Here is a 57136-nt window from a genome sequence, read left to right on the forward strand (position 1 = left end):
TCCCGCCGCACGACCGGATCCAGCCCATCCTGCAGTTCGACGAGCGCGACGTGTGGGACGCGTTCTGGCAGGTCGTCGTCCCCGAGACGGTCGAGGAGTTCCCCGAGGAGGGGTACGTCCCCGAATCGGCCGAGGACCTCCCCGAGGGCGTCTCCCAGGAGGACGTGCCGATCTCGCCGAAGTACTTCGCCGGGTTCCGCTCGCTCGGCAGCGAAGTGAGCACGGAGAAGACCACCGGCGAGCCGGCCTGGCTCCAGGACCTCGAGAACACCACCGAGCGCGCCGGCCGCGCCCAGGACAAAGAAGACCTCATGGAGCGGCTGCGCGACCTCGGCTACATGTAATCGTCGGCACCGAGCCGGAACGATCTCGGCGCGCCGAAGCCGTTAGATCCGCTATCCTCGGCGGAGTGCATCCGGGATCACGATAGAGCCCTGTAGACGCCGTCGTTCCGCGATCACAGCACCGAGAGCGGGGATCCACGCCGACGGATCAGTTCGGGGTTCTTTCGAACCGCCTCGCCGATCGATCCGGTGGCGTCGACTCGATCGACGATATCGACGATGAGCGCCGTCAGATTACACTTATCGGAGAGAAACTCGGTTCGTTTTCGCTCCCAGACCTCGTCCGTGTCCGATCGGGTGAGCAACTCCTCCGCGGTCGAGACGACCGGGTCGAACTCGGCGAAGTTGTAGACCAGACCGGCGCGTTCCAACTGCTTGAAGTTCCCCATGTCCCCGTCGCCGACGAAGGAGTTGGAGCGTATCGCGGGGGTTCCGAGAAGGGCGGCCTCGGTGATCATCGTCTGGGTGTCCGCGATCAGGAGCTCGGCCTCGGCGAGTGCCTCGTGTATCAGCGCCGGATGTGCGTCGTAGGCTCGTGCGGCGCTCCCGTCGAAGTCGAGGACGCCCGTCTCGTCGGAGATGAACACCGTCGCATGCTCGGAGATCCGATCGATAAGCTCCCGCTTCTGTTCGGACGTGAAGCCGCGGCGGCCGACGTCGTGGTGGCCGTTGAACGCGTTGAACCGGATCAACACGAACGGGTCGTTTCCGACGTCCAGCTCCGCCCGGATCGTCCCCGTGCTCGTGTAGACGTCCGGATGGAGGTACGCGGTCTCTTTGAACCCGTCGAACGTGTAATGTTTCTTCCCCAGGTCCCGCGTGAACGACTCGGGCGTCAGGAGTGCTTCGACAAACGGGGAGACCGACAACGCGACGTACTGTATCGCTATCGGCTCCGAGTCGGTCACTAGGACGGTAGGCGTCATCGATACCGTCCCGGCGAACGCCGAGTAGACCCCCATTCCGAACACGAGGTCGAGGTCCTCCTTTCGAACGATCCGATGGATGTTCCGGAGGTGCTTCGGGAGCTTGAAGAACAGGTTCCGCTTCGCGTTGTCCACGTTCGCGTACACGTAGTGATCGATGCCGAAGTACTCCAGGAGATCGAGCGCGCAACCGTCGTCACGCGCGAACACGACGACGTCGTGGCCGTTCTCCTCGAGTTCGGTGATCGCGTTTCGGTACAGGTGGACGTGTGCGGGAGTGTTGGTGAATATGCCGACGCGCATCAGTTCGAGATAGCTTGGACGGTCGAGGGTATAGTTACGGAGAATCTACCGCGAACGGACCGACCCGTCGGGCGACCGGGTCATGGCTCTCGTCGGCCGTGTGCCGTCGTTCGCACGAAAGACTGCTCGTCGTTCCGGTCACGGGACGAGTCACGTTCTCGGCCCCGTATCGCTGCGAGTCGGCACCGATCTCGATCGTTCGGGGCGAGGTTAACGCCTGCGTATCGGTCGGATCGGATGGCTCACACGGCGGTCGCCCGCTCCATTCACGTATATGGACGTGCTAACTAAACTCGTCACGCACTGCTAGAGAGTAATGGATCGCCGAGCGCTGTTGGGTTCGCTAGCGGCGGGGTTCGGTGGATCGCTCGCCGGCTGTGGCGGACGAGCGGAGGACCGGGAACCGGAGGATCGACCGAACGGAACGAAACCGAACGGCCCCAAGTCCTCCGACCCTCCAAGATCCGAGTCCACCGAAGCCGAGCCTCGGACCGAGTGGGAGCGGCTCCAGGAGGAGTTCGGGTTCGAGGAACGTCTCGACGCGGTAGAGGATCTCGGATGGGATCCCGAGGGAGAACGCCGCATCGATCCCTGGCTCGTCAGGAGCTTCGAACGCGACGCACTGATCGAAGTCCCGCCGGGACGGTACAAGATCGCCGGATCGATCTCGGTCGAGGAGCTGTCGAACTGGGGACTGGTCGGCCTCGGAGAGGAACGGACGGACGTGAAGTTCGTCACGACCGAAGGCTCCAGAACCGCGTTCAGGATAGAGGAACGGGGGGCCGACCTGCTCTTCGAGAACTTCTCCTTCGATCTGGGAGAGGAGTTCGACCGAAGCATGGGAATGACGCTGTTCATCGACGACAACCTCCGGATCCACAACGTCGAGAAGGCCGGTGCGAACCCGACGACCGATCCGAACGGCGTGAGCGCACTCCTCTTGAGCGTCGTAAACCCGGAGGGTCGGGCCGTCGTCGACACGTTCGTCCGAAAGGGGCCACAAGTGTTCGAACCGTATCCCGACAACGAACTCTGTATCTACACCGGTCTCGCACACGAGGGAACCATCACGTATCGAGATCTCGACATACGGAACGCCGGGGAGAACGGCATCTACGCGTCGAAGTGTCCCGGCGACGTCCACGTCGAGGGTGGATTCTACAAGAACAATCGAAACGACGGCGTCCGTATATCGGGAGAGGGGTCCTACGTAAAGGGCGCGACCGTCGTCATCGATTCGGACGACTTCCATCCCGACAACCGGGGCGTGAAGGAGAACATGCGTGGAATTCGGATGCAATCCGGAAAACACGGATACTCGGGCGGACTGATCGAGGACACGGAACTCGAGCTCCGATCGACGTTCATAACACAGGCGCTCGTACAGATCGCTCACAACCAGGGCAGTATGACGATGCGGGACTCCACCCTGCGAAACTGGACCGACTCCCCCTCGTTCCGGGCGACGGCTCCCTCGAGTTACGTTGATAGACCTTGGAACGTGGTGTTGGAGGACGTGCAGTTCTCGGAGTACGGACGGAGGGAGTCGGCCGTCAAGATCATGGGGCGACCGGACTCCACGCTTCGGAACGTTTCCATCGTTTCGGAGAGGGATTTCGGGGCACGTCGAGGGTTGGACGTCGTTGACTGCGGCGGGACCGTCTTCGAGGACGTGACCGTTCGAACCAACGGTGTCCCGCTGCGTATCGAACGGCCATCGGTCTCGCTCGAGGACTACTCGATCGAGTTCAGAGGAGGCAACGAGTTCAGCATGAACAACGAACTGGCCGTCGAGGAGACGTCCCGTTTCGACATCGGTGAGATGACCAGTCTCGATCTCACCGACGATCGAACCGTGTTCCCGTTTCGAGACGTCGACGACGACGTGGCCGCGGTGCTGGTCACGAGCGTGGACGACGACACCGTTCGATTCGGAGATCTCCTCGGATGAGGACGCCGTTCGTCTCGGCGCGCGTCGAGCGAACCACCCGTGTTCGTTCGTCATCTACGGCCCGTGACCATTCCGTCCCATGACGCGATCTCCTGACAACGAGTCGCTACCGAGTGGTGCATGAGGGAAGTCGAACTCGGTTAATACTCCCTTAACTCACTCTAATCGGACCGTACAGTCGATTCGTTCTCGGTTCATCGATCGCTGAAAGTCAGTCTGAAACAACTGAATTCGCATGAAATTCACGGACTACTGGATGATTATGTTAAGAAATACTTAACGTAATTAATATATAAATAACGGTTGCGATGGATTCGAAATCGGATCACGGAGAACGCGAGAACAGCTCCGAACGGCCGAAAAACGGGGGAGCCGTCCTCCTCGATCGGCGGAAGTACCTTCGACTCGGCGCAGTGGCCGTCGGGGCCGTCGGAACTGGGACCGGTACGGCCCTCGCCTCGTCAACCGGATCTGCGGAGCGCAACGGCATCGAGTTCGGGAGGGTGTTGAACGCGGACGAGGACCTCGGGATCGCCGACGGCGATCGGGTTGATGAGGTCCTCGGCGGCGTCGCGAACGAGGGAGACGCGCTCGTACGGTTCCCACCCGGTGAGTACCTCGTGGGCGACTCGGTGCGGCTCCGCGCCGATGATTTCGGGATCGAGAGCACGACGGGGGACCGCGAGGACGTCGTGTTCAAGCCGGTGTCCGGGACCGATCCGATCATGTTTGAGCCCGACCGCGACCAGTCGGGCTTCTACGTCGGATCCGTAACGCTCGACCGCCGCGACGAATGGGACAGCTCAATGACGTTAATGCGCGGGATCTTTTCCGATAAGGTCTACGTAACGGACCTCCTCGTCAACGGATGGGCGCCACACGGCGGTGAACAGCTGCTCATCTTCAGCATCACCGATCCTGAGGGCTCCGCGCTCGTCGACGGGGTGACCCGCAGAGGACCGAGCCAGTTCCCGGAGTATCCGAGCACGACGCTCACGATCTTCAACGGCCCCTCGTCCAAGGGGAGCATCACGTATCGGAACCTCGAGATCCACAACGCCACCGAGTCCGGGATCTACGCGGGAAAGTCGTATGGACCCATCCGCGTAGAGGACAGCTACTTCAAGAACTGTTCGCACTCGGCGGTCCGCGTTACCGGAGAGGACTCGTGGATCAAGAACACGACCGTCGTCATGGATCTCGACGATCTCCATCCCGACGCCGAGGTCAAAGACCCGAAGGGTATCCAACTGAACCGCGGTATCTGGGTTCAGAGCGGGGACCACGAACACAACGGACCGCTCATTGAGAACTGCGACATCAGGATAAATAGCGCCGAGAATGGTATCGCTGGAATCATGAACAACGACGACTCCGGCGGGATGACCGTCCGAAACACGCGCGTCGAATGCAATCAGGACGGTATTTATCCGGTGTTGATCCAGGCCGAAGCGACAGAGAAGGCCGGGACCCCGTACGAATCGGTCCTCGACGACGTCTCGGTTACCGGCTCCGGAAGTGGACGGCCGGCCATCGAGATCCGGGAACGCGACGGGACGACGGTGAAAAACAGCTGTATTCGGATGCCCAACACGGACGGGATCCGGTTCGAAGGGACTTCTGACGCGACCCTCCAGGACACGAACGTGAACGTTGGCGGACGGGCGACGATGTTCGAGAGCGCGGACGTCACGACGACCAATCTCACCTCGGACGAGAGCTGTCCCGCACCGGCTCTCGACTCCTGGCGGGACGACGGCTCGGATTCGACGGAAGAGACGGATACGAGCGACGAATCCGATTCCGCCGAGGAGGACTCCACAGAGGAGGACTCCACCGACGGTTCCGGATCCGAACCCGTGACGAGCGGGAACCGGGTCGTGATCGCGCAGACGCGGGAGGGCGAGGTGGTTCGGTACGATCTGACTGCGAGCGAGGGACTCGAGAGCGGGGAGTACGCGACCGAGGAGCCGGAGGGTGATACCGCCTCCGGACGTACCGGGAGGCTCCGTGGCGTCGACGACTTCCACGTCGACGGCCATCTCACGGCGTTCTCCGGCAGCAACCTCGACTACGCGACGGTCTACTTCGCGGACGACGGCGTCGAGTTGGAGGTCGACAACTACGTACTCCAGAATCCCGAGGACCTCCGGGAGGCGGACCCTACCGTCCTCGGCGAGAACGTCCTCACCGTCGAGTCCGACGACGATACGGCGATCGACTACGAGTTCTCGGCGTCGGGCGACGTGGTGCCCGGAGCCACCGGCGACGGGGCCACTATCGAGGACGAGGTTGCGAGCGGCTCGACGACGGACCGCTCGGCGTTCCACTTCACCGGCTCGCTCGACGAGGTCGCCGTCACCGACCCCGACACGGTCACCGTCACAGTCAACGGCGCCGTCCTCGACGGCGACGACCTCTCTACGCTCGGCGGAACGAGCGAGGATCAGGAGACCAGCGGGAATCGGGTCGTGATCGCGCAGACGCGGGAGGGCGAGGTGGTTCGGTACGATCTGACTGCGAGCGAGGGACTCGAGAGCGGGGAGTACGCGACCGAGGAGCCGGAGGGTGATACCGCCTCCGGACGTACCGGGAGGCTCCGTGGCGTCGACGACTTCCACGTCGACGGCCATCTCACGGCGTTCTCCGGCAGCAACCTCGACTACGCGACGGTCTACTTCGCGGACGACGGCGTCGAGTTGGAGGTCGACAACTACGTACTCCAGAATCCCGAGGACCTCCGGGAGGCGGACCCTACCGTTCTCGGCGAGAACGTCCTCACCGTCGAATCCGATGACGACCACGCGAGCGGGTTCGAGTTCTCGGCCTCGGGTGACGTGGTGCCCGGAGTCACCGGCGACGGGGCCACTATCGAGGACGGGGTAGCGAGCGGCTCGACGACGGACCGCTCGGCGTTCCACTTCACCGGCTCGCTCGACGAGATCGCCGTCACCGACCCCGACACGGTCACCGTCACCGTCAACGGCGCCGTCCTCGACGGCGACGACCTCGCCACGCTCGGCGAGGAGGACGACCTCCCGAACACGCTGAGCGTCGTCGGAAACGGCGACGCAACCAGCTACGAGTTCACGGTCTCCGGGGAGATAGCCGCCGGGAGCAGTTCGACCGACGACGTCGAGGACAACGTGTCCGACTCGAGCGCCGAGGGAGCGATCGAGGACGGGACGCACGTGTACGGCTTCTCCGGCGTGGTTACCAGCCTCACGGTTACCGGCGGCGTCGAGGTGTACCGCAACGGCGAACTGATCGGGAACACCGACGGTTCGGAGGAGCTCAATCTCATGGAGTTCGACGGCTCGAAGAGCAACGAGGTCTGTTCGTATCAGTTCTCGGCGTCCGGGGAGGTCTCGAAGAGCGACGAGCACTCCACTCAGGGGGCCGGAAAGTGGGACTCGCTGGAATCGAAGGCCGACGAGGACTCCGTCGTCGGCATCGTACACAGGGGGGTGGACGCGTACTGGTTCACCGGATCCATCGACGAGCTCGAACTCCGCGGATCCGCGGTCGCGACGTTCCGGACCATCGAGTGAGGGCCCCAATCCCTCGTCGATCTCTGGACGAGGACGTAGCGCTCGATCGTCCGAGGGCTCACACCGGTGAAACCACGCCCGTGGTCGGTCTTACGCCGAGGTTTACCTCCCCGGCCGATCGAGATGCGGGCGGGTAACGAAGTTCCCGCGCCGGTTGGGTCGGTTCGAACGTCGTCTCCGGGCATCGGGGACGCTCCGCGTTCGAAGCCAATGGAACCATCCACCGAACACGCCGATCCGACGCGGACCACGGTCCCCGACGGATACGAGTTCGCGCTGTGTCTGACGCACGACGTCGACAGGCCGTACAAGACGTACCAGGCACCCTACGCCGCACTCTCCGGGGACCCGCTGTACCATCTCTCATCGCTTCGACCGAGCGTCGAGCCGTATTGGCAGTTCGAGGAGATCATGCGACTCGAGTCGGAGCTCGGCGTTCGGTCAGCGTTCTACTTTCTCAACGAACCGAGCCTGTTCGAGAGCCAGCCCCTACGGGAATGGGTACGGCCGGCGAATCTCCTAGAACACGCGGGAAGATACGATCCCACCGACGCCGAGATCGCATCGATCATCCGTCGACTCGACGAGGGCGGGTGGGAGGTGGGACTCCACGGGTCGTTCCACTCCGCGACCGATCGGGACAGGCTTGCCGAGGAGAAGGGAACACTCGAATCGATCCTGGAACGCGAGATCAACGGCGGTCGACAACACCACCTCAAACTCTCCGACGAGACGTGGGAGTATCATCGAGACATCGGGTTACGATACGACTCCAGCCTCGGCTCCAGTTCCTCCGTGGGGTTCTCGCACGGGTACGACCTCCTTCGTCCGTTCGGCGATGAATTCGTAGTGTTCCCGCTTACCGCGATGGAGGTAGCGCTACCGGATCCGAGTGAGGACATGGACGTGGCCCGCTCGGTCTGTGCGAACCTCGTCGATGAGGCCGCTTCCGCCGGTGCCGTCATGACGGTGCTGTGGCATCCGCGGTACTTCAACGAACGCGAGTTCCCCGGATACCGCGACCTGTATCGATGGGTGATCGAATATACGCTTGATTCCGGTGGATGGGTCGGAGCGCCAAACGAACTCTTGGACGCCACCGATTGACGTCCTTCCACGCTGAAGGGTGAGGCGTTCCCCTGGACTTTCCGTGAAGTCCCTCGGGGCTTGTAATCGAGGTGTTCGGCCTCGTCAGCCTGTAGACGTTCGGTTCGAAGCGATCTCGTACGTCGGATCCTCCTTCGTGTCGTCCGAGAGCCTCCGTCCGCTCGGAGCGAGGCAAGCGAACGAGTAGATGGGGTAATCACCCTGCTCGTTTTCATGCCGACCGGTCTTTCCGGGCAATGGGCGTTCTCGGGTATCGGGTGTATAACGATGTGGAGAGTCCCTGTACCCGACGTAGGGATGGTCGCCGACAGAAACGGAGAACCATTCGAGTTCAGATGAGATATCCTACGACGACCGCGGTCGAACGGACGTATTCGGTGGCGATAACACGTCCTGGGAACGTGAATTCCTCCGGGAAACTGGTCACGGGTTCCGGCAGACTCGAGGGGTGGACGAGAATGTACAGCGGCGCACATAGAACGGTGAGCAGGCGATGATTACGAAGGCCCAGGTATATGCGAACACCGCGAATTACTTCTTCCGCTCGAAACTGCGACAGTCCGAGTTTCCGATACCCGTTGGTGAGGACGTTGGCCCTGTGAGGGAGGATCAGCTTGATGCAGTCCTGTCACAGTACGATGACGAAGTCGTGTTCGTCCATGTCGGACTGAGCGATATCAAGACTGCATTCCAAACGGATCCCTACCACTTCTTGTTGAGTAAGCTCGACAGTCATTTCGAAAGCGTTCTGGCCCCCGGATTCACCCCTTCATTCAGGTCCTCCGGTATTTATCACAAGGAGTACTCGAAACCGGAATACGGAACGTTTTCACGTCTGTTCTTGAACGATGCGAACTATCGGACGGACGATGCGATCCACTCTATTCTCGTTCGTGGTGACTACCGGTTCTCCCAATACGACCATCACGACAGTTTCGGGGAAGACGGCTGTTGGAGTAAACTCGACGAGGAGAACGTTCTCTACATGAACATCGGGACGCCGTGGATCGTTAGTACACAGCATCATTACATCGAACACAAAGCCGACGTTCCGTATCTCGAACGTAGCGCACATGAGGGAGTGATCTATTACGACGAAACGGATTCGGCGACGGTTACACAGTACAACTATCGATACGACGACCCAAGTAAGCGGAGTGCGAGAAAGATCGCTGGCTATCTCAGAGATCAGGACGTTCTATCCTCATATCGTTTGAACGGACTAAAAATACGGTTCTTCAGGGCAGGCGACTTACGACGTTCGCTCATGCACAGGATCGAGTCGAACCCATACTACCTCATCACGTGATGGCTGAACCAACCGTAAAACCGACCGAAGGTAGCGTTACCGAGCAACTGCTTGAAAATACGCTTCGGTACGCTCTGGAGCGTGAGTACAGGGGGTACGACTACTGTGACGGGTTAAGCAGTCGAATACTCCAAACACTCCCTATCGAAAACAAGTGGGTGAATATCGGATTTCAGGAGGTAGCAAAGCGGTCACCTATCAACATTCGAGCACCCCTGCTGATCCCGAAGCGACGGAGCTTCAAGGGGTCCGGACTGTTCGTTATGGCCAACGTGACGGCGTACGAACTGACTGGACGGAAACTGTACCTCGATCAGGCGGAGATGCTCGTTAACTGGTTACTTGAAACGAGACGTGAGCAACCGTTCGGATGGGGACATAACCACGACATTCAAACGCTCAACACCACCGTTGAGCGCAACACACCCAGTATCGTCTCGGTCACGTACATCACGCTAGGGATATTGGAGTTCGCAAAACACCGCGATACTGAGGCGTACGCATTGATCAAAGAACACGTGCCGGACCTACTGTTTGATACGCTCGAATACAGCGAGTGTCGCGCCGGTGCTCGCATCAAATACAAATCGACCCAGCAAGACGGTGTCTATACGATCAATGCGAACGCTCTCGGCGCGCGGCTGTTGATGGAACTGTATCACGAATTCGAAAACGTGACGTACCGCGACCGGGCCGAGTTGATTCTGGATTACGTGGTCTCCCAGCAGACGTCGATCGGCGGATGGAAATACACCGATCCTCCATCCGCGTCGCACCTCTCAATGGATAGCCATCACAACGGTTTCATTATCGAATCGTTACTCCGATACGGAGAGTTGACTGACTCACGGCGATACGAGTCGGCGCTCACCGAAGCCCTCTCGTTTTATAAAAAAACGTTGTTTCAATCAGATGGCACTCCGAACTGGGACGAGAAGCGGCAATATCCACGAGACATCCATGCTGCCGCACAGGGGATCATCACGTGTAGCTGCGCCGGTGACGTCGAATTCGCGAGCAAAATATTGGACTGGTCGCTTGGTACCCTATATGCCGGCAACGGACAGTTTCACTATCGAAAACAGCGATATTATACGAAGGAGTTCACGCTGATGCGATGGTGTCAGGCGTGGATGTCGTATGCGCTCTCGATCTACGCTCGCGAGAAGTATGTCTCGACGCAGGTGGACGTACGCACAGAGACGGGAGACGGAGATTCGTGAGTTCAATCGTGGGCAATTGACTCGGAGTCGAGGAACGACACGACGCCATCGACCACCCGCTCCGCCGCGTGACCGCCGCCGTACAGCGGCGGCTTCTCCGGAAGCTCGTCCGTCCGTCGGAGCGCTCGGCGGATCTCCCCGCTGTCGGCCCCGACGAGTTCGTTCCAGCCGGCCTCGACCGTCTCGACCCACTCCGTCTCGTCGCGGAGGGTGATACATCGGGTGTCGAGGTAGAACGCCTCCTTTTGGACCCCGCCGGAGTCGGTCGCAACGCGCTCGGCGCCCGCCAGTAGACCGAGGAAGTCCACGTATCCGACCGGATCGGTAAGCGTCAGCGCGGCGATCGTCCGTTCGAGGAGGTCGTGACGTTCCAGCGCGTTCTTCGTGCGAGGATGTAACGGAACGACGATCCGACGTGGCGACGACGCCAACCCCTCGACGATGGCGGCCAGCCGCTCGGGGTCGTCCGTGTTGGCCTGCCGGTGGACCGTTGCGAGGACGTATTCGCCGCGATCGAGATCGAGGTCGTCCAGCACCGTCGCCTCCGCGACTGCACGGTCCCGGACTCGAAGGACGGCATCGTACATGACGTCGCCGGTGACCGTCACGCCGTCGGTGATCCCTTCCCCGGCCAGCGTCCCGACCGCTCGCTCGGAGGGGACGAAAAGCAGGTCGGAGCAGCGGTCCGTGAGCACCCGGTTCACCTCCTCCGGCATCGACCAGTTGCCGCTTCGGAGTCCCGCCTCGACGTGCCCGACCGGGACGTCCCGTTTCGCGGCGACGAGGGCGCCGGCGAGCGTCGAGTTGGTGTCGCCGTACACCAAGACCAGATCAGGGTCCTCCGACTCGACGACCGCGTCGAGCTCCCGGAGCATCGCGGCGGTCTGGACGGCGTGGTTCGCCGATCCCACGCCGAGGTTGTACTCGGGTTCAGGGATGTCGAGTTCCTCGAAGAACACGTCCGACATCCCGAAGTCGTAGTGCTGTCCGGTGTGGACGAGCACCTCCCGAGCTCGCTCGCGAAGCAGCCGTGACACCGGAAAGGCCTTGACGAACTGCGGTCGCGCGCCGACGACGGACAGCACCGTCGGTTCGTTCATCGGATTCCCCGGACGTCGTCCGGCCGACGTGGTTCCATGGCTCTCGAAGCGATACCCGGATCGTTCGGCGACCGGCGGAGTCGCACGGGGGACGACGAGTTGCGTGTTCCGTCTCGCATCGATCGTGGGATCGGTCGCTCCCGAGGTAGTTCATCGGCGGCTAACGGGCCCGGTGTCGCGGTCGGCCCCGCCTCCGCGGCGGCTGGTGCAGTCGATTCCGCGGTTCGGGACGGGTCCTACGGGCGGTCCGCGTTCGGGGGACGATCCGTGGGGGTGGCCCGTCCTCGTGCGGTTCGCCCGGTATCGGGACGGTTTCCGGTCGGCTCTTCGGCCCGACCGCGTTAGGAGTGACATTACATTGTGCCGATCTCTGGTCACAACGAGTCAATGGAACGAACGACGCCGTCGCGCGCCTCATCCGCGAACACCCGATCCGCGTCCGGCCGTCACTTCGCTCGATGAGTCCGCTGGATAAGCTGCGGGCGCTCGTCGAACGACTGATCCCCGGCGGGGGGACGGCGGAACGCACCGTCAAGAGCGCGGCCTGGCTGGCGAGCCAGAACGTGGTCGGACGAGGACTCCAGCTGGCGTTTCTCGCCATACTTGCCAGGGTCATCGGTCCCGGCGAGCTCGGTCTCGTGGGTATCGGGCTGTTGACCCTGAACGCGACGAAGAAGTTCACGACGATAGGCCTCAACCACGCGCTCATTCAGAAGGTGGAAGACGACATCGACAGTCACCTCAACACGACGTGGATGCTGGAGATCGGGCGGGGATTGCTGATATCGTCCGTCCTCCTTCTCGTCGCGCCGTTCGTCGCCGGATCGTTCTTCGGCGAACCGCGAGCGATCCGGTTGATACAGGTCCTCGGGCTCTCGCCGCTCCTACTCGGGTTCCGGAACCCCGGGATCGTGTACTTCCAGAAGGACCTCGAGTTCCATAAACAGTTCGTTTACAAGATCGGCGGGGACACCGCTCAGTTCGTCGTGGGGGTCGGGTACGCGATGATCCACCCGACGGCGTGGGCGTTCGTCTTCGCGTTCGTCGCCGCCGACGTGATGAAGCTCGTCATCTCGTACACCATCCACGGCTACCGGCCGTATCCGTCGTTCGACGTCGACGTCGCCAAGGAGCTCATCGACTACGGGAAGTGGCTCACCGGCTCGTCGATACTGTACTTCCTCTACAGCGAGGGCGACGACGTCTTCGTCGGCTGGTTCCTCACGCCGACGGCGCTCGCGTACTACCAGTACACCTACCGGTTCTCCAACGCCCCGGCGACGGAGCTGACGCAGGTGATAAACAGCGTGATGTTCCCCGCGTTCTCGAAGCTCCAGTCGGACGAGGAGGAGTTGCGCAACGCCTTCGGAAAGACGCTCCGGATGGCCTCCCTCGTCGCCTTCCCGTCGGCGATCGGGATCGCCGCCGTCGCTCCCGAGTTCATCCTCACCGTCTTCGGCGAGGAGTGGCTACCCGCCGTGCCCGCCATGCAGGTCCTCGCGTTCTACGGATTGATGCGCGCGATCGCGAAGACGTTCGGTCCCGTGTGGGAGGCGATCGGTCGTCCCGACTACGTCACGAAGATGTCCGCGCTGCGCGTCGTCCTCATCGCCATATTCATCTATCCGATGACCGACGCGTTCGGCATCGTCGGGACCGCACTCACCGTGACGGGAATCTTCGTGTTCCCGATGCTCCCGCTCGACGTCTACATCACGTCGCGCGCCATCGACATACCCATGCGGTCCATCGCTTACGAGTTCGTCTACCCCTTCCTCGCGAGCGTGCCCATGGGACTCGTCGTCTGGTATCTGGGACGGGTCTCGCCGTTCGGGTCGCTGGTGAGCCTGATCCTCCTCGTGGCCGTCGGCACCGTCGTCTTCAGCGTCAACGTCCTGTTACTCCAGCAGGTAAGCGAGTGGAACGTGACGACCAACTTCCGGCGCATCTACCGGAACCTCGCGGCGTGACTCCCGTTAACAGCAACGTTACAATGTCTTCCCCGGCGCACCCTCCGCCATGTCGCTTCAGGCCGACGGACGGCTCCAACTCGACCACGAGTGTATCGACGACGACCCGCCGGCCGCCCGCATGGGCTTCTGTCTCACCACGGACCTCACGGGTAACGGTCGTCCGGACGTGATCGTCGGCGCCGTGGGCCGGAAGCTCCCCGTGACCCTCCCTATCCTGAGAAAGCGAATCAACCTCGGGAAGCTCTTCGGCACCCGCGAGCTCATCGACCGGCTCGAGTACAACGTCTTCTGGTACGAGAACCCCGGCTGGGAACGTCACGACGTCGCGCGATCCCCCGAGCTGTCGGTCGGAGCCGCCCTCGGCGACATCGACGGCGACGGCCGGGTCGAGCTCGTGACCGGACAGAACGTCAACCGACACGAGCTCTACTGGTTCGAGCAGGCGGCCGACCCGCGGGACCGCTGGACGCGCCGGCTCATCACCGACGACTTCGAGAAGTACCACGACGTGGCGGTGGCCGACGTGGACGACGACGGCGACCCGGAGGTGCTCGCGCTCTCACAGGAGAGCGAGGTCGTCTTCTACTACGACGTTCCGCAGGACCCGCGGCTGGAGTCGTGGCCGGTCTCGAACAGACACGTCGTCGCCGAGGACCTGAACGTCGAGGGCGTCCAGGTCCTCGACGTCGACGGGGACGGCCGAACCGAGATCGTCGCCGGGACGAACGTGTTCCACCGGAACGACGACGGATCGTGGGACCGCGAGGTCGTCGCGGAGGGATGGGAGTGGACGCGGGTCGTCGCCGCGGACGTCGACGGCGACGGCGACCCGGAACTCGTCGTCACCGAGGGCGACCTCCCCTACCAGGGCGACCGACGCGGGCGGCTCGGCGTCTTCGATCCGCCGGAGTGGGACCTCACGGTCCTCCACGAGGACCTGTCCAATCCCCACTCCCTCCAGGTGGCCGACCTGGACGACGACGGCGACCTCGAGGTCTTCGTCGCCGAGATGGGACTGGAGGAGGGACACGATCCGCGGCAGTTCGTGTTCCGGAACCGCGGCGACGGGACGTTCGGCTCGGAGCTGGTCGGCAGCGGCGTTCCGACCCACGAGGCCAAACTGGTCGACCTCGACGACGACGGACGGCTCGACGTCGTGGGGAAGGGGTACGCCCATCGGACCGTCGACGTCTGGTACCGGTCGTGACCGACCCCCTTCGGAGTCGTTCCGATCCGTCACGTCGTCGCTTCGACCCTCCCCGCCGTCGCTCCGATCCCTCCCGTCGTCTTCCGCGATATCGGGGAACGCGCTGCGGGTCCGACGGGAGCCGGTCACTCCTCGGGGTCGTCGGGCGTCGGAGCGGAGCCGTCGACCGCCTCGACGCCCGGCATCGTCGCGACCTCCTCCCGGGTTCCGACGTATCGTCCGGTCGAGACGGACTCCTCGAACGCCTCGATGCTCTCGTACTCGCTGACGGTCAGGACGCGCCCGTCCTCGACGAGAAACACGATCTCGGTGGACCCGTCCGGAAGCACGTACTCGTCCCCTTTCACCGGGTCCTCTCGGCTCGGCTCTCGACTCATACCGCCCCTTCGAGCGGGGGCCATTTCAATAGTCGCGCCGGAACCCGGTACCGAGCGGCTCCGGTGGGCCGTTCCGTCCGGTGTGGTCACGGTCGGCACGGCGGGGATACCGCGGTCTCCTCCTCCCGCCGTCGGCGGGATCGTGCCGGGACGCCGAGCGGTCGAACGAGCGGGTCCCTCGTCACGAGGGCGGACTAGATCCATGTGGCCCTGGGGACACCTCGCGCTCGCCTATCTGCTCTACTCGCCGCTGTACCGCTTGCGGTACCGAGCTCCCCCGACGTGGCCTGGCCTGGGGCTGCTCGTCGTGGGGTCTCAAGCGCCGGACCTCATCGACAAGCCGCTCGCGTGGACGCTCAACGTGCTCCCGACCGGTCGATCGCTCGGTCACTCGGTCCTCCTCGGGACGGCCATCGTCGCGGTCGTCGTCGTCGTGCTTCGGCGGCTCGACCTGCCCGGATGGCCGTTCGCGTTCGGGTACTACACACACCTCCTCGGCGACTCGATCCGACCCGTCCTCGACGGACGGTTCCACGACCTGGCGTTCCTCCTGTGGCCGGTGGTGTCGCAGGCGCCGCCGGCCGAACCGAAGACCGGGATCCTCCGGTATCTCCTGGACGCTCGACTGGAGGGATCGGTGGTCGTCGACCTCGGCCTCGCGGGCGTCGCGCTCGCGCTGTGGCTACTCGAGGGGGCACCCGGGGTCCGGGGGCTCTGGAACGCGGTACGCGGACGGCTCGTCCCGACGACGGAATAGCGCCTCCGCCCCGGAGACCCGTTAGACGGTGCATACTCATGTGGAGTCTTATCGGACGTATCCCATGAGCGAGGATCGTAGCGAGGACCGTCCCAACGTCGTCTGGATAACGCTCGAGAGCGTCCGAGCCGCGAACGCGTCCGTGTGCGGATACGACCGGGAGACGACGCCGAACCTGAGCCGGATCGCGGAGCGGCCGGACGGGGTCTCCTTTCCGAACTGCTTCTCGCAGTCGATGTGGACGCCGGCGTCGAGCGCCTCGATCCTCACGGGGACGTACCTCTCCGAACACCGCGTCGGATACGACGGGAAGGCGGAGGAACCGCTCCCCGAGGACGTCGCCACGCTCCCGGGACTCCTCCGCGAGCAGGGATACCGAACGGCGTGTCTCACGCCGAGCTCGTACCTCAGCGAAGCCACGGGGCTCGACAGGGGATTCGAGAGACATCACCTCTTCCTGCTCCGAAAGGCGTTTCACGACGCCGAGACTCGCCGTGGAGCGCTCCGATACCTCCTCCGCTCCCGAAGCTACGGTCCGGGGTTCTCCCTCAACGTGCGAAAACACAACCAGACGTACGTCATGCAGGAGACGCTGAAACCGTGGCTGGACTCGCTTTCGTCGGACGACCCGCCCTTCTTCCTCTACACGCACTGTCCGAACCCGCACCTCCCGTACACGCCCCCGCGAAAGTGGATCGAACGCTTCACCGACGACATCGCGTACTCGGCGCGCGAGGCGCTGGAGCTGTCGCTGGAGACGTACGACAGCAGGGACCGGATGATCCAACGGATCGCCGACGGCTGCCCGTTCACGTCGGACGAGTGGGACGCGCTCCGGGCGATGTACGACGCCGAGATCGCGTACGCGGACGAGTTCGTCGGCACCCTGTTCGACCACGTGCGGAAGCTCGACGCGGGAAAGACACTGTTCGTCGTCACTGCCGACCACGGTGACCTGTTCGGCGAGCAGGGGATCCTCGGCCACAACCTGGTCCTCCACGACCACCTGACGAACGTACCCATGGTCGTCTCGGGGCTCGACGGGATCGCCGGGGCGCGCGACTCGGTCGTCCAGCACGTCGACGTGACCCGCACCGTCGCGGAGCGGCTCGGGGTGAGCCACGAGCAGTTCAGCGGCGTCGACCTCCGGGAGACCGCGCCGGACTACGCCCTCAGCCAGCGGGGCGTCCCCCACTTCGACGAGTACCTGGAGGCGGACCCGGAGTTCGACGTCTCCCGGTACCACGAGACCCCGGTGACGGCGCTCCGCACGGACGAGTTCAAGTATCTGAAGGGCTCGGACCGCACGGAGCTGTTCGAGCTGCCGGACGAGGAGACCGACGTCGGCGACGAACGACCGGCGGTCCGCGACCGGCTCGACGGGCGACTCGAGGACGCGTTCCACGGGATGACCGTCCGCGACGGGACCCACGAGAACAACGGGACGGCGGAGTACTCGGCGGCCATGGAACAGCAGCTCGCCGATCTGGGTTACCTGTGACGGCGGACGAACGGGGTCGGGTCCGGTTCCGATGCCCGTCCCGCTAGCGGTGAACCGTCCCGGTGGCGGGGAACCGTCCCGCTAGCGGAGACTCCCTCGTTACCGGCGTCCGGAGCCGATGGTGTACGTCCGATGGCCGGTATCGCCGACCGAGTCCCGCCCGTCGACGACGAGGACGTCGTCGAACCCGTCCCACTCGATCGCGTCGAACTCCTCGTGCGGGGTGACGACGACGACCGCGTCGGGGTCCGTTCGAACCAACTCGGACACGTCGACGGGCTCCGCGCCGAACGACGCGATCGCGTCGTGGTCGAGCAGCGGATCCGATGCGAGGGTCTCCGCGCCGCGGTGATTCAACTCGGCGATGAGCGGCCCCGCAGGGGTCGCTCGCGACTCCTCGACGCCCGGTCGGTACGTGACGCCGAGGACGAGGACGCGCGCGCGGTCCATCGGCGTGTCGCGTTCGCCGAGCTCCCGCTCGACGATCCGCGCGGTGAACGCCGGCATCGAGTCGTTCACCTCCCGGGCCATCCGGAGAAGCGGGGTCGGCTCCGTCACGCGGCTCATCACGAAGTACGGATACCACGGGATACAGTGGCCGCCGACCCCCGGTCCGGGGTCGTGGATGTCACAGAACGGCTGGGTGTTCGCCGTCTCGATGGCCTCCCTGACGTCGATCGCGAGGTCGTCGGCCAGCGTCCCGAGCTCGTTCGCGAGGGCGATGTTGACGTCGCGGTAGAGGCCCTCGAACAGCTTCACGGCCTCGGCCGTCCTCGCGTCCGAGGCGCGGATGACCTCGTTGTCCGTGACGTATCCGTAGACGATCTCGGCGATTCGGGCGCTCTCGGCGTCGACACCGCCGACTACCTTCGGGTACGCGCCCGTGATGTCCTCGATGGCCCGGCCGCTCGACGTGCGCTCCGGACAGAACGCGACGCCGAACTCGTCGGCGTCGAGCCCGCTCCGCTCGACGAGCGTCGGCACGACCCGGTCACGGCACGTTCCCGGGGGAACGGTGCACTCGACGAACACGACGTCGCCGGGCGAGAGCCCGTCGGCGACGGATTCGACCACCGCGTCGACGACCGACAGGTCCGGCTCCTTCGCGTCGGTGACGGGAGTCGGGACGATGACGACGTGGACGCTCGCCGCGTCCGCCGCGGCCCGCGCGTCGCTCGTCGCGCGGAGCTTCCCGTCCTCGACGAGGCGGGTAGTCAGTCCCGGGAGCTCGGGCTCGCGGTCCACGTGGCAGTCGCCCCCGTTGAGCGACTCGACGACCGACTCGTCGACGTCGACGCCGATCACGTCGCCGACGCGGGCCGCGTAGACCGCCGCCAGCGGGAGCCCCATCTTCCCGAGCCCGTACACCGCGACCGAGGCGTCCCGTCCCTCGATAGCGTCCCGGACCTCGTCGTCCGGGCCGGCGCCGTACAGCGGCGTCGACGCTCCGACCTCGGCCATCCCTCCGGCGCGTCGAGTCATCGGTTCACCCCGGAGGTGACTCGACCGTCGAGGTCGGATCGGACGCCGTCGTTCCCCCGTGCACGCTCGCGGACGGCGTCGGCCAGCTCTATCGCGCGGATCCCGTCGGCTCCCGTGACGCGCGGGACGGTCCCGTTCGCGACGGCCTCGACGAACGACTGGAGCTCGAAGCGGAGCGGCTCCCCCGACTGTATCATCGGCCGTTCGGTGATCCCCTCGTGTTGGTAGCGGACGTTCCCCTCGACTTTCATGTACTCGGGCCGGGACTGACGGTGGATCTCCAGGTCCTGCATGAGATAGTCGAGCTCGATGTAGCAGCTCTCCGCGGTGATCGTGAGATCGCGAACCTTCTTCTGGGTCACGCGGCTCGCGGTGAGGCTGGCTTCGGTGCCGTCGTCGAACCGGAGCTGTGCGTTCGCGTGCTGTCCGTCCTCGGTACAGAGCGCGTTGATCTCGACGACCTCCCCGGGGACCAACGAGCGAACCACGTCGAGGTCGTGGATCATCAGGTCGTGGACGACGTCGTCGTCGATCGACCGCTCCGCGTCGGTCGGCGGACCGAGCCGCCTGGCGTCGATCGCGATCGGCGAGACGTCCTCCACGATCCGTGACAGCTCCGCGACCGCGGGGCTGAAGCGCTCGATGTGACCGACCTGAACGGTCACGTCGGCCTCGTCGGCCCGACGAATGAGTTCACGGCCCACTTCGGGCGAGTCCACGAACGGCTTCTCGACGAGGACGTGGACGCCGGCGTCGATGCACGTGCCGGCGACGTCCGCGTGGTACTGCGTCGGAACCGCGACGGACGCCGCGTCCACGCGGGCGATCAGTTCGTCCACGGCGTACGGCGTCGTCCCGACGTCGGCCGCGACCGTCTCGGCCCGGTCGAGGTCGGCGTCGGCGATCCCGACGAGACGGGCACCGGGTAGCTCCGAGTAGACGCGGGCGTGGTTCGCGCCCATCGAGCCGACGCCGATCACGCCGACGTCGACGGTCATACGATCGCCCCCGCGGTGGCCTCGGCGATCCTGTCGAGGTCCGACTCGTCGAGCTCCGGGTGGACGGGAAGCGAGAGGACCTCCTCGGCGCACGCCTCCGCGACCGGATACGACCCCGATACGTCGTCGTACGCCGGCTGCCGGTGTATCGGGATCGGGTAGTAGACGCCCGTCCCCACGCCCCGGTTCGAGAGGTGCTCCCGGAGCGCGTCGCGGTCCGACACCCGGACCGTGTACTGGTGGTAGGCGTGTTCGTACCCCTCGGGTTCGACCGGCGTCGTGACGTCGGGAACGTCGGCGAGACGCTCGGTCAGGCCGGCGGCGTTCCGCCGTCTCGCCCGAACGAACGCCGGAAGCCGTTCGAGCTGTGCGCGCCCGATCGCCGCGGCGAGGTTCGTCATCCGGAAGTTGTGTCCGACCGACCCGTGTTCGTAGCCGCTCGTCCGACCGTGGTCGACGAACCGGCGCGCTCGCTCGGCGACCGCGTCGTCGTCCGTGAGTATCATGCCGCCCTCGCCGGTGGTCATGTTCTTCGTCGGGTAAAACGAGAAGCACGCGGCGTCGCCGAAGCTCCCGACGCGTCGTCCGTCGTAGGACGCGCCGTGTGCCTGTGCCGCGTCCTCGAGGAGCCGGAAGTCGTACTCGTCGGCCAGTTCGGAGAGTCGTTCGACGTCCGCGGGGAGCCCGTACAGGTGGACGGCGACGACGGCGTCCACGCGGTCGCCGTCGCGGAGTCTCGCCTCCAGCGCGTCCGGATCGACGTTATACGTTCGGGGGTCGACGTCGACGAAGTCCACCTCCGCGCCGGCCAGTCGCACCGCGTTCGCCGTGGCGATGAAGCTGAACGGCGTCGTGAGGACCCGGTCGCCCGGGCCGACGCCGAGTCCGACGAGGGCGGCGTGGAGCGCGGTCGTCCCGTTCGTGGTGGCGACCCCGATATCGGCCCCGCAGTAGTCCGCGAACGAGGCCTCGAACTCGTCGACGACCTCGCCTTCGGCCAGCATTCCGGAGTCCAGGACCGCCTCGACGCGACGCTTCTCCTCGGCTCCGATCGTGGGATCCGCGATGGATATCATCGGATCACCGGATCCGGTTTCCGCCGGTCAGTTCCTCGGGGAGGGGCTCGATGCTCGCCGGGCAGCCGACGGCCAGCGTCTCCGGCGGGACGTCCCTCGTGACGACGGCCCCGGCCGCGACGAACGCGCCGCGACCGATCGTCACGTCGGGAAGGACGGTCGCGTTCGCCCCGATCGAGACGTGGTCCTCCACGGTCGGTCCGTTCAGCTCCGACTCCGTTCGGACCGGGGTCGGGTCGTTCGTCAACACCGCGCCGGGACCGACGAAGACGTCGTCGCCGATCGTCGTGTGGGAGGGAACGTACACGCGGCTCTGGAGGCTGACGCCGGAGCCGACGGCCGTGTGGCCGTCGATGACCGTCTTGGTTCCGACGAGCACGTCGTCACCGATCTCCGTCTCCTCACGAACGAGGACGTCGTGACCCGTCCGAAACCGGTCACCGATCACGACGTCGTGGTATAGTATCGTCCCGGATCGAACCGTCGCGTCGTCGCCGATGACCGGATCGGCTCCGTCGCCGTTTCCGAGCGTCACGTCCGCGGCGATCTCCGCGTCGCCCGACACGGTCATGGACGCTCCTCCGCGTCGGCTGCTGGTTGACTGTCCATTTCGTCGACTGGTACCGACCAGCGACGTTTCGTTATGCCCCGGAAAAACCCGCGTAGTAGCGACCTAACCGGACGACGGCTCGAACCGCCGTCCCGTTCGTCACTCCGTGGGCGGTTCGGTCCCGATGTCTTCGGTTTCGTTCGCCTCGACGTCCCCGGTTTCCCCCGTCGACGCCGACTCCTCGTCCTCGACGAGCGCCGAGAGCGGGTTGTCATCGATCTCCAGCGGCAGGTCCACACGAGCGCGCCTCCGGACCGACTCCCACGAGGCGAACGGCAGTTCGGCGGCGTACAGCGACCGCTCGCCGCTGATGACGGGATCCCGGTCCTCCCGTAGCGCGTCGACGACCTCCTCGATGGCCCGTTCGACGAACGACGTGAGCGTGAGGGCGTTTCCGTCGCCGACCGGTGCGCGTTCCGCGAGTTTCGCCAGCCCGAGCCGGAGCTTGCCCGGAGTCGGTCCGTGGACGTTCTCGCTGACGTCCACGGTCGTCCATCCCCCGCCGTCGGTTCGATACCTGAGCGGCGGCCCGTCCTCCACGCCGATCTCGATCGCGCCGTCCGCGCCCCGAAGCCGCATGTAACACCCGGTGAAGTCGCTCCCGGTTCCCGGCTGCTCGCCGGTGGTGGCCAGGCCGTTGACGCCGCTCTCGGTGCGCCACTGCGCGAGGCCCTGGCTCTCGTTTCGCGTGCCGAACCACTCGTTCTCCTCGCTGAAGTCGGCACCCGCCAGTACCCACTCCACGGGCGACCAGTCGGCGAAGTAGCCGGACAGGTCGAACTGGTGAGTACCGGCGTCGTAGAGGTTCACCTCGCCGAACTCGATCCGCCGTAGCTCTCCCACGGTCCCGTCGTCGAGGAGGGACTTCGCCCGCGTGAACGGCGCTCCGAAGCGCCGCTGGTGGTTGATCGTGAGCTGGACGTCCGCCCGTTCACAGGCCTCGACCATCCGTCGGCAGTCGCCCCACGTCGTCGCCATCGGCTTCTCGCAGTGGACCGCGATGGGGACCCCGCTCTCGGCGCAGTCGACGACGATGTCGGCGTGGATCGCCGGGGGGACACAGACGCTCACGACGTCGGGTTCCGCCCCCGCCAGCATCTCCTCGTAGTCCTCGTAGACGTGTCTCGACGGGATGTCGAACGTCTGCGCGAACGCCTCGGCGTTCTCCCGGACGATGTCGGCGCAGGCGACCAGCTCGACGCCGTCGAGTCGCCGATACCCCGGCGCGTGACGGTACGCCATCGCGTAGCCGGTCCGGTCGCGTTCGTCCGGGTCAGCTCCGGTTCCGATGATCGCGGCTCGCAGTGCCATTACCGAACCGTGCCGGCGACACGGGCATCACTATGCGTCCGTTAATCGCGTCGGTCCGATCCCGGTGCCGGTTTCGGTCGATCGGTTCGGGGGGATATTCGTCGGTTAACTCCGCGATACACCGGTAAACCCGGCCATACCTTTGTGATCGCCAAGCGTCCTCACCGCAAGGGTACGTCTCAATGGTTTTCAACCCCGATCGGAGCGTGCGAGTCCAGGTGGCCGGCGGGCCCGACGGTTCCGAGCGTGACGGGACTTCCGCGGACGCGTCGAGCGTCTCGCGCCGGTCGTTCGTCCGGATCGGCGGGACCGCCGCCGGAGTCCCGCTCCTCGCGGGTGTGGCGGGCGGGGAGTCGGACGCGTCGGGAGCGGCGACGGACGCGTCCGACACGGAGGCGGACGCCGCAGAGCAGTGGACGGTCGTCGCGCTCCCGGACACGCAGTACTTCGTGGTAAACGATCGGTGGTATCGCTTCGTGCTCGACCAGATCGACTGGATCGTCGAGAACGCGGACGCGGAGAACGTCGTCTTCGTCACACACGAGGGCGATATCGTCAACGAGGGCAACGAACCGACGCAGTGGGTGTGGATGGACGTCGCGCTGTCGGCGCTGGACGGGGTGGTCCCCTACAGCACGCTTCCCGGGAACCACGACTACGCCGAGACCGGGGTCCGACGGTCCGGTCTGGACAAGTACACGGCGTACTTCGGCGCGTCGCGGTTCGCCGACTACGAGTGGTTCGGCGGGACCGGGCCGGGCGACGAGGAGGCGAATTCGTACCAACTGTTCTCCGCGGGCGGGTACGACTTCCTCCACCTCGCACTGGAGTGGGAACCCCGCGACGTGACGCTCCAGTGGGCACAGAGCGTCCTCAACCGGCATCCCGAGCGTCCGACCCTGCTCACGACACACTCGTACCTCACGGACGGCGACGCCGAGCGGGACACGAGGGGAGACGAAGAGGAAGTGGGCGAACTGAACCCCGGACGAACACGCTACGTCCAGGAGGCGGACGGCGACGGGAACCACGGTGAGGCGGTCTGGCGGAAGCTCGTCGAGCCGAACGCCCAGGTGTTCATGGTGCTCGGCGGTCACTATCACGAGAACGACGGCGAGTACCACCAGACGTCCGAGAATCGGGACGGACTGCCCGTCCACGAGATGCTCGCCAACTATCAGGACAGATACGGGACCGGGTTCGGCCGGCTGCGACTTCTCACGTTCGTGCCCGACGGCGGCGAGGACGCTCCCGATCGCGTTCAGGTACATACGTACTCGCCTCACCTGGAAGAGTACGAGGCCGACGACGACAGCCACTTCTCCTTCGACCTCGACTTCGAGGACCGGTTCTCGACGTCCCTGCCGTCCCGGTCGCCCGGAGACGTCGACGACGACGGCGACGTGGACGACGACGACGTCGAACTCGTCCAACGGCACCTCGCCGACGGGGACGTCGAGATCGACCGGGAAGCTGCGGACGCCGATCGTGACGGAGAGATCGACATCACGGACGTGGTGGAGATCGCGAACGAGCGGGGGTCGAGATGACCCGGCCCGTCGGGTCAGCGGGACGGCGGTCGGCGGTGACGGCCGCCGTCACGGTCGCGCTCCTCGTCGGCGCGATCGCCTCGAGCGCCGGCGTCGTCGCCGCCGCCGACGCGTCGATCTCGATCACGGGTGCCGACGGCGGAACCTCGCTCGAGGGCACCGACGGCGACAGGTTCGACCTGACGGTCGCCGCGAACGCGACGAACGTGTCCGCCTACCAGGCCTCGCTCGCCTTCGATCCCGAGGTCGTGGAGGTCGTCTCGGTGTCGGGGACGGACGACTTCGACGATCCGGTGGTGAACGTCGACGAGGAGAACGGCCGGGTCGCGTTCAACCAGTACCGTTCGTCGACCGTCGTCGACCCGCAGCTCGCGACGCTGACCGTCGAGATAGTCGGGAGCGGCGGGAACTGGACGTCCCTCTCGTTCGTGAAGCCCGAGACGAAACTCTCCGACGACGTGGCTCGGGAGCGGGGGATACGTCGGTTCGACGGCCTCACGGTCACCGCGGTGTCGGAAGCACCGACGACCGAAGCGGTCGCGCCGGGGTTCGGGGTGACGACCGCCCTCGCCGCGGGCGTGACGCTCTACGGGTACCTGTACTGGAGACGGGAATAGGGCTCGACCGCGGTTGGCATCGGGAGGGGAGAGGATACGTCTCTTGACGGACACGTCGTCTCGGCGTCCGGCCTCGTCTCGTCGCTCACGTCCCGTCGGTCGCGTCGGAGAGCGACTCGATGCCGTCGACGACCTCCCGATCGATCCCGTCGGCGTGCCACTCGGAGCTCCGCGGGATCGCCGCGCGGTAGGTGTCGACGTCCGCGAACAGCTCCCGGAAGACCGCCTCCTCGGCTGCGATCACCTCCTCCAGCCGTTCGGTGAAGGACGGACCGGGACACAGCGCGTCGTACGCACGGAAGTACTCCTCGAGGAGCTCGTTCCACTCGTAGTAGCTGATCGCGTTGACCGCGTCGACGATCCGGTCCGTCGACGCCTCCTCGATCGCCACGTGATCGCTTCTCGGTGCCGCCCCGAGAACCACGACGTTGTCCACGGTTGACTCCGCGACGTGGTCGGCGCGGGGGAACACCTCTCCGACCTTCGTGAAGCTCCGATCGTTCCCGGTCAGGTACTTCCGGTTGAGGAAGTCGACCCCGGTGTGGAGGAGACTGGCGTTCGAGTCCACGTTCAGTTCGATGAACTGGCTCACCTCGTCTCGGATGCGGTCCCGAACGTCGTCGTGTCGGACGTCGAGTTCGGGGAACGACCGGAGGTTGTACGGCTGGAGGTTCACCGACAACGGATATCCGAGGGCGGTCCCGTCCGCCCCGACCCAGAGTCGGTCGTCGGAGAGGTAGCCGGATCCCTCGTGCAACAGCGAGAGGAGCGTGTTCGTCTTTCCCCCACCGCGCCAGGCGGGGAACACGGTCGTCTCGCCGTTCAACTCGACGCCGGATCCGTGAACGAGCGCGTAGCCGTCCTTCACGAGCGCCTCCCTGATCCGGAACTCGACGGGATAGGTGGCGAAGAACGGCTCCCAGTCGGGCGAGACGTAGACGTGTTCCCATCCCGGATCGACGGCCATGTACTTCGACCCGTTCCGGACGACGAACCGGTCGCCCGTCCACCCGTAGTGCTCCCCGGGATCGCCGAGGACTGTCTCCGATTCGACGTCCTCGGTCGTCCGTTCGATCACTACGTCCGGCTCGCGGTCCGGGTCGTCGACCTCGAAGTGGTCGAACATCGTGTAGAACTGCCCGGTCGAGCGCCCGCCGTCGCCGCGCACCTCAAGCAGTACCGCTCCGAAGAAGTCGTAGTGTCGGCGTTTCATCTGGCCGTATCGTCAGGCGAGTGAGTCAGAACTCGATACGTCGACCGATGTCCTAGGGGGGATGTGACGAGAGAAACCATACACGGAACTCGTCGGCCGTCCCTCGCATTGTTATATATAGCATATCGGACGCCTATCGATCGGTGGGTTCCTCTCGACGCCCGCGAGAGGGGACTTCCGAGGTGGGATGACGGAGCCTCGAACCGTTTGGAGTTCATAACTAAAGCCCTCTCCGTCCGTGTGCCACCTATCGTGGGACACAGCAACCGACGCGGACACGACGTGACCGATGCCCGAGCTTAGCGTCATCGTCCCCACCCTCAAGCCGAGGGACGAGATCGAGTCAGTCACGCGGCTCGAATCGGGATCGTTCGACGACGACGACTACGAGGTGCTCGTTCAGCGCGAGGACTCCGCGACGAAGGCCCGAAACGCCGGGATCCGGCGGGCGAGCGCGGAGAAGCTCGTCTTCCTCGACGACGACTCGCTGCCGACCGACGGCTACCTCGAACGGGTCTCGGACCTGCTGGACTGCGAGTCCGTGGTGACCGGCAGGATCGTCCATCCCCGCGACGACGTCATCAAACGGTTCACCACCCACTACGACCAGGGGCCCGAACCTCGCTACGTCACTCGTTTCTGGGGCTGTAACGCGGCCTGTCGGAGGGAGGTGTTCGAGGAGGTCGGGATGTGGGACGAGAACATCACGTGGGGACACGAGGAGAAGGAGCTCGCCGACCGGATGCTCACCCGGCATCCGATATACTACGACCCCGAGCTGACCGTGGTCCACCCGTACGCCGACTCGGTTCGAGACTACTGGCGTAAACAGTACAAACTGGAGCTGCAGACCCCGTATCTCTGGGAGAAGGAGGGTGTGCCGCGGTCACAGCAGTACTTCCGGACGCTCCAGATAGTGGCGAATCCGATGAACTACGTGGGGTTCTCGCCGAAACACGCCGTGGTCAGGGCGGGATCGAACCTGATGCAGTTCGCGGGCCGCGTGGTCGGCATGCGACGGAGATGAGACGGTTCGGACACCGGCGGGGTACTCCGTCGCTAACGAAGTATCGTATCGTCGTTGATTCGACCGATGGCTGACGAACACACGGTCAGCGTCGTCCTCCCGACGTACGGCCGGCCGGCGTACTTCGAGGACGCGGTCGAGAGCGTTGCGACACAGACGTACCCGGCGGTCGAGTTGGTGGTCGTCGACGACTGCTCCCCGGAGCCGGTGGCGCCGCTCCTGGAGGACATCGACACCGACGGTATCGACGTCACGCTCGTTCGGCACGGGGAGAACCGCGGTGCGGCCGCCGCCCGAAACACGGGTATCGACGCCGCACGCGGACGATACGTCGCGTTCATCGACGACGACGACGTCTGGCTGGAGTCCAAGCTCGAACGCCAGGTCGCGACGATGACCTCGTCGGGACCGAACGTCCGTGCCGTCTACACCGGACAGCGCTACGTCGACGACGGGAGGACGACGAACGTTCGCACGCCGACCACGAGCGGGAACGTCACCGAGGCGATGCTCCGCGGCGCGTCCCTCAATCCCTTCTCGTGTATGCTGGTGGACGCGAGCGTTATCGATGCGGCTGGGGACCTCGACGTCCGCCTTCCGAGCTGGCAGGACCGGGAGTGGTACTTCCGGCTGTCGCTCCACTGCGAGTTCGCGGCCGTGCCCGAGCCGCTCGTCGTGAGACGGATGGGCCACGAACAGATCAGCGGCGACTACGAGACGAAACGTGACGTCTCCTACCCGTTGCTGTTGAACGAGCACCTCGACCTCGCGCGCGAATACGGATGCGAGGACGCGTTTCGTGCCACCCTCCTGCGGTCGCTGGCGGGTTCCGCCATGGGAAGCGGACGGTACCGCGACGCGGTCCGTCACACGCTCGTGGCGGTCCGCTACCGACCGACGTACGGACTGGCGTGGATGACGATGGCGGCGGCGATCGGCGGCCCGGTGACGCACGGGCTCGCAAAGCGTGTGAACCGTTCGGTACGGTAGGCGAGAAACGTCGCGAACGTGGCACGTCGTCGATCCCTCCACGAGACGCGGCGACTCTTCCACGAGACGCGACGATCCCTCCACGAACGGCGCGACCGCGTCACACTTCGAGGTCTCGAACCGCCGTGGCGACCCGTTCCCGCTCCGCGTCCGTCGCGTCGCGCCGCCGGACGATCGAGCGCCCGATCTCGTACAAGGGGTGTTCCTCCCGGCGGTGCCACTGCCCGTTCTCCCGGATCGAGACCGATTCGCCCCCGGTGGTCCGTTGATACCGCCAGTTCGATCCTCTCGCGATCCGCATCCCGGCGTTGTTCCGAGTGGTCACGTACGGCCGCTCGACCGTCGGTCGGTCCCCGACGGCGAGGCCGGTGAGGAGCTCCGGTATCGCCTCGAGGGAAACGGGGCGGTCGACGCGTTCGGCGGGAACGTTCCCGACGACGAGCGGAACGTTGATCACCGACTCGTGGAGGTATCCGTGCCCGTATCGACCGTCCTCCCCGAACAACTCCCCGTGGTCGGCGTGGACGCAGACGGCGGTGTCGTCACCCACGTCGTCGAGGAGGGTCGCGACGAAGTCGTCGGTGTACTCGACGGTCCTGTCGTACGCCGAGAGGAGCTGCTTCCGGAACAGCGGGCTCGTTCGGTCGTTCGCGCCGCCGAAGAGCCACGCGTTCGCCGCGTACGTCAGCGGCCAGAACCGGAGGTACTCCTTCGGCGGGATGTACGGCATGTGGACGTCGACGAGGAACACCCAGAGGAAGTACGGCTCCTCGGCCGACCGTATCCACCGCTCGATGTCGTCGTAAAAGGACTCCCACGACATGAACATCTCCTGTCCCTCCCACCAGTCGAGAAGCCTGATCGCGGTCCCTCGAACGGCGCCACCGTCCCCGTTCCCGTCGACGTCGAACCGGTTCGACGTGGTGTCGTCCATGAAGTCCTCGAAGTGATCGAACCCCTTGTCGAAGCCGAACGACCGGGACGTCCACGGGTTCGCCGTAAACGCTCCCGTCTCGTATCCCATCCGCCCGAACCGCTCGGCGATCGTGTCGCGAGCGCGGAGCTGTCTCCGGATCGTCTCCCGGCGGTCGACGCCCGGACGGTCGAACGGATAGTCGCCCGTCATGAACGTGGTCGACGAGCCGCGCGTCGAGCCGTCCGGGGCGATGGCGTTGTGGAAACGGAGTCCGTCCTCCGCGAGTTCGTCGATCGTCGGCGTGAGGCCGCCGTCGTGTCCGAGGTGGCCGCATCGATCGGCGCGAAGGCTGTCGATCGTGACGAGCACGACGTTCCGTGGATCTCCCATCTTACCCGTCACTACCGTCGTCCGAACCTTGTTATACGCGTCCTACCTCGAACGGCAGGATCGGAGGCTCGTTCTGAGGGTTTCGCCACCACTCGTAAGGATGGGCGACCGTCCGCGAGGGGAGTCCGGCACGGAACCGTTCGTTAGCGACGAGTTACTGAAGTCGGTCACGCACGGTAGGTCTTCTCGGGAAGTCTCACGATGAACACCGAAACCGAAGCGCGGACCGTCAGGATCCCGGAGCACCTCCACGAGCGCACCGAGCGGCGGATCGCCGGGACGACGTTCGAATCGGTCGACGGGTACGTCCAGTTCGTCCTCGAGGAGGTGTTGGCCGCCGACGCGGACGACGGCTCGTACGACGACGTGGACGACGACGACGTCCAGGCGCGGCTTCGCTCGCTCGGCTATCTGGACGCGTGAGTTCACGTCTCGGAGCGATTCACCGACGGCTCGGCGTCCGAGGGCGGCGAGCCGGCGAACGAGTAGTACAGGGCAACCAGTTCCTCGGTCACGCCGTCCCACGAGTGTGACCGTTCGACCCGTCGTCTGCTCTCTCTCGCCATCGACTCCACGCTATCGGGGTCCTCGAGGAGCGTTCGGATCGCGTCCGTGAGCGCGTCCGCGTCCCCGGGCTCGACGAGCACGCCGTTTCGGTCGTCGACGACGCTCGGGATCCCGCCCACGGCGGTCGAGACGATCGCGTTGCCGGCGGCCATCGCCTCCAGGATCGCGATCGGTACACCCTCGGCGTACGTCGGGAGGACGTACACCGACGACTCGGCGAGGATCCCGCGTTTCCGCTCCTCCGAGACGAAGCCGACATACTCCACGCCGGGCCGTGCGTCGGCGAGGTCGGCGGCGAGATGCGACTCCGGACCCTTTCCGGCGATGACGGCCTCGACCGGGCCGTTCTCGGCGAGCCGATCGATCGCCGAGACGAGCTCTTCGATCCCCTTGCGCTCGACGTGGTTCGACACGAACGACAGCCGTATGGGCGACGTCGAGAACGACGACTCGTACTCGGAGACGTCGACGGCGTTGTGGAGCACGGTCACCTTCCGCGGGTCCACCCGCCGGCCGATCAGTTCGGCCCAGCCGTCCGAAAGCGCCACGACGACGTCGCTCGCGTCGAAGACCGCGTTCTGTAGCGCTCGGACGATCCGCGAATCGGTCTCGAGGAACTCGTCGAAGGACGACCCGTGGACGTGGAGGACGACCGGACGACGCCACACGAACGCCGCGAAGAACACGTACCACGACGACTGGTAAAAGGAGTGCCAGTGGGAGGTGTGAACGTGGACGACGTCGGGCGGACGACGGAACGGAAACAGAAACATCTGCCGGAGCGCGACGAGCACGGCGAGACCGAACCGAGCGGTCCCGCTCCCCGCCGGCACGGCCACGCTGTAGACGCGTGTCCGAACGTGGTCCGGGAGGTGTCGACGCTGTTCGTCGATGTACCGGTTCACGCCGCCGCCGCCGGGGCGCGACGGACCGACGACGAGTACCTCGACGCCGGCCTCGGTACCCGTCGAGCTCATGCCGTCACCCCTCCACGATCGACTTCCGAACCGGCCGAACGGACCGGTTCCGCCGGCTCGAGTTGCGCCGGGGTGAACGTCGGGCCGTCGGCGTACTCGACGTAGTGGACGTCGACCTCCCCGTTGCTCATGACGCGGCTCACGCCGGTCGTCCGGTCGACGTCCCTGAAGTCCGCCGCGTCGTAGCGAACGCCGCGAAACGCGACCAGTTCCTTCCGTTCCGCGTGTTCGGTCTGGATGTAGTAGTAGAAGTCCGCCGTCGGGAAGTCGTTACCTCGGAAGCGACGCAACTCCCCGGGGAGCGCCTCCGGTGGCGTCTTCCAGGAGAGACGCGGATCGAGGTAGACGCCCATCGCTTTCGCGTACCGACGGGGACCGCCGCGACCGGACGACAGCGCTGCACCCTCCGCACGGTACTCGATCGCAGTCACGTGTCCCTCGTACTGCTGTTCGGAGACGTGTTGGGTCGGTTGTGCGATGTACGGCGACGGAAAGATCACGAGCATCGAGAGCGTTACACCGATCACCAGCGCGACGATGCCGACCACCTTGAGGGAGACCTCCAATCCCGGGGAGAGGCGTTCAACGCCCTCGATACCCTTCGTCAGCCCGATCGGTGCGAGGGTCCCGACGAGTATCATTCCGAACCCTATGTGTCGGAAGAAGTACTCGTTGATGGGGCCGATGAAGGTGACGAGCGCGAAGGCGCCGAGCGCGATCCCCGACACCGAAAACGCCGTGGTGACCGTGCTGCTCCCGTCCTCGAAGTACGTCGACCGGAGGTTCGCCAACACGACCGCCGCGGCAACGAGAACGTAGAACACCTTCACCAGGAACAGTTTGACGAATATCTCGGTGACGCTGAGCCCCACGGACTCGGCCGACTCCGTCCGTTGCGTGATGTCCTCTCCAGCCTGTGCGGCACCGGTGATCCATCCGTTCAACGCCTCGACGATGTTCGAGGAGTGACGAACCGCGGCGTCCTGCTGTCCGTTCCACACGGCGAAGGCGACCACCAGGAACAGGAACTGTCCGTAAAGCGGAGGCGACCGAGCGAGCAGCATCTCCGGAAACATCCGCCGTCCGACCCACTGGGTCGCCACTATCGCTCCCAAGACGATGAGGAGGTCGGTCGCCGCCAGCGGGTGATAGAGGACGACCGCGATCGCCCCGACGCCGAAGCCGAGGTCGGTCGACGACAGCCGTCCGGGGAGCGTCGAGTCCGCCGTCTCGGCGGTGAGGTGTTTGATCACCACGTACAACAGGACCGGCGCGAAGAACGTCGTCAACGAGAACGTGTGGAAATGCGGATGGAGGCTTATCTGGTTCAGCGGCAAGAACAGGAGAATCGAGACCGCCGCCACCGCGACTGCGCGTCGATCCGGTACTATCGTCCGAACGCAGAGGGTACCGAACACGACGAAGAGGACCATCATCGAGAACACGACGAACAGCATCGCCCGCTCCAGGGGGATCCCCGAGAGCACGGCCAGAAACCCGCTGTACGCGTAGGACCCGGGATACACGATCTCGGAGAAGGCCAAGTCGTCCGCGACCAGCCTTCGTGCCGCCCCCAGGTGACGGAGCGAGTCGCTGAGTCCGTAGAAGAAGTATCCGCGCACGAGCGGGAGCGCGACGATCGCGAGCACGGACAGGCCACTCAGCGCGAGACTGCCGGCCCACTGGATCCAGGAAGCGGCGAAGGCCAGCGTGAGGACTCCCACCGACAGTGCGACGCCGATCCCGATCCAGAAGAGCGGCGGCGTGGCGGCGTAGATGGATATCTCGGTGCCGGTCGCCGGGGCGGAGTTCGCGGCTGAAACGGCGATCAGGAAGCCGAGGACCCCGATCAGGAGTCCGACCGGCGCGACGTTTCGAGCCGCGTACGTCGACGACAGTCCCGGGGACATCAGCCCGCCCTCCGGTCGATGACGCCGGACGTCGACGGTTCGCCGAGGACGCCGTCGGACGTCGACGGTTCGCCGTGGATCGCGGTCGAGGGGCGAGACGTCACGACGCCCCCGGCGATCGACGCCCTCGCGCCGTTCGTGACTGCCGGTTCCGGATCGGACCGTTGCTCGGGAGTCGGAACGCTCGACGACGGAGTCACGGCGTTCGTTTCCTCAGAGGTGTCACTCGAGCCGACCCACAGCGTGAGGCTCCGGTAGGCGTTGTCGACCGTCGGTTCCGCGGGCGCGTCGTCGAGGTAGACGAGATAGGCGAGTCGGACTCGGTCGCCGGACATCGTCGAGGTGACGCTATGGGCCCTGTCCCACGGTTGGCCGGGGGAAACGGTCCGTTCGAACCGATCGAGCCTCGTGTCCTCGATGACGCTTCCGTCCGTATCCACGCGCTGGAGTTGGACGAAGACCTGGTACTCGACCTCGCGGGATTCGCGGTTCTCGAGCCGAAGGACGAGGTCCGCCGACTCGTCCTCCCCGAGCCGATCGGGGTATCCGTCGGCGACGAGCTCCCCCTCATCGTTCTCGGTCAGCAGGGTAGCCGTGGTGTATTCGGAACTCTCCGGCGGCAGCGCTATCGAGACCGAGAGGTACGCCGCGGCGAGGAGAAGCGCGGCGACGACGGCGAGGTTCAGCAATTGCTCGTCTCGCGTCGGTGCCGAGCTCCGATCGACCACGTCCCTCGCCAACCGAGCGAACGGTGCCGGGGCGGCGAGGTCGGTCGGCGAGAGCGCGAACCGGCCGACGGCGAGCAGCGTCGACAGGAGCGTCGTGACCGACACGAGGACGACCGCCGTTCCGGTGTCGTACCCGCCGGACCCGAACGCGACGACGTAGCCGTACAGCGGCGCCAGGCAGACGCTGAATCCGACGCCCATCGCGATCCGTTCGATCGGACCGAGCGAGGAGAGGTTCGACTCCCGGTGCTCCGACGCCATCGGCGTCGGCGTTTCGTTCCACCCCGGCTGCCGCCCCGGAAAGACCGCGAGCGTGAGGGCGTACCCGGGAAGGAACGACAGCGCCACGACGGCCAACAACAGCCGAAGCGTGGATCCCGACGGGAGCCACAGAACGACGATACTGACCAGTAGAACCGCGGGAACCGGCCAGAGAAGGGAGAACAGTTTCGGATACGAACGGGAGCGAGTGACCGTCATTACTTTGCTCGAACTCGACGTCGCCAGGTCATTGTTATTGCACGGCTAATCTCGTTCAGGGGACCGAACCCGGATCACGTCCGCCGGGGGGGCCACTATCGCCGTGGAGCGGGCGAAACGCCTCGTCGGCGAACCTCGAGGAGCCGTCCACCGAGGCCGGCTCGAGCTACCCGTAGTTCTCCGAGGCCGTCACTCGGACGGGAGTGTCCTGAGTAAGCCGTTCGCTACGGGATACCGTTGGGTGTGATTAACAAAGACACCCTGCCGGTATAGGGTCCGTTATGCCAAGTCCCTCGACCGACCATCCCCTCCGTGACGCCGTCGTCTCCAGTCCGGACATCGATCCGTCCACCGATGGAACGCATTCGGGACGATGACCGGTATCACCGAGATCCGACACGGTCGGGTCGTCACCCCGACGGAGGTCATCGACGACGGGCGGGTGGTCATCACCGGAAGCCGGATAGCGGACGTGAGCGGAACGGGAGGCGGAGCGTTACCCCGATCGGAGGCCGTCGACGCCGACGGCCGACTGGTCATGCCCGGCCTCGTCGACCTCCACGGTGACGACGTCGAGCAGCACCTCCATCCCCGTTCGGGCGCGCAGGTCGACACCAGCATGGCCCTCTCGATGGCGGACCGTGTGAACGTCCTGACCGGCGTGACGACGAAGTTCCACGCCGTCGCGTTCGAGAACTCGCCGGACGACGACCGGACGATCTCCGAGGCCACCGAGCTCGTCCACGAGATCGCGAACGCGACGTACCTGCTCTCCGACAACCGCGTCCACGCCCGCTGTGAACTGGTCGAGGAGAGCGTGAGGTCGGTCGAGGAGCTGTCGGAGGACGTGGACGTCGACCTCGTCTCGGTGATGCATCACGTGCCCGGCGACGGCCAGTACGATCGCGACGCGTTCGAGCGACACTACGTCGAGGACCGTAACTGGCCCACCGAGCGCGTCGCGGAGGCGATCTCCGAACGGCGGTCGCTCTCACCGACGGACCGCCGTTCGCTGTCCGAGCGGGTGGCGGACGTGGCGGCGGCCGCCGACGCTCCGCTGGCTTCACACGACGACGAGACGGCACGCGACATCGATCGACTGCTCGATCACGGGGCGTCGATCTCCGAGTATCCGCTCACGCGTGAGGCCGCACGGCACGCGAGCGATCGGGGGATGACCACCGTCATGGGGGCACCGAACGTCCTCAGGGGCGGGAGCCTCTGGGACAACCTCTCGGCGCGCGCGGCGATCGACGACGGGATCGTCGACGTCCTGTGTTCCGACTACCATCCGCCGTCGCTGCTCGCGGCACCGTTCGTCGACACCGGCGAGCCGCTTCCGACCCGAACGAACCGGGTCACCCGAAACCCCGCCGACGCGGTCGGCATGCACGACCGGGGCCGGATCGAGGTCGGCGCACGTGCGGACCTCCTCGTCGTCGATCCGGACCCGGTCCCGACGGTCGAACGCGTCTTCGTCGACGGGGTGGAAGTCCTCAAGAGCGGTGGCGATCCGCGTGGTCGCAGTCCCGAACGACGGCCGAGACTGGGGAATCCGACCGCGGGCCCATCGTTTCTCCATTGACGTCCCTCCCGTGCTGAAGCGCGAGGCTTTCTCCTCGATTCTCCAGTAAAAAGGGGACCCGTACCACGACCGAGATCGACCCTTCGGGGTCAGGGATGGCCGATCTCACCCGTGATACGGATGAACGGTAGGGGCCCAGGGTATATATTTAAAAACCATGAAACACGTTGATCCACGGGCGATCGGGCCGCGTTGACCGTCGGGCAGACAGCTTCGAGACACGGGATCGGCTCGACCCGTGAGCCGATCACGGCCGGCCTCGATACGTTCCGGACCTGTCCGATCGAACATCGACGCCCTTTTTGATTAGCTCGACGAAAATCGTTTATAACATTATATGAGTTCGTTTGCCTCGGACGATGATTCCGAAATCAAAACTCTCGATGGAACGGTCGTTAACAGGACTCAAAGAGAGCCTGATACGTCCGTAACGGTGAGCATCGTCCGGACCGTTGCGGAGGAGAAAGGCGTCGTTCCCGCCGAGCTACCGGTGTTGAGCGACGTGGTCGATCCGGAGGCGCTGGACGACCTGGTCACCGACGTCGATCGCGACGACCGAACCGGCGTCCGGGTCTCGTTCCAGTACTGTGGGTACACCGTCATCGTCACGGCGGACTCCGTTACGCTGCTGTCCGACTGACTCCTCGGCCGGACGAGGCCCTCCGACCGTCCGTCGATGGAACGTCCCTTCGACGGAGCGTGCCGGCGGGGAGGCGTAGGCGGTACCTAACGAGGCGATCGATCGCGCTCGACGAACCGTCCGTTCGTACGTTTTCGGAAAGGTTCACCATTACAATATCCGTCACCTGCCTGCCGACGGTTATGAACCAAGCAGGCCGTAGAACGTATACTGATCGGAAGGTCGGCAGCCGGGATCGCGGTCGCGGATCGGCGGAGTCGCCCACGCGACCATGAGTTCGTTCGATCAGGCCGTCGTCCTCGCAGCCGGCGAGGGGAGGCGAGTCCGTCCGCTCACTCGATACCAACCGAAGCCGATGCTCCGCGTCGCCGGCCGTCCGATACTCGAGTATCCCCTCGACGCGCTCGCGTCGATCGGCATCGAGGAGGTCGTCCTCGTGGTCGGCCACCGACGGAGACGGATCCAGAACCACTTCGAGAACGGGTACGGCGGGATCGACTTCACGTACGTCACCCAGGAGACACGGCTCGGCAGTGGACACGCCCTCCAGACGGTCGAGGACTACGTGGACGGCGAGTTCCTCGTGGTGAACGGCGACAACGTCATCGACGAAACGATGGTGGCGGAGGTCGCCCGGCGATACGCGCGGTCGGACGCCGTCGCCTGTATCGCGGTCGCCTCGTCGACCAGCGCCTCGGAGTACGGGACGGTCGGCGTCAGCGACGGTCTCGTCGACCGGATCGACGAGGGGGACGACGGCGCGTCCTCGCGGATCAACGCCGGCGTGTACGCGTTCGCTCCGACGATCTTCGACGCGCTAGAACGGACGCAGTTCGAGGACGGCGAACGACCACTCACCGGCGCGATAGCGGAACTCGACGGAAAGGTCATCGCCGAGACGCCGAACGGCGTCTGGTTCGACTCGTCGTACCCGTGGGACCTGCTCACGACGAACGAGACCCTGCTCTACTCGTACCCGGAACTCGTCGACGTCGACGAGCGGGTCGCGGGATCCGCACGGATCCACGACTCGGCCGTGATCGGCGAGAACGTCCGGATCGGCGCGGACTGTAAGGTCTCGGCCGGCGCGGTCGTCCGTGGGGGGACCTGCCTGCTGTCGAGCACCATCGTCGACGAAAACGCGGTACTGGAGGGCTCGATCGTCGGCCCCGACGCTCGGGTCGGGGCGAACACGCTCCTCAGGGACAGCATCGTCGGCGGCGGAGCGACGATCGGCGACGGGACCGTCTCCCCCGGTCGGTCGGCCACGGTCGTGCTCGAGGGAACGGAGTACGCCGATCGCCGACTCGGCGGCGTCGTCGCGGACCGGGCGACGGTCGGCGCGAACGTCACGATCACGCCGGGATGCCGGATCGGACCCCGGAGCAGAGTCGGTTCCGGAGTCACGCTCGGCCGCGACGTAGCCGAGGACGCGGAGGTGATCGGCTGATGTGCGGGATCACCGCGCGCGTCGGCAGCGGCGACGCGGTCGACGAGCTCCTCTCGGGGCTCCGGAACCTCGAGTACCGGGGATACGACTCCGCGGGCATCGCGACGGTCAACGCCGACGGCCTCGACGTGATGAAGCGCGAGGGCGAGATAGACGTCCTCTGCGGATCGGTACGCGGCTCGTCGATCCGCGGTCGGACGGGGATCGGACACACCCGGTGGTCGACGCACGGCCCCCCGACGGACGCGAACGCGCATCCACACACCGACTGTCTCGAACGGGTCGCGGTGGTCCACAACGGGATCATCGACAACTACGCCGAGCTCAAGGAGGAGCTCTCGACGCACGAGTTCACGAGCGATACGGACACCGAGGTCGTTCCCCACCTCATCGAGGAGTTCCTCTCCGCCGGCTATCCGCCCGAAAAGGCGTTCCGGATGGCGATAGACCGCCTCTCGGGGAGCTACGCGATCGCCGCGGTGTTCGAGGGAACCGACGCCGTGTTCGGAACGCGGAGCGGTTCCCCGCTGGTTCTCGGGCGGTCCCCCGAGCGCTACTACCTCGCCAGCGACGTGCCGGCGTTCCTCGAGTACACCGACGAGGTCGTCTACCTCCAGGACGGGGACGTCGTGGCGATCCGCCCCGAGGGGTACGCGATCACGGACGCCGAGGGGACGACCGTGGAGCGTTCGGTGGAGACCGTCGACTGGGACCCCGACGACGCCGGAAAGGGAGGGTACGACCACTACATGTTGAAGGAGATCTACGAGCAACCCACGGCCCTTCGACAGACCATCCGCGGCCGAACCGACCCGTTGAAACAACGCGTGGACCTGGAGGAGCTCCCTCCGGGAACGTTCTCGGGGATCGAGTCGGTTCACCTCGTCGCCATGGGTACCTCGTATCACGCGGCGATGTACGCCCAGTCGCTGCTCACGGACCGCGGTATCAACGCACAGGCGTACCTCTCCGGCGAATACGGCTCGAACCCGCCGCCGGTCGACGACCGGACGCTGGTCGTCGCCGTCTCCCAGAGCGGCGAGACCGCGGACACCCTCTCGGCCATCCGCGCCATCCAGGGCACCGGAGCTCGCACGCTCGCGCTGACGAACGTCGTCGGGTCGACCGTCACCCGGGAGTGTGAGAACACGGTGTACATCCGTGCCGGTCCCGAGATCGGCGTCGCCGCGACCAAGTCGTTCTCCTCGCAGGTCGCGACCCTGATCCTCCTGTGTGAACGTCTGAGTCACGCGACGAACGGGGCGACTCCCCGATCGACGAGCGACCTGTTCGACTCGTTGGCGGTCCTCCCGGACGACGTCCAGCAGATCCTCGACGAGTCGGAGGCGCAGGCGGTCGCCTCGGCGTATCACGACTGTGAGTCGTACTTCTTCCTGGGGCGGGGCGTCGGTCACGCCGTCGCGCTCGAAGGGGCGCTGAAGTTCAAGGAGATAACCTACGATCACGCGGAGGGGTTCTCCGCGGCCGAACTCAAGCACGGTCCGCTGGCCCTCGTCACGGAGGACACGCCGGTGTTCGCCGTCTTCACGGGGCGGGACGACACCAAGACCGTACACAACGTCAAGGAGGTCCGCGCCCGCAACGCGCCCGTGGTCGCGGTCACCGACGGGAACCACACGGGGGCGACCGAATACGCCGACCACGTGCTTTCCATCCCGGACACCCACCGGGACGTCGCCGGGATCCTCGCCAACGTCCAGCTCCAGCTGGTGTCGTACCTCGCCGCGGACATGCTTTCTCGGTCCATCGACAAACCTCGGAACCTCGCGAAGAGCGTCACCGTGGAGTGAGCGGGGTCGGCGTCGACACTCGCACGCTTCCCGTTCTCACCACGGCGGTGGACGTCGGTCCCGGAGCCCGAACTCCTGAGCCGCGACGACGCCGATCCCGAGACGCGGCGGGCGAAAACCCGCCGTGGCTTGGTCCCGGGGGCGACGGAACGCTCGCTCCGTTCCCCGCGGTCGACGTCGTGGTGAGACCGAACCGTCGCACTCCACCGACCGACATCGGGCGCGTCCCGCTCTGATGGTCCATGAACGCCCGGTTATCGGTGAACCGAGATCGGCGTCGAGCGTCCCGTGTTCGGCTCGACCACCGTCCTCGGGCAACGTATACGCAATAAATCCGTTTATAACAGTATGACTTGACGGAACATGAGTCAATAATTATATATGTATTGGATTATATAACGTATTCTCCGGTCGACGCGGCCGACCGAGCGAGCGACGGGCGGCGGTAACCCCGACCGTGGTCGTTCTCTCGGGCGGAATCGACGGGACCCCGTCCAGTATGCTTACCTTACCGTCGTAATCGCAAGACCGTGGCGGTCCACTTGTCGCTTTCCGTGGGATCGTGGCCCGTTATCCAGATGCCGATAACGGGATCGAAACGGGATTACGTTCATTATATCTAATAGGATAGCCGTGATGGTGAATGGCATGAGCGCAGGAAAGGGGTCATTCGGTGGGAGCTCATCCGTCGCCGATTCGGATACGGCATCGGAGACGGACATGTCTAATTTAGAAGACATCGGGAAGCAGCCGCGGTCGAACGGCTCGGTACTAACGAAGGGCGAGATCTTCGATCTACTGAAGAACAGCCGTCGTCGGAAGATCCTCGAGTACCTTCGCGAACACGACGGGTCCGCGAAGCTCGACGAGCTCGCGGAGCACATCGCCGCGGACGAGAACGACATCACCGTCCAGCAGCTCTCGTCCGACCAGCGGAAACGGGTGTACATCGGGCTCTACCAGTGTCACCTTCCGAAGATGGACACCCTCGGCGTCGTCGAGTACGACAAGAACCGTGGCACCGTCGAGCTACAGGACTCCGTATCGTCGCTCGTCCCGTACATGGAGGGGACCGACGACGGGAACGAAAGCGAGGAGCGGTCCTGGATGATCCCGGCCGTTGCCACGGGGGTCCTCGTTCCGGTGGGGCTCGGGACGTTGGGAGTCGGCGCGCTGTCGACGATCCCCCCTGCGGGATGGACGCTACTCAGCGTCGTCGGGATCGTGCTCATCGTGTTCATCCAACAGTTCACGTGATCGGTCACGCGGGACCAACGCGTCCGGGTTCACGGTTCGCAGCCGCCGAACCTCCTCCGATGAACTCCGATGAAGCGAACGGCGACAACGCCGCCGCGGGGCGCAGTTCCGTGGCGCGTTCGAATCGAGCCGCGTTCCCACGAAAGTCGTGAAAGAGGAAGAGACGTGGGTGAGAAAGGGCCATGAGGGAGAAGAGACCGTGAGGGAGCAGGACCGAGGCGTTCAGTCCGAAACGATCCGTTCCAGGAAGTCGTATTCGTGCTCCCGTATCTCCGTCTCGTAGTATTGGAACATCGCGAGGAGCAGTAGCACGACGACGAACGGAAGCGTCGTCACGGACGGAGCGAACCCGCTCAACTGGGCGAGCGAGAGCCCGAGACCCGTCACCGCGAGCAGCGCGTAGTACAGCGACCACTGCCTGCTCGGTTCGATCTCTACGTTCAGGACGCGGGCGATGTCCGTGACCCGGTTGGTCAACACGACGGACTTGTCGTCGCTGTCGTACCGTACCACTCCGACCTTCTCGAGTTTGGGTACGTGCGTCTGATACAGCGAGATGTAGAGGCGCTTGACCACGTCGTCGGTGATCGGGTCGACCTTCTCCGCGCCCGCGGTGTCACGTGCGAGGTCGCGGAGGTCGGCCTCCCCGCCCCGACGGTGTAGGTGATACAGTATCTGCCGACGTCGCGAGCTACTCAGCACCTCGAATACTTCGTCTTTGGTGAGTTTTTCCGTCTCGTTCATAACTCCACTGTCATCCTTGGATGACCGTTCAGCCTCGTCATCACACAAGCACGCTCGGTCGTTCAACGGTTATCCTTCATTCAATTTGTTATCACGTCCATATCGATCGATATTGACTCCCTTGTCGCCTCAGTTGGACGTGATCGCGGCGCGAACGGGGACGCCCCGTCCGTCCTGCTCGGCGATGTTCCGCCTCGATCGGCGGGACGCAAAGACCTGTCGTACGGGCGGTTTAGCTCTGTATAACAAAACTCCGATCGCCCCTTGTCGGAACAAATGACAGACCGGCTCTTCGAGCTAACCAGCTTCCAGCGTGACCTGCTGTACGTGATCGCCGGCAAAACGAACCCGTCGGGCCAGGAGATAAAACAGGAGCTCCAACGGGATATGGGCGAGATCACCCATGGCCGGCTGTACCCGAACCTGGACACGTTGGTGAAACTGAACTACGTCGAGAAGGGGCAGAGCGACCGTCGGACCAACTACTACAGCTCCACTGAGAGGACGATGGAGAGCCTCAGAACGCGTCGGGAGTGGGAAGACCGCCACGTGAACCTGTGAAACCCGGCGGTAGGTGGGGGGAAACGAGCGTGAGGCACTGTATAACAAAGCCCGATTCTGCCGTGTCTCACAGACACGATCCCCGTTCGGTCGCGTTCGTTCCCGGTCGAGTGGGGTCACAACAAAGGACCGTAACATGAACGCAACACGAACTCGACGAGCTCGGTTCCGGATCCTCCCCTCCCGACGGGGCGAGTGGTGGCGAGTACGTGTCGATCGTCACGCTCGCGACGTCGGTCGTGGCGTGCGCTACGGGGTCTCCGTGGCTCGGGGGTCCGTCGATCCGACACGAACCGGAGGTGCCGGGTAACCATGTACGACGGCCACAGCGTCGGCGTCGTGGTCCCGGCGTACAACGAGGAAGGCCACGTCGGGGACGTGATCGAGACGATCCCGGCGTACGTCGACCGCGTGTACGTCGTCGACGACGCGTCGACCGACGACACGTGGACGGAGATCCGTGAACACGCCCGTCGGCTCAACGACCCGTCCGTCGGTTCGAGGTCCGAGGACGTCGAACCGATCGGACCGGAGGCCGGCGGGTTCATCGTCGAGGCCGAGGTCGGAACCGACGGCGGGGTTACACCCGGGATAATGCCGATCCAACACGAAACCAACAGAGGTGCGGGAGCGGCGGTGAAGACCGGCTACGCCCACGCGCTCGCGGACGACATCGACGTGGTCGCCGTGATGGACGGCGACGGACAGATGGACCCGGACCACCTCGAGCGGATCATCGATCCGGTGGTCGCCGGCGACGTGACGTACGCGAAGGGGAACCGGCTGCGGTCCGGGCGGGACTACGAGCAGATGTCCCGGTGGCGACTGTTCGGAAACGGGCTCCTCACGTTCCTGACGCGCATCTCGAGCGGGTATTGGGACCTCTCCGACCCGCAGAACGGGTTTACCGCGATATCCAACGAGGGGTTACGGGCGATCCGGTTCGACCGCCTCTACGACCAGTACGGGTTCCTCAACCACATGCTGCTCGCGCTCAACGTCAATCGGGAGCCGATCGCCGACGTCTCCCATCCGGCGAAGTACGCGGACGAGACGAGCGGCATCCAGTACTCGACGTTCGTGCCGACGCTGTCGATACTGCTCGCACGGAACTTCCTCGAGCGACTCGTGCGCTCGTATCTCATCCGACGGTTTCACCCGCTCATCGTCTGTTACGTTCTGGGCACTCTCACCCTGATAACGGGAGTGGTCGGCGGGTTGTACGCGGTGTCGACGCCCGCCGTCGACGGGTTCTTGGGGGGAATGGCGTCGATCACGGTCGGGGTGCTCGGCGGGCTGCTGTTGACGCTCGGTGCGTGGTTCGACGTTTCCGAGAACGAGGGATTGGTGCGGGACGTCGAACGCCCGGTCACCGATCCCTCGGACGCCGGCCAGCGGAGTCGGACGCTCCCCGGCTCGATACCCGACCCGATCCGGGACGGCGGGACGGTCGAACGAACGGACCTCGAACGCTGATGACCGACGTCGCCATCGTTCTCGGAACCCGACCCGAGGTGATCAGGCTCGCACCGGTGATCAGGGCGTGTCGTCGAAGCGGCGTGGAGCACGCCGTGATCCACACGGGCCAACGGTATCCCGAGACACACGACATCGCGTTCTTCGATCGACTCGATCTTCCGGAACCGGAGTACACGCTCGGGGTCGGATCGGCGCCGCAGGGGGAGCAAACGGGCGAGATGCTGATCGGTCTCGAGGAGGTGCTCCGGGAGGTCTCGCCCGGGGTCGTCCTGGTCCAGGGGGACACGAACAGCGCCCTCGCGGGCGCGATCGCCGCCGGTAAACTGGACACGAAGCTGGGACACGTCGAGGCCGGAATTCGGAGTTTCGACCGAACGACGCCCGAAGAGATGAACCGGATAGTCGCGGATCACGCCTCGGATCTCCTCTTTCCGCCGACGGAACGGGAGGAGAACTACCTCGTACGCCAAGGGGTCTCACGGCTTCGGATCACGATCACCGGGAACACGGTCGTCGACGCCACCCGCCACCACCGCGACATCGCACGGAAGGAGAGTACGGTACTCGAGGACCTCGGACTCGAAGGCCGCGAGTACTTCCTGATGACCACACAGAGGGGGGCGACCGTCGACGACCCGGCTCGGTTCGAGCGACTCGTCTCGGGCATCGGACGGGCCGGGGTCGAGCACGACCGCGACGTGATCTATCCGATCCATCCGCGTGCACGGGAGCGACTCGAGACGTTCGGGATCGAACTGCCGGACCGGATCCGACGGATCGAACCACGGGACTACTTGGACCTCCTTCGGCTGGAGGCCGCCGCGGAGGTGATCCTCACGGACTCCGCCGACGTCCAGGAGCGGGCGTGTATCCTCGGCGTCCCCTGTGTAACGACGTGCGGGGACGCCGACCGGCCGGAGACGATCGAGGTCGGAGCGAACAGGCACGGTTCGTGTGACCCGGAGCGGATCGTCCGGAGCGTCGCGGAGATGGTCGATCGCTCCGGGAACTGGCGGAACCCGTTCGGCGACGGTGACGCCGCCGAACGGATCCTCGCGGAGCTCCCCGTCGAATCGACGACGGACGACCTCGATCCGTGGGCACGGGACGGCGTCACTCTGGAACCGTCGCCCGGACGGTCTCGTCCCCGGTGATCGTTACGAAACAACCGGCCATCCGGAAGGAGACGGACAGGTCGATGTCGTCGGATCCCCACGCCTGATCGACGAGTCTCGACAGGGACTCGACGTCCACGACGTCCTGGAGCCGGTCGTCGATCGCTCTCGGGTCGACGTCGCGTTCGTCGGCTATCGTCGTAACGATCCGCCAGCAGATGTCGTCGGCCATGTCCGATCCCATTGTGTCCATCCTTTCGAAACGGGTACAGGGGTATCGGGGCTCCGTCAACGTGGGTAGCATGTCATTCGACCCGGTACTACACACGTAGCGTCACGCCGAACGGCGGGCGATCCCCGCGAACGTCGATCCCGGTGGCCAAACCGGCTCCGAAGCGTATTCGGTACCGACTCGACCGCGGCGTCCGGGTCGGTTCCGGACGCCGATCCCGATCCTCGATCGGTTCACACCGACCGATCGGGAGACCGGTTCGGCTTACTCGTCCGGGTCGATCCCGCCGAACACGGCCGAGAAGAGCTTCCGCTCGCTCGTTCGGAGGTGTCTGTTGAACGTCGGCTGTGTGATCCCCATCGCGCCGGCGACCTCCTCGCCCGTGCTCGTCCGTGGCCACTCGAAGTACCCCGCCAAGTACGCGGTCCGTACCGCCTCGTACTGTCTGTCGGTGAGCCGATCGGCGACGGTCGCCGACCCGAACGACCGCTCCTCGACCGTTTCCCCGTCCCGCCGCGAGCGCAGTTCGACCGCGTCGTACCGTTCGTCGAGCGCCTCCACGAACGACCTGACGCTGACCGACCGCGGGAGCGTCACCGTGGCGTCGATGTCGGTCGCCGTCGCGACGAGGGAATCGACGTTCGCTCCGTGGGTCGCCAACCGATCGGCCACGGTCCGGCCGGCGACGGAGAGCTCCGTCCGACGGGCCGTCCCGCCGTCGAGCCGACGGACCGATTCGACGCCGTGGACCGTCGAGGACGCCGATTCGAGGTCGACGGCGGCGTCGACGTACACCAACGAGCGGTCGCCCTCCTGCGGTACCGTCCCGTCGATCCGGATCGGTTCCCCGAGCGCGTCGGCGAGACGGACGAGGAGCGCGTCCGGGGCGTCGACGTGTAACTCGAGTTCGACGAACGACTCGCTTCGAAGCGAACGCCTCGTCTCGATGCTGTTGATGGCGTCGGCGATCGTGTCTCCGAGCTCCGCGAGCAGCTCGCCGAACTCCCCGTCGAAGGTCCCGACCCGATCGGCGTACAGCGTGAGTACCCCGTAGTCGAGGTCCTCGTACGACAGGGGGATGGCCATGACCGACCGGTAGCCGCATACGAGGGCGTGCTCCCGCCACGCGGCCTCGCGGAGCCGCTCCGAGACGTCGGTGACGACGACGGTCTCGGCGGCATCGAGTGCGCGACGGGTCGGCTCGTTCCGGAACGCCGACGGATCGGTCGAGGGTTGGGTGCTCTCGAAGTCGAGCGTGTCGAGGTAGCCCCCGTCGTCGCCCGCGTCGGAGACGAGGTCGAGACCCCCGCCGGTGAGATACGTCTCACCGAACCAGGCGAACCGAACCGGGTCCGCGTCGACCAACAGCGCACAGACGGCGTCGCCCACCTCCTGGAGGGTGTCGGCGTCGACGAGGGCCCCGTTCACGCGACGGATCAGGTCGTTGAGTTCGTGGAGCCGTTTGAGGGTCCGGTTCCGTTCGGTCAGGGCCTCGCTCTGTCTCGACAGCTCCGTCTCGCGGGTGACGCGTCCGAGCGCCGCGACCGCGTTGGCCGCCACCAGTTCCACCGACTCCCGGACGTTGTTCACGTTCTTCCACCCCGGGATCTCGGCGTAGAGGAGTCCGTGCTCGTCGAGGCTCGCGTACAGCGTTCGGACCGTCGACACCGTCCCGTCGTCGGACCGCTCCACGACCCGACCGCTCGGGTGTGTTTCGTCGTGGACGTCCGATCGTGCGGGCGAGGAGACGTCCGTGGGGACCGTCACGCCGTCCTCCCCGGTCAGGAACTCCTCCCAAACGGTGCTTCCGGGCCCGCGGGGTCCCGGGAGTTCCCCGGAGGCGACGACCGGCTCGAGGACTGACTCCACCTCGTCGAACGAGTACGCGACGACGGTCGCGTCCGGCCACACCGTCGTGGTGACGTCGAGCACCGTCTCGTAGACGGTTCGTTCCGTGTCGGCCCGGAGGAATCGCCGAGCCGACAGGTTCAGCTCGCGGAGGATCCGTTCGCTCCGACGCCGTTCGGACAGGTCCCGTATCACGCCGACACGTCGTTTCCGGCCGCTCCCGAACTCCACCGTCGAGAAGTGCGTCTCGATCGGAAGTTCATCGCCGTCCGCCGTACGGATCGTGGACTCGATCATGCCGACGTCCGAGCCGTCACCGCGAAGTCGATCGATGATCTCGTCCGCCATCTCGATCGTTTCGGACCCGGCAAGCATGGACGCGTGTGACCCGACGAGCTCCTCGCGATCGTAGCCGGTTATCGTCGTGATCGCGTCGTTCACCGAAGTGATGACGAACGCCTCGTCGAGCGTGTACACGCCGTCGTCCAGCGTTTCGAGGATGCGGCCCGATCGGCGGAGTTCGCGTCGCATCGCGACGCGCTCCCCGACGTCCCGCATCGCCAGCGCGACGGCATCCCCGATCGGGGCCACACGGACCTCGATCGGTTCGTCCCGGTCGAGAGGCGTCTCGAACTCCACGACCTCGCCCGTTCGAAACGACTTCTCGACCGCGGCGTCGATGTCGATCCCCGTCGAGCCCACGACCCGGCTCACCTCGCGTCCGCCCGGTTCATCGTCGAGACCGAGCAGGTCGACGGCGGTCCGGTTCCAGGCGGTCACGGTCGAGGCGACGTCCACGACGAGGAGTCCGGTGGACACCTGATCGAGGAGTTCGGCGATCCGACGGAACGTATCGGTCCCCGTAGGTTCGAAACCGGTCCCCGTTGAGCCGTCCTTCTCGGCAGATCCCTCGTTAGACACACCGAATAAAGCACAGTGTCGCTGATAAATGCTACAGTATACTCACAAAATTATATATACGACTGATAGGAAGGACTACGAGCAGCAATAAATATATGATAAAATATACTTATTCTGTAAAAGTCTTGTTTGGGCCTTATTAAGCGGTTTTAGAGAATTTCCCGTATATTCTATATTTTACTAGAAATATTATGAAAGTCACGAGATCTTGCTTTAATTAATCTATTGAAATTAGAACAAAACAATTAAGTCAGTTATGGAAGTGTTAACGGGTATGGTACACGAGAGTCAGGGAGACATCACGACACGAGTGTCCAACGGGACGTGGGGTCGGGACGGGTACAGACGGACCATCGACGCCGTCGACCTTCCACCGACGGTACGGACGTTCGCGAGTCGATACGATCGGATCCTCGGTGAACGGGACGTGTTCCTCTGGAAATGGATCCATAACCTCTTCGACGAGTTCACGCTCTCGTCGATCGACGACGACGCGAGGAGTGACGTGTACGAACTGAAGACGCTACTGACGATATACGTCACGGTGCTCGACGACCTCGCGGAGGTGAGCGACGAGCGGGCGACGTTCGAGGTCGGACGGCGGATCCCGTTTCGATCGACGACGGGCGCGGACGGGTCGGCGGAGTCCGACGGCGACCACGGGGCGACGCGATCGGACGTCGATCACGACGTCCTCGATTTCCTCGCCGACCTCTGGAGCGAGATCGAGACGACGATCGAGGACGCCCCACGGTACGCCGAGTTCGTGGACGTCTTCGAGTACGACCTCCGCCAGACGTGTAACGCGATGGAGTACTCCCGGCTCCTGAACCACAACGTGTCGATGGCGAACCGAACCGAGGCCGAACGGTACGACGCCTACAACATGACGGTGTTCCCCTACGCGTGTCTCGATCTCATGTACTCCCCGTCGTTCGACCGCGAGGAGTTCGGCGTGCTCCGGAGCCTCCTCTGTGAGATCCAGCAGATGGCCCGGATCGGCAACTGGATCACGACGTGGGAACGGGAACTCTCGGAGGGGGACGTCAGTTCGGGCGTCGTCGTCTGCGCGCTTCGCCGCGGCGTGATCTCGCCGGAGGAGATGGACGATCCCGACGAAGAGACCGTCGCGGAGCTGGTCGATCGGATCGAATCGAACGGGATCGAATCGGAGTTCATCCGTGAGTGGGAGATCCGGAACCGAACCGTTCGAAAGCGGGCGGCCGAGATCCGTAGCGTCGACGGGGAGGCCGTCGTCGACGGCATCCGCACGGTCATGAACCATCACCTCGCGAGCGAGGGCAACAAGTGAACCGCTTCCGCCGGGTCTACGTCCCCGCTGCGGACGGGACTCGTGGCGACCGCTAGTTCGGATCGGTGACGACCACGCCGCCGTCCCCGAAGACCGTGATTCGGCACCCCTCGAAGGAGAACGTGATCTCGGTGTCGGTCCCGCCGCTCTCGACGAGCCGTTCGAGCGCGTCGGTATCGACCACGCCGTACAGCGGATCGAGCCGCGTTGGCTCCGTGCCGGTCACCGTCGAGACGGCCTCGACGATCGCGACACAGACGGACGTGTCCTCCGCGCGCTCGAACACCGTCGTGTGACCGCTCGAGTTCTCCCGTTGACCGTCCGTGTTTATCGACGTATGCTCCATTCGACTCTTGGATTGGATTCGCGATCCGAGGTGTTAAATCTGTATATCCGCCGCGGAAATGTAGGGTGAATGAACCCTCCGTTCCGCGGACCGACGGGCGAGCAGGTCCGGACACGTCGGCCGATCGATCCCCACCGCTCAATCGTCCCCCGGACCCTCCGTCGTTCCGGCGGACGTCGAGTTCTCGTGCGTCTCGGCGAAGCGACGCTCCGCCTCCTCGCGGTCCTCGGGATAGCCGACGTCGATCCGCCAGCCGTCCAGTCCGATGGCGTCGATGGTCCGTCCCGACTCGATGAGCAGGTCGATCGCGTCGGAGAGTTCGTACTCGCCCCGATCGGACGGCTCGACGAGCCGAGTTGCATGGAATATCGCGGGCGTGAACGTGTAGAACCCGGTCATGACGAGGTTCGAGGGGGGATCGTCCGGCTTCTCGATCACGTCAGTTATCTCGCCGTACTCGTTCGTGACGCACACCCCGTATCTGGACGCCTCCTCGTACGGGACTTCCTCGACGAGGAACGCGGCGTCGACGCGACCCTCGCGCTGTCGGCTGACGACGTCCTCGAGGTTCGCCTCGAACACGTTGTCCCCGAGCATCAACATGAACTCCCCGTCGATCCGCGCTTCGACCGTGTTGAGCGCGTGCGCCAGACCGAGTCGCTCCTCCTGTGTCGTGTACGTGATCGGGATCCCCCGGAACTCATCGCCGTAGTGTTCGATGACGTCGTCCGCCCGGTAACCGACCACGACGATGAGCTCCTCGGCATCGAGCGCGGCGAGCCGTTCGAAGCAGTGTGTGAGGATGGGTCGTCCGTCGACCTCGACGAGACCCTTCGGCTTCTCCTCGGTGAGCGGTCGGAGACGGGTCCCCTCGCCGGCCGCGAGTACGACGGCTTGCATCGTCCGTCCGTGGACCGATGGAGGGTTTGTTATACGCTCGTTACCGCCGTTCGCCGTGGCGACTTCGTCGCTCCCGTCCGGACGGATCCAGAGGCCGTGGAGACGCCGAACGTTCACTCGATTAATCACAAAACTACTATCACGATGTACGCCGTCCCTCCGATCCCGGCACGTGCCTCGGAACTTGTGTCCCAACCACAACCCGACGTGTGCCGGGCCTGGCCACGTTTCGTGGCCGGGTTTCCGCAGCACGGAGGCTCCTACAGTATGAGCACGGACCCCCTCGATACACCTCGATCGGCAGCCGTCGAGGAGCTCGAACACCTCGGCCTCAGTGCGTACGCGGCCCGGACGTTCGTCGCGCTGGTGAGCCTCGGGACCGGCACGGCCAAGGACGTGAGCGAGGTCTCGGACGTCCCTCGAACCGGAGTCCACGACGCGATCGACGAACTCCATGACGATGGCCTGGTCGACGTCCGACACTCCTCACCCAGGACGTTCCGGGCGATCTCGGCGGAGACCGCCACTCGGAAGTTCGAACAGGACCACCGGGTCTCGATCCTGGCAACCGCACTGGCGAGACGAACAGTCTCGTCGTCGGACTGAAAGCGATCTTCACGTGGCAGTTGGACCGATGATCCGACCGCGTGAGGAGCAAGACCGGACCACCGACATGAACTCTACGCCCAACTCCGACGGACTAGGACATGACTGACGAGTCGAACCGATCGTCGAACGACGACGGATCCGAGACGACGGGCGTCGTTCACGCCCGGTACGACTGGTCGTCGACGACCCCGTCGGAAGCCGTCATCGAGACGGTCTCGATCGCGGTCGATCGCGACCCGGCGACGTTCGGATCCCTGTACGAGGCCATCGACACCGACTCGTTGAACACGATCTTTCGACCGGACGGCCCGAAATCGATCGGGGACGATACGGTCGTGTCGTTCGTCTTCGTCGAGCGGCAGATCAGCGTTCACGGCAGCGGCGACGTCTTCGTGGGGCCGAACGCCCCGGACGGATAGCGGCGGAACGCGCCGACCGCGACGGCGACCCCTCCGGCAGCGACCCTTTTAATGCCGCCCCGCGAACGGACGGACGTGAGCGACGAGAGCACGGACGCCGCGAGCGACCGATCGAACGACGAGGACAACCGGACGGGTTCGAGCGGGAGGTACGGGACGCGTGCCGACGGGCTCGAACGCCACCGGACCGACGGCGTTCGGAACTCGCTGTGGTCCTGGCCCGAGGCGAAGTCGCCGCTCGTCGTCGTGCGCAACTACGTCGTGATCGTCCTCGCGCGGATCTCGCCGAGCCTCCGGCTCAAGAACCGGCTCCTCTCGTGGATCGGCGTGACGGTCGGCGCGGGCGTCTCCTGGGGACTCGAGTCGACGCCTGACGTGTTCTGGCCCGAGCGGATCACCGTCGGGAACGACGCGATCGTCGGTTACGACGCCACGCTGTTGTGCCACGAGTTCCTCCAGGACGAGTACCGGCTCGGCGACGTGGTGATCGAGGACCGCGCGATGATCGGGGCGGGCGCTGTCGTTCTCCCGGGGGTCACGGTCGGCGAGGAGGCGCGCGTCGCCGCCAACTCGCTCGTGACGGAGGACGTCGCGCCACGGACGACGGTGGCGGGCGTTCCCGCCGAAGTCGTCTCCCGAGTCGCCGACGAGGAGGCGGACGTTGCTGACGAGGGGGCGGGGGAGGAGTAAGGGGCGGCCGGTCAGTTCCCGTCGGTCCCGTCAGCTCCGTCGGCGCCGTCCGCGTCGACCCCGTCACCGGAACCGTCGCTCTCGGCTTCCGCCTCGACGATGTGCGCCTCGGTGCTCACGGCGTCGAGGTCCACGCCGACCTCCTCGGCGACGGCGTCGAGGACCGCCCGCTGTTCCGTCATCTCGTTTTCGAGCGCCTGAACGCGCTCAGAGGTGTCGAGAACCGTCGTCTGCGTCTCCTCGACCTCGGTCCGGAGTTCGTTGATCTTCTGGTACGTGCGCTCCGCCTTGTCGGCGAGCGTCTGGATCTTTTTCGCCGTGTCGCCGAATCCCATATCGGTCCCTCGCGCCCGCGACACCTGTGTTTTTCCGTTTGGTCCCGGACCGTGCGTCGTCGGGTCGGCGCGGACGACGACACGCCGCACGACGGTGGACTTTTGTCCGAACCCGGCGAGGGATCGGTGTGAGCGCAGACCGGATCCTGTTGACGAACGACGACGGCATCGACGCCGTCGGCCTGCGAGCCGTTCACGACGCGCTCGCCGACGAGTACGACGTCGTGACGGTGGCACCGACCGACGACCGCTCGTCCGTCGGCCGGACGCTGTCGGACGACGTGACGGTCTCGGACCACGAGCTCGGCTACGCGGTCGACGGCACGCCGGTCGACTGCGTCGTCGCGGGATTGGACGAGCTCGTCCCCGACGCCGACCTGGTCCTCGCCGGCTGTAACGAGGGCGCGAACCTCGGATCGTACGTCCTCGGACGTTCAGGGACGGTCTCGGCGGCCGTCGAGGCCGCGTTCTTCGGCGTTCCCGCGGTGGCGGTCTCCATGTACGTTCCCGGCGGCGACGACTGGTGGAAGACCGACCTGGAGCCCGCCCAGTTCGAACACGCCGCCCGCGCGACGCGATACCTCGTCGACAACGCGTTCGAGGCGGGAGTCTTCGAGGAGATCGACTATCTGAACGTGAACGCGCCGATCGCCGCCGGCGACTCCGCTCCCATGCGGGTGACGCATCCTTCGGACTGGTACGGCATGACCGCCGAACACGACGGAAACGGCGGCGTCACCTTCGACGATCCGATCTGGGGTCGAATGACCGAGACGGACGTTCCCGACCCGGTCGGCACCGACCGGCGAGCCGTGGTCGACGGCGAGGTGTCGGTCTCGCCGCTCACGGTTCCGCACGGCGTCGCGTCGAACGGCGCGCTCGACGGGCTCGCGGAGCGGTACGGGGACCAGTGACCCGGGAGGGTAACTCCGGATCGAGCGTCGCTCGCCGCGGTTTCGAGCGTCACTCGTCGCCGATCGTTACTCGCCGCCGTTGCTGACGGTCACCTGCGCCTCGCTGATGACGCGGTCGCCCATCTCGTAGCCGGGCTCGTACACCTCGTGGACGGTACCGCCGGGCTGGTCGCTGTCGACCCGGAGCATGACCTGGTGACGCGCGGGGTCCACCTCCTCGCCCGGCTCCGGCTCGATCGGCTCGACGCCCTCGTCGGCGAGCACCTCGTCGAACTTCTCGAGCGTCGACTCCACGCCGGGACGAATGTCGCTGCCCGCCTCCTGTTCGAGCGCCCGCTTGAGGTCGTTTCGAACCGGCGCGATCCGTTCGACGAGCGATTCGGACGCCCGCTCGCGGATCTCCTCCTGCTTGCGTTTGGCCCGTTGCTTGTAGTTGCTGAAGTCGGCGCGGACGCGCGCGAGCTTGCTCGTCAACTCGTCGACCTCCTCGCGGCGCTCGTCGAGTTCCGACTCGAGGTCGGCCACCTCCTCGGCGAGCGCCTCGTCGTGCTCGGCGACGCGATCGGCGAGCGCGTGCTCGTCCGAGTCGGCGTCCCCCGTGCCCCCGTCGCCGTTTCGGGCGGCCGCATCCGCGTCGGCCGCGTCGTCGGCGACTTCGGCGTCCTCGGCGGTCGCGTCGGGTTCCCTCGTCGATCCGACCTCGACGGCGTCGTCGTCGCTCATGTTCGATCGAAGGCCGTGGGCGTGTATAAGCGTTGTAGAACGCGATCGGAGGAGCGTTCGTGTGTCACGGATCGACCGATCGTGCCCGCCCGCGCTCGTAGACGATCTGCCGGGTTACTTATCCCGCCACGGCGTATCGCCGTCGATGACCGCACCGAACCGGAACACGCTGTGGGCGCGGGCGATCGTGGGCGAGCTCGTCGCCGCGGGCGTGGACGCCGTCGTCGTCTCGCCCGGCAGTCGCTCGACGCCGCTGACGATGGCCGCCGCGCGCCACGAGGACCTCCACCTGTTCTCCCAGCTCGACGAGCGCTCGGCCGCCTACTTCGCGCTCGGACGTGCCCGTCGGACCGGCCGCGTGACGCCGCTGATCTGTACCTCCGGCACCGCCGCCGCCAACTACCACCCCGCGGTGATGGAGGCGGACAACGCCCGGGTGCCGCTGCTCGCGCTCACCGCGGACCGCCCGCCAGAACTCCGCGACTCCGGGGCCAACCAGACCGCCGACCAGGAGAAGCTGTACGGCGACGCGGTCCGTCTCTACAAGGACCTGCCGGAGCCGGCGGCGGCCGACCGCGCGCTCCGATCGCTCCGGACGACGGTCGATCGCGCGGTGGCGGCCGCGGAAGGCGCGGACGCCGGCCCCGTCCACCTCAACGTCCCGTTCGCGAAGCCGCTCGAACCGACGCCGGTCGAGGGGGACGTGCCCGACGGCCTCGACCCGAGCGCGACGAACGGTCGGGACGGCCCCTACGTCGACGTGACGCCCGGCTCGCCGGAGCCCGAGGAGACGGCGCTTCGCGAACTCGCGAAGGCACTCTCCGCGGACCGCGGGCTGATCGTCGCCGGCCCCGCCGATCCGCCGGGACTCGATCCCGAGGCGGTGACGGCGCTCTCACACGCCACCGGCTACCCCGTGCTCGCCGACCCGCTCTCGGGGCTCCGGTTCGGCGGTCACACCCGGGTCGCGCCCGTGATCGGCGCGTACGACGCGTACCTCTCGACGGCGGTCGCGGGCGCCGGATCGGCCGACGGGTCGGCCGACGACTGGACCGACCCCGAGGTCGTCCTCCGGCTCGGCGCGTCGCCCACCTCGAAGCGTCTGCGGAAGTACCTCGCCGGGACCGGCGCGGACCAGTACGCGGTCGATCCCGCCGGGCGGTGGCGCGAGGCGGAGTTCGCCGCGACCGACCTCGTCGTCGCCGAACCGAATCGGCTCTGTGCCCGGCTCTCCCGGCTCGTCTCCGGCGGCGGGGGCGACCCCGAGTGGCGCGAGCAGTGGGAGACGGCCGACCGGGTCACCCGCGAGCACCATCGCGGCGATCGGGACGTCGGCGGGAGCAGTGCCGGACAAACCGGATTCCACGAGGGCGACGTGCTCCGCGTCGTCGCCGAGGAGTCCCCGGACCCGTCGACGCTCTTCGTCTCCAACTCGATGCCCGTCCGCGACCTCGACCGGTTCGTCCCGCCGTCGACGACGAACCTCACGGCCCTCGGTAACCGCGGCGTCTCCGGGATCGACGGTATCATCTCCAGCGCCCTCGGCGCGGGCTCGGCCACGACCGACGACCTCACGCTCGTCGTCGGCGACCTCGCGCTGTATCACGACACGAACGGCCTGCTCGCGATCGACCGGTGTGGCGTCGATGTCACGGTCGTGCTCGTCAACAACGACGGCGGCGGTATCTTCCACGCGCTCCCGATCGAGTCGTTCGACCCGCCCTTCACGAGCGAGTTCAAGACCCCGCACGGGCTCGCCTTCGAGCCGGTCGCCGACCTCCACGGGCTCGAGTACGCCCGGATCGACGCGCGGCCGGCATCCGAGACGACGGATCCGGCGGACGCGCTCGCGGAGGCCTACGGACGCGCCCGCGACGCGGACGGCTCACACCTGATCGAGGTGCGGACCGACGCCGAGTCGAGCCACCGGACCCGCGAGCGATTGGCGGCGACGGTCGAGCGCGCGGTTCACGGGGAGCGCGTACGATCCGCGGACGACTGACGAGTCGTCGCCGTCCGCCCGGTGCGAACGTTATTAGTCGCCGACCCGCCTACTCCGACCGTGCAGGTCGTCGGATACGAGACGGGTGCCAGCGGTGACGGGGACGACGGGGAGGCGACCGGGAGCGACGCGGTCGGCGGCGGTCCTGCCCCGGTCGGCGGCGGGTTCTACGTCGCCGACGGCGGCGAGGTCGAGTACGTCGCGGCCGACCCCGGCAGCGAGCTCTCCTTCGGGCTCGGCGACCGGCGGTGTGCCGGGACGGTCCACGAGGGGAGCCACGTCGCCTGCGACGCCGACGCCGCGCCCTACTGCGAGGCCCACTCGGACGTCTGGGTGTGCGCCCGTTGTACGGGGACGTGTCTCAAGGACGAGATGGACTGCCACGAGGAGCACGCGATGTACCTCGCGGCGTTCGCACCGGACACGTTCAAGGTGGGCGTCACCCGGCTGTGGCGGCTCGGGACGCGGCTCCGCGAGCAGGGGGCCGACCGTGCGGCTCACGTCCGAACGTTTCCCGACGGCCGGGTCGCCCGCGAGGTCGAGGCCGAACTCGCGAGCGGCGGGGGGCTCGTCGACCGCGTTCGGGTGCCGACGAAGGTCGACGGGTTCGGGCGGGAGGTGGACGCCGGGGCGTGGGAGGAACTGGTCGACCGCTTCGAGCCGATCGAGCGGTTCGACTTCGACTACGGGCTCGACCTGACCGACCGGCCGGTCGCGGAGACGATGGCGGCCGGGACGGTTCGGGGCTGGAAGGGACGGGTACTGGTGCTCG

General features: G+C 65.6%; 49 protein-coding genes and 1 pseudogene (1 of these 50 cut by a window edge). 30 read left to right on the forward strand and 20 right to left on the reverse strand.

All coding sequences use genetic code 11. The features are described 5' to 3' along the window. Nucleotides 1–344, forward strand: a pseudogene (locus EAO78_RS05420) (phosphoadenosine phosphosulfate reductase family protein); the annotation flags it as partial. 113 nt (nucleotides 345–457) lie between these two features. On the opposite strand, the gene EAO78_RS05425 reads toward EAO78_RS05420, so the two are convergent. Next, nucleotides 458–1573 (reverse strand): hypothetical protein, encoded by a 1116-nt coding sequence (locus tag EAO78_RS05425; RefSeq protein WP_238987626.1) that lies wholly within the window; start codon nucleotides 1571–1573, stop codon nucleotides 458–460. A gap of 316 nt (nucleotides 1574–1889) precedes the next feature. Between EAO78_RS05425 and EAO78_RS05430 the strand changes: the two genes are divergently transcribed. The 5 genes from EAO78_RS05430 (at nucleotide 1890) to EAO78_RS05450 (ending at nucleotide 10714) form a co-directional block, all read left to right on the forward strand. Beyond that, entirely contained in the window at nucleotides 1890–3524 is a 1635-nt protein-coding gene (locus EAO78_RS05430) for a hypothetical protein (protein WP_122104843.1), read from the forward strand. Nucleotides 3525–3832: 308 nt separating this feature from the next. Further along, complete coding sequence (locus tag EAO78_RS05435; RefSeq protein ID WP_122104844.1) at nucleotides 3833–7075, forward strand: right-handed parallel beta-helix repeat-containing protein; 3243 nt, start codon at nucleotides 3833–3835, stop codon at nucleotides 7073–7075. Nucleotides 7076–7285: 210 nt separating this feature from the next. Continuing rightward, nucleotides 7286–8182, forward strand: coding sequence for a polysaccharide deacetylase family protein (locus tag EAO78_RS05440; protein WP_122104845.1), 897 nt, complete (start codon nucleotides 7286–7288; stop codon nucleotides 8180–8182). 493 nt (nucleotides 8183–8675) lie between these two features. Next, on the forward strand, nucleotides 8676–9491 hold the full coding sequence (locus EAO78_RS05445) for an AAC(3) family N-acetyltransferase (RefSeq protein ID WP_122104846.1): 816 nt from the start codon (nucleotides 8676–8678) through the stop codon (nucleotides 9489–9491). Further along, nucleotides 9491–10714: a glycoside hydrolase family protein gene (locus tag EAO78_RS05450; RefSeq protein WP_203227835.1), complete on the forward strand. Its 1224-nt coding sequence runs from the start codon at nucleotides 9491–9493 to the stop codon at nucleotides 10712–10714. The genes EAO78_RS05445 and EAO78_RS05450 overlap by 1 nt, the downstream gene beginning before the upstream one ends. Before the next feature lie 2 nt (nucleotides 10715–10716). Here EAO78_RS05450 and wecB (EAO78_RS05455) read toward each other — a convergent pair whose 3' ends face one another. Then, the gene (wecB, locus tag EAO78_RS05455) at nucleotides 10717–11814 is read right to left on the reverse strand and encodes a non-hydrolyzing UDP-N-acetylglucosamine 2-epimerase (RefSeq protein WP_122104847.1); all 1098 of its coding nucleotides are present in this window, start codon (nucleotides 11812–11814) and stop codon (nucleotides 10717–10719) included. A 458-nt stretch (nucleotides 11815–12272) separates the two neighbouring features. Between wecB (EAO78_RS05455) and EAO78_RS05460 the strand changes: the two genes are divergently transcribed. Both EAO78_RS05460 and EAO78_RS05465 read left to right on the forward strand, forming a co-directional pair. Next, nucleotides 12273–13784 carry a lipopolysaccharide biosynthesis protein gene (locus EAO78_RS05460; RefSeq protein WP_238987627.1) on the forward strand — a complete coding sequence of 504 codons (1512 nt, stop codon included), beginning with the start codon at nucleotides 12273–12275 and terminating at the stop codon, nucleotides 13782–13784. A gap of 49 nt (nucleotides 13785–13833) precedes the next feature. Then, on the forward strand, nucleotides 13834–14994 hold the full coding sequence (locus EAO78_RS05465; protein WP_238987628.1) for an FG-GAP repeat domain-containing protein: 1161 nt from the start codon (nucleotides 13834–13836) through the stop codon (nucleotides 14992–14994). 125 nt (nucleotides 14995–15119) lie between these two features. Here EAO78_RS05465 and EAO78_RS05470 read toward each other — a convergent pair whose 3' ends face one another. Beyond that, nucleotides 15120–15371: a hypothetical protein gene (locus tag EAO78_RS05470; protein ID WP_122104848.1), complete on the reverse strand. Its 252-nt coding sequence runs from the start codon at nucleotides 15369–15371 to the stop codon at nucleotides 15120–15122. A gap of 202 nt (nucleotides 15372–15573) precedes the next feature. On the opposite strand from EAO78_RS05470, the gene EAO78_RS05475 reads away from it, so the two are divergent. Both EAO78_RS05475 and EAO78_RS05480 read left to right on the forward strand, forming a co-directional pair. Then, a complete protein-coding gene (locus EAO78_RS05475; protein WP_122104849.1) occupies nucleotides 15574–16128 on the forward strand; it encodes a metal-dependent hydrolase in 555 nt (184 codons plus the stop codon). Between the two features lie 64 nt (nucleotides 16129–16192). After that, complete coding sequence (locus EAO78_RS05480; protein ID WP_122104850.1) at nucleotides 16193–17629, forward strand: sulfatase; 1437 nt, start codon at nucleotides 16193–16195, stop codon at nucleotides 17627–17629. A gap of 99 nt (nucleotides 17630–17728) precedes the next feature. Here the strand turns inward: EAO78_RS05480 and EAO78_RS05485 are convergent, their stop codons facing one another. The 5 genes from EAO78_RS05485 to EAO78_RS05505 all read right to left on the reverse strand — a co-directional run bounded on the left by EAO78_RS05485 (nucleotide 17729) and on the right by EAO78_RS05505 (nucleotide 23106). Beyond that, nucleotides 17729–19111, reverse strand: coding sequence for a nucleotide sugar dehydrogenase (locus EAO78_RS05485; RefSeq protein WP_238987629.1), 1383 nt, complete (start codon nucleotides 19109–19111; stop codon nucleotides 17729–17731). After that, nucleotides 19108–20109 (reverse strand): Gfo/Idh/MocA family protein, encoded by a 1002-nt coding sequence (locus tag EAO78_RS05490; RefSeq protein ID WP_122104852.1) that lies wholly within the window; start codon nucleotides 20107–20109, stop codon nucleotides 19108–19110. Before EAO78_RS05490 ends, EAO78_RS05485 begins: the two co-directional genes overlap by 4 nt. Continuing rightward, on the reverse strand, nucleotides 20106–21185 hold the full coding sequence (locus EAO78_RS05495) for a DegT/DnrJ/EryC1/StrS family aminotransferase (RefSeq protein WP_122104853.1): 1080 nt from the start codon (nucleotides 21183–21185) through the stop codon (nucleotides 20106–20108). The genes EAO78_RS05490 and EAO78_RS05495 overlap by 4 nt, the downstream gene beginning before the upstream one ends. Nucleotides 21186–21189: 4 nt before the next feature. Next, nucleotides 21190–21756 carry an acyltransferase gene (locus tag EAO78_RS05500; protein WP_122104854.1) on the reverse strand — a complete coding sequence of 189 codons (567 nt, stop codon included), beginning with the start codon at nucleotides 21754–21756 and terminating at the stop codon, nucleotides 21190–21192. Nucleotides 21757–21894: 138 nt separating this feature from the next. Next, the gene (locus tag EAO78_RS05505) at nucleotides 21895–23106 is read right to left on the reverse strand and encodes a Gfo/Idh/MocA family protein (RefSeq protein WP_343032404.1); all 1212 of its coding nucleotides are present in this window, start codon (nucleotides 23104–23106) and stop codon (nucleotides 21895–21897) included. A gap of 206 nt (nucleotides 23107–23312) precedes the next feature. Here EAO78_RS05505 and EAO78_RS05510 point away from each other — a divergent pair, with 206 nt between their 5' ends. Both EAO78_RS05510 and EAO78_RS05515 read left to right on the forward strand, forming a co-directional pair. Further along, on the forward strand, nucleotides 23313–24656 hold the full coding sequence (locus EAO78_RS05510) for a metallophosphoesterase (protein ID WP_162498050.1): 1344 nt from the start codon (nucleotides 23313–23315) through the stop codon (nucleotides 24654–24656). Further along, nucleotides 24653–25273 carry a cohesin domain-containing protein gene (locus EAO78_RS05515; protein ID WP_122104856.1) on the forward strand — a complete coding sequence of 207 codons (621 nt, stop codon included), beginning with the start codon at nucleotides 24653–24655 and terminating at the stop codon, nucleotides 25271–25273. Before EAO78_RS05510 ends, EAO78_RS05515 begins: the two co-directional genes overlap by 4 nt. 85 nt (nucleotides 25274–25358) lie before the next feature. Here the strand turns inward: EAO78_RS05515 and EAO78_RS05520 are convergent, their stop codons facing one another. Further along, complete coding sequence (locus tag EAO78_RS05520) at nucleotides 25359–26486, reverse strand: hypothetical protein (protein WP_122104857.1); 1128 nt, start codon at nucleotides 26484–26486, stop codon at nucleotides 25359–25361. 289 nt (nucleotides 26487–26775) lie between these two features. Between EAO78_RS05520 and EAO78_RS05525 the strand changes: the two genes are divergently transcribed. Then, on the forward strand, nucleotides 26776–27513 hold the full coding sequence (locus EAO78_RS05525) for a glycosyltransferase family 2 protein (protein WP_122104858.1): 738 nt from the start codon (nucleotides 26776–26778) through the stop codon (nucleotides 27511–27513). Between the two features lie 66 nt (nucleotides 27514–27579). Beyond that, the gene (locus tag EAO78_RS05530; RefSeq protein WP_122104859.1) at nucleotides 27580–28503 is read left to right on the forward strand and encodes a glycosyltransferase family 2 protein; all 924 of its coding nucleotides are present in this window, start codon (nucleotides 27580–27582) and stop codon (nucleotides 28501–28503) included. A gap of 100 nt (nucleotides 28504–28603) precedes the next feature. Here EAO78_RS05530 and EAO78_RS05535 read toward each other — a convergent pair whose 3' ends face one another. Beyond that, the gene (locus EAO78_RS05535; RefSeq protein WP_122104860.1) at nucleotides 28604–29809 is read right to left on the reverse strand and encodes a sulfatase; all 1206 of its coding nucleotides are present in this window, start codon (nucleotides 29807–29809) and stop codon (nucleotides 28604–28606) included. 201 nt (nucleotides 29810–30010) lie between these two features. Here EAO78_RS05535 and EAO78_RS05540 point away from each other — a divergent pair, with 201 nt between their 5' ends. Continuing rightward, complete coding sequence (locus tag EAO78_RS05540; RefSeq protein WP_122104861.1) at nucleotides 30011–30232, forward strand: hypothetical protein; 222 nt, start codon at nucleotides 30011–30013, stop codon at nucleotides 30230–30232. Between the two features lie 2 nt (nucleotides 30233–30234). On the opposite strand, the gene EAO78_RS05545 is transcribed toward EAO78_RS05540, so the two are convergent. The 3 genes from EAO78_RS05545 to EAO78_RS05555 are packed head-to-tail and all read right to left on the reverse strand — an operon-like array spanning nucleotide 30235 to nucleotide 34471. Further along, on the reverse strand, nucleotides 30235–31353 hold the full coding sequence (locus EAO78_RS05545) for a glycosyltransferase family 4 protein (RefSeq protein ID WP_122104862.1): 1119 nt from the start codon (nucleotides 31351–31353) through the stop codon (nucleotides 30235–30237). Further along, nucleotides 31350–33263 carry a hypothetical protein gene (locus EAO78_RS05550; protein ID WP_122104863.1) on the reverse strand — a complete coding sequence of 638 codons (1914 nt, stop codon included), beginning with the start codon at nucleotides 33261–33263 and terminating at the stop codon, nucleotides 31350–31352. The genes EAO78_RS05545 and EAO78_RS05550 overlap by 4 nt, the downstream gene beginning before the upstream one ends. Beyond that, nucleotides 33263–34471, reverse strand: coding sequence for a DUF1616 domain-containing protein (locus EAO78_RS05555; protein ID WP_122104864.1), 1209 nt, complete (start codon nucleotides 34469–34471; stop codon nucleotides 33263–33265). The genes EAO78_RS05550 and EAO78_RS05555 overlap by 1 nt, the downstream gene beginning before the upstream one ends. A 373-nt stretch (nucleotides 34472–34844) precedes the next feature. Between EAO78_RS05555 and EAO78_RS05560 the strand changes: the two genes are divergently transcribed. From EAO78_RS05560 to EAO78_RS05585, 5 genes are all read left to right on the forward strand, one after another. Next, nucleotides 34845–36056: an alpha-D-ribose 1-methylphosphonate 5-triphosphate diphosphatase gene (locus EAO78_RS05560; protein WP_122104865.1), complete on the forward strand. Its 1212-nt coding sequence runs from the start codon at nucleotides 34845–34847 to the stop codon at nucleotides 36054–36056. Between the two features lie 370 nt (nucleotides 36057–36426). Beyond that, nucleotides 36427–36696, forward strand: coding sequence for a HalOD1 output domain-containing protein (locus tag EAO78_RS05565; RefSeq protein WP_122105092.1), 270 nt, complete (start codon nucleotides 36427–36429; stop codon nucleotides 36694–36696). A gap of 271 nt (nucleotides 36697–36967) precedes the next feature. Beyond that, the gene (locus EAO78_RS05570) at nucleotides 36968–38146 is read left to right on the forward strand and encodes a sugar phosphate nucleotidyltransferase (RefSeq protein ID WP_122104866.1); all 1179 of its coding nucleotides are present in this window, start codon (nucleotides 36968–36970) and stop codon (nucleotides 38144–38146) included. Continuing rightward, nucleotides 38146–39957, forward strand: a complete 1812-nt coding sequence (gene glmS, locus EAO78_RS05575) for a glutamine--fructose-6-phosphate transaminase (isomerizing) (RefSeq protein WP_122104867.1) — start codon at nucleotides 38146–38148, stop codon at nucleotides 39955–39957. The genes EAO78_RS05570 and glmS overlap by 1 nt, the downstream gene beginning before the upstream one ends. 720 nt (nucleotides 39958–40677) lie before the next feature. Next, nucleotides 40678–41214 (forward strand): DUF7344 domain-containing protein, encoded by a 537-nt coding sequence (locus EAO78_RS05585; protein WP_238987631.1) that lies wholly within the window; start codon nucleotides 40678–40680, stop codon nucleotides 41212–41214. 222 nt (nucleotides 41215–41436) lie between these two features. Here the strand turns inward: EAO78_RS05585 and EAO78_RS05590 are convergent, their stop codons facing one another. After that, a complete protein-coding gene (locus tag EAO78_RS05590) occupies nucleotides 41437–41958 on the reverse strand; it encodes a DUF7344 domain-containing protein (RefSeq protein WP_122104870.1) in 522 nt (173 codons plus the stop codon). Nucleotides 41959–42234: 276 nt separating this feature from the next. Between EAO78_RS05590 and EAO78_RS05595 the strand changes: the two genes are divergently transcribed. The 3 genes from EAO78_RS05595 (at nucleotide 42235) to wecB (EAO78_RS05605) (ending at nucleotide 45152) form a co-directional block, all read left to right on the forward strand. After that, nucleotides 42235–42519, forward strand: coding sequence for a PadR family transcriptional regulator (locus EAO78_RS05595; RefSeq protein WP_122104871.1), 285 nt, complete (start codon nucleotides 42235–42237; stop codon nucleotides 42517–42519). A gap of 312 nt (nucleotides 42520–42831) precedes the next feature. Next, nucleotides 42832–43995 (forward strand): glycosyltransferase family 2 protein, encoded by a 1164-nt coding sequence (locus EAO78_RS05600; RefSeq protein WP_122104872.1) that lies wholly within the window; start codon nucleotides 42832–42834, stop codon nucleotides 43993–43995. After that, complete coding sequence (gene wecB / locus EAO78_RS05605; protein ID WP_122104873.1) at nucleotides 43995–45152, forward strand: non-hydrolyzing UDP-N-acetylglucosamine 2-epimerase; 1158 nt, start codon at nucleotides 43995–43997, stop codon at nucleotides 45150–45152. The genes EAO78_RS05600 and wecB (EAO78_RS05605) overlap by 1 nt, the downstream gene beginning before the upstream one ends. On the opposite strand, the gene EAO78_RS05610 is transcribed toward wecB (EAO78_RS05605), so the two are convergent. Beyond that, a complete protein-coding gene (locus EAO78_RS05610; RefSeq protein ID WP_122104874.1) occupies nucleotides 45112–45357 on the reverse strand; it encodes a HalOD1 output domain-containing protein in 246 nt (81 codons plus the stop codon). The genes wecB (EAO78_RS05605) and EAO78_RS05610 overlap by 41 nt on opposite strands. Nucleotides 45358–45609: 252 nt before the next feature. Further along, a complete protein-coding gene (locus EAO78_RS05615) occupies nucleotides 45610–48114 on the reverse strand; it encodes a bacterio-opsin activator domain-containing protein (protein WP_122104875.1) in 2505 nt (834 codons plus the stop codon). Between the two features lie 274 nt (nucleotides 48115–48388). Between EAO78_RS05615 and EAO78_RS05620 the strand changes: the two genes are divergently transcribed. Then, complete coding sequence (locus tag EAO78_RS05620; protein WP_238987632.1) at nucleotides 48389–49426, forward strand: hypothetical protein; 1038 nt, start codon at nucleotides 48389–48391, stop codon at nucleotides 49424–49426. Between the two features lie 52 nt (nucleotides 49427–49478). Here EAO78_RS05620 and EAO78_RS05625 read toward each other — a convergent pair whose 3' ends face one another. Both EAO78_RS05625 and aglF read right to left on the reverse strand, forming a co-directional pair. After that, nucleotides 49479–49712, reverse strand: coding sequence for a HalOD1 output domain-containing protein (locus EAO78_RS05625; protein WP_136516488.1), 234 nt, complete (start codon nucleotides 49710–49712; stop codon nucleotides 49479–49481). A 198-nt stretch (nucleotides 49713–49910) separates the two neighbouring features. After that, nucleotides 49911–50672: a UTP--glucose-1-phosphate uridylyltransferase AglF gene (gene aglF / locus EAO78_RS05630; protein WP_122105094.1), complete on the reverse strand. Its 762-nt coding sequence runs from the start codon at nucleotides 50670–50672 to the stop codon at nucleotides 49911–49913. A 267-nt stretch (nucleotides 50673–50939) separates the two neighbouring features. On the opposite strand from aglF, the gene EAO78_RS05635 reads away from it, so the two are divergent. The 3 genes from EAO78_RS05635 to EAO78_RS05645 all read left to right on the forward strand — a co-directional run bounded on the left by EAO78_RS05635 (nucleotide 50940) and on the right by EAO78_RS05645 (nucleotide 52390). Further along, complete coding sequence (locus EAO78_RS05635; RefSeq protein ID WP_122104877.1) at nucleotides 50940–51278, forward strand: helix-turn-helix domain-containing protein; 339 nt, start codon at nucleotides 50940–50942, stop codon at nucleotides 51276–51278. Nucleotides 51279–51379: 101 nt separating this feature from the next. Beyond that, nucleotides 51380–51700 carry a HalOD1 output domain-containing protein gene (locus EAO78_RS05640; protein WP_122104878.1) on the forward strand — a complete coding sequence of 107 codons (321 nt, stop codon included), beginning with the start codon at nucleotides 51380–51382 and terminating at the stop codon, nucleotides 51698–51700. A gap of 75 nt (nucleotides 51701–51775) precedes the next feature. Continuing rightward, nucleotides 51776–52390, forward strand: coding sequence for an acyltransferase (locus EAO78_RS05645; protein ID WP_238987633.1), 615 nt, complete (start codon nucleotides 51776–51778; stop codon nucleotides 52388–52390). 11 nt (nucleotides 52391–52401) lie between these two features. Here EAO78_RS05645 and EAO78_RS05650 read toward each other — a convergent pair whose 3' ends face one another. Next, nucleotides 52402–52725: a DUF5798 family protein gene (locus tag EAO78_RS05650; protein WP_122104880.1), complete on the reverse strand. Its 324-nt coding sequence runs from the start codon at nucleotides 52723–52725 to the stop codon at nucleotides 52402–52404. Nucleotides 52726–52853: 128 nt separating this feature from the next. On the opposite strand from EAO78_RS05650, the gene surE reads away from it, so the two are divergent. Further along, nucleotides 52854–53639: a 5'/3'-nucleotidase SurE gene (gene surE, locus EAO78_RS05655; RefSeq protein ID WP_122104881.1), complete on the forward strand. Its 786-nt coding sequence runs from the start codon at nucleotides 52854–52856 to the stop codon at nucleotides 53637–53639. A 66-nt stretch (nucleotides 53640–53705) separates the two neighbouring features. On the opposite strand, the gene EAO78_RS05660 is transcribed toward surE, so the two are convergent. Then, nucleotides 53706–54362: a nucleotide exchange factor GrpE gene (locus EAO78_RS05660; RefSeq protein ID WP_122104882.1), complete on the reverse strand. Its 657-nt coding sequence runs from the start codon at nucleotides 54360–54362 to the stop codon at nucleotides 53706–53708. A 145-nt stretch (nucleotides 54363–54507) separates the two neighbouring features. Here EAO78_RS05660 and menD point away from each other — a divergent pair, with 145 nt between their 5' ends. After that, nucleotides 54508–56364, forward strand: a complete 1857-nt coding sequence (menD, locus tag EAO78_RS05665; RefSeq protein WP_122104883.1) for a 2-succinyl-5-enolpyruvyl-6-hydroxy-3-cyclohexene-1-carboxylic-acid synthase — start codon at nucleotides 54508–54510, stop codon at nucleotides 56362–56364. A gap of 60 nt (nucleotides 56365–56424) precedes the next feature. After that, on the forward strand, nucleotides 56425–57136 hold the 5' portion of the coding sequence (locus EAO78_RS05670) for a DUF2797 domain-containing protein (protein ID WP_122104884.1). 113 nt of this gene lie beyond the right edge of the window; the window shows 712 of its 825 coding nt (coding positions 1–712); the start codon lies at nucleotides 56425–56427; its stop codon lies beyond the right edge, outside the window.

The organism is Halobellus captivus (genome assembly GCF_003697845.1).
Lineage (GTDB): Archaea > Halobacteriota > Halobacteria > Halobacteriales > Haloferacaceae > Halorubrum > Halorubrum glutamatedens.

What these genes read in the sequence shown, in the direction of transcription:
- EAO78_RS05450 (WP_203227835.1), top strand. Translation starts at nt 9,491, where the DNA reads ATGGCTGAACCAACCGTAAAACCGACCGAAGGTAGCGTTACCGAGCAA.
- EAO78_RS05495 (WP_122104853.1), bottom strand. Translation starts at nt 21,185, where the DNA reads ATGATATCCATCGCGGATCCCACGATCGGAGCCGAGGAGAAGCGTCGC.
- EAO78_RS05480 (WP_122104850.1), top strand. Translation starts at nt 16,193, where the DNA reads ATGAGCGAGGATCGTAGCGAGGACCGTCCCAACGTCGTCTGGATAACG.
- EAO78_RS05620 (WP_238987632.1), top strand. Translation starts at nt 48,389, where the DNA reads ATGGTACACGAGAGTCAGGGAGACATCACGACACGAGTGTCCAACGGG.
- EAO78_RS05585 (WP_238987631.1), top strand. Translation starts at nt 40,678, where the DNA reads ATGTCTAATTTAGAAGACATCGGGAAGCAGCCGCGGTCGAACGGCTCG.
- EAO78_RS05560 (WP_122104865.1), top strand. Translation starts at nt 34,845, where the DNA reads ATGACCGGTATCACCGAGATCCGACACGGTCGGGTCGTCACCCCGACG.
- aglF (WP_122105094.1), bottom strand. Translation starts at nt 50,672, where the DNA reads ATGCAAGCCGTCGTACTCGCGGCCGGCGAGGGGACCCGTCTCCGACCG.
- EAO78_RS05640 (WP_122104878.1), top strand. Translation starts at nt 51,380, where the DNA reads ATGACTGACGAGTCGAACCGATCGTCGAACGACGACGGATCCGAGACG.
- EAO78_RS05650 (WP_122104880.1), bottom strand. Translation starts at nt 52,725, where the DNA reads ATGGGATTCGGCGACACGGCGAAAAAGATCCAGACGCTCGCCGACAAG.
- EAO78_RS05470 (WP_122104848.1), bottom strand. Translation starts at nt 15,371, where the DNA reads ATGAGTCGAGAGCCGAGCCGAGAGGACCCGGTGAAAGGGGACGAGTAC.
- menD (WP_122104883.1), top strand. Translation starts at nt 54,508, where the DNA reads ATGACCGCACCGAACCGGAACACGCTGTGGGCGCGGGCGATCGTGGGC.
- EAO78_RS05505 (WP_343032404.1), bottom strand. Translation starts at nt 23,106, where the DNA reads ATGGCACTGCGAGCCGCGATCATCGGAACCGGAGCTGACCCGGACGAA.
- EAO78_RS05570 (WP_122104866.1), top strand. Translation starts at nt 36,968, where the DNA reads ATGAGTTCGTTCGATCAGGCCGTCGTCCTCGCAGCCGGCGAGGGGAGG.
- EAO78_RS05425 (WP_238987626.1), bottom strand. Translation starts at nt 1,573, where the DNA reads ATGCGCGTCGGCATATTCACCAACACTCCCGCACACGTCCACCTGTAC.
- EAO78_RS05535 (WP_122104860.1), bottom strand. Translation starts at nt 29,809, where the DNA reads ATGGGAGATCCACGGAACGTCGTGCTCGTCACGATCGACAGCCTTCGC.
- EAO78_RS05635 (WP_122104877.1), top strand. Translation starts at nt 50,940, where the DNA reads ATGAGCACGGACCCCCTCGATACACCTCGATCGGCAGCCGTCGAGGAG.
- EAO78_RS05590 (WP_122104870.1), bottom strand. Translation starts at nt 41,958, where the DNA reads ATGAACGAGACGGAAAAACTCACCAAAGACGAAGTATTCGAGGTGCTG.
- EAO78_RS05485 (WP_238987629.1), bottom strand. Translation starts at nt 19,111, where the DNA reads ATGACTCGACGCGCCGGAGGGATGGCCGAGGTCGGAGCGTCGACGCCG.
- EAO78_RS05525 (WP_122104858.1), top strand. Translation starts at nt 26,776, where the DNA reads ATGCCCGAGCTTAGCGTCATCGTCCCCACCCTCAAGCCGAGGGACGAG.
- EAO78_RS05460 (WP_238987627.1), top strand. Translation starts at nt 12,273, where the DNA reads ATGAGTCCGCTGGATAAGCTGCGGGCGCTCGTCGAACGACTGATCCCC.
- EAO78_RS05540 (WP_122104861.1), top strand. Translation starts at nt 30,011, where the DNA reads ATGAACACCGAAACCGAAGCGCGGACCGTCAGGATCCCGGAGCACCTC.
- EAO78_RS05545 (WP_122104862.1), bottom strand. Translation starts at nt 31,353, where the DNA reads ATGAGCTCGACGGGTACCGAGGCCGGCGTCGAGGTACTCGTCGTCGGT.
- EAO78_RS05440 (WP_122104845.1), top strand. Translation starts at nt 7,286, where the DNA reads ATGGAACCATCCACCGAACACGCCGATCCGACGCGGACCACGGTCCCC.
- EAO78_RS05430 (WP_122104843.1), top strand. Translation starts at nt 1,890, where the DNA reads ATGGATCGCCGAGCGCTGTTGGGTTCGCTAGCGGCGGGGTTCGGTGGA.
- EAO78_RS05530 (WP_122104859.1), top strand. Translation starts at nt 27,580, where the DNA reads ATGGCTGACGAACACACGGTCAGCGTCGTCCTCCCGACGTACGGCCGG.
- EAO78_RS05555 (WP_122104864.1), bottom strand. Translation starts at nt 34,471, where the DNA reads ATGACGGTCACTCGCTCCCGTTCGTATCCGAAACTGTTCTCCCTTCTC.
- wecB (WP_122104873.1), top strand. Translation starts at nt 43,995, where the DNA reads ATGACCGACGTCGCCATCGTTCTCGGAACCCGACCCGAGGTGATCAGG.
- EAO78_RS05660 (WP_122104882.1), bottom strand. Translation starts at nt 54,362, where the DNA reads ATGAGCGACGACGACGCCGTCGAGGTCGGATCGACGAGGGAACCCGAC.
- glmS (WP_122104867.1), top strand. Translation starts at nt 38,146, where the DNA reads ATGTGCGGGATCACCGCGCGCGTCGGCAGCGGCGACGCGGTCGACGAG.
- EAO78_RS05520 (WP_122104857.1), bottom strand. Translation starts at nt 26,486, where the DNA reads ATGAAACGCCGACACTACGACTTCTTCGGAGCGGTACTGCTTGAGGTG.
- EAO78_RS05600 (WP_122104872.1), top strand. Translation starts at nt 42,832, where the DNA reads ATGTACGACGGCCACAGCGTCGGCGTCGTGGTCCCGGCGTACAACGAG.
- EAO78_RS05550 (WP_122104863.1), bottom strand. Translation starts at nt 33,263, where the DNA reads ATGTCCCCGGGACTGTCGTCGACGTACGCGGCTCGAAACGTCGCGCCG.
- EAO78_RS05445 (WP_122104846.1), top strand. Translation starts at nt 8,676, where the DNA reads ATGATTACGAAGGCCCAGGTATATGCGAACACCGCGAATTACTTCTTC.
- EAO78_RS05490 (WP_122104852.1), bottom strand. Translation starts at nt 20,109, where the DNA reads ATGACCGTCGACGTCGGCGTGATCGGCGTCGGCTCGATGGGCGCGAAC.
- EAO78_RS05515 (WP_122104856.1), top strand. Translation starts at nt 24,653, where the DNA reads ATGACCCGGCCCGTCGGGTCAGCGGGACGGCGGTCGGCGGTGACGGCC.
- EAO78_RS05435 (WP_122104844.1), top strand. Translation starts at nt 3,833, where the DNA reads ATGGATTCGAAATCGGATCACGGAGAACGCGAGAACAGCTCCGAACGG.
- EAO78_RS05465 (WP_238987628.1), top strand. Translation starts at nt 13,834, where the DNA reads ATGTCGCTTCAGGCCGACGGACGGCTCCAACTCGACCACGAGTGTATC.
- EAO78_RS05475 (WP_122104849.1), top strand. Translation starts at nt 15,574, where the DNA reads ATGTGGCCCTGGGGACACCTCGCGCTCGCCTATCTGCTCTACTCGCCG.
- EAO78_RS05610 (WP_122104874.1), bottom strand. Translation starts at nt 45,357, where the DNA reads ATGGGATCGGACATGGCCGACGACATCTGCTGGCGGATCGTTACGACG.
- wecB (WP_122104847.1), bottom strand. Translation starts at nt 11,814, where the DNA reads ATGAACGAACCGACGGTGCTGTCCGTCGTCGGCGCGCGACCGCAGTTC.
- EAO78_RS05500 (WP_122104854.1), bottom strand. Translation starts at nt 21,756, where the DNA reads ATGACCGTGTCGGGCGACGCGGAGATCGCCGCGGACGTGACGCTCGGA.
- EAO78_RS05595 (WP_122104871.1), top strand. Translation starts at nt 42,235, where the DNA reads ATGACAGACCGGCTCTTCGAGCTAACCAGCTTCCAGCGTGACCTGCTG.